Below are 56,042 nucleotides of genomic sequence, written 5' to 3'. Positions count from 1 at the left end.
GCCAAGAGCGAGGCCGAAGCCCAGCGCAAGATGGCGGAAGTTACCGCCGGGCTGCCGATCCCGCCGGGCATGAAACTGCCGTTTTAACAACTGGACCTCCCCTCCTCCCCTTGCGGGAGAAAGGGCCCCGAAGGGGCGGATGAGGGGTCCGCGCCCCGAACACCCGTTGCGGACGCGGAGAGAACCCCTCACCCTGATTTTCTGCTGAACGCAGAAAATCTGTCCCTCTCCCGCAAGGGGAGAGGGGGAACACCGAGCAAGGTGGCAAGATGCCCTCAGGCGGACCCGAAATCGAACAGCTCATTCAGCTCCTGGCGCGGCTGCCGGGATTGGGACCGCGTTCGGCCCGACGCGCCGTGCTGCACCTGATCAAGAAAAAGGAACAGCTGATGCTGCCGCTTTCGGCGGCGCTGGACCGCGCGGTCGCGGCAGTGCGGACCTGCGATGTCTGCGGCAATGTCGATACTATCAGTCCCTGCACGATCTGTTCGGATCCGCGGCGTGGAGATAGTGGCCTGATCATCGTCGTTGAAGATGTGGCGGACCTCTGGGCGCTGGAACGCGCCGGGGTAGGACAGGTGCGCTATCACGTTCTGGGTGGCGTACTATCCCCGCTCGACGGGATCGGGCCGGACGACCTCAACCTCGACGGCCTCGTCGCGCGCGCCCATGATTATCGCGAGATCGTGCTGGCCATGAATGCCACGGTCGAGGGCCAGACCACGGCGCATTACATTACCGACCGACTTGCTGGCACGGAAATCAAGGTGACCCGCCTCGCCCATGGCGTGCCTGTGGGCGGTGAGCTCGACTATCTCGACGAAGGCACGCTGAGCCAGGCCCTGAGGGCGCGGACCGAGATTTAGGGTAGTGTGTGGGGCATCCGGACGGTTAGCTCCACCGAACCGCCCTCGGGCTTGACCCGAGGGCCACTGTCCATATGGCAACGCCCGCGCACTTTGATAGGGGCCCTCGGGTCGAGCCCGAGGGCGGAATCGTGGTGGACAGGGCTCTGTTCAATGCAGGTGCGGATCGAATTCCTCGCTGCCGTGCCAGACGTGGTCGTCGTCTACGGGGCCGTCCTCATCGTCCTCGTAGAATTCTTCTTCCCCGATCAGAGCCTCACGGGCTTCCATGTCATCGGGTGAGAGTGCATCGAGGTGATCGGCCGGGTCGGTGGCCATCATCGCGTCGACATTGCCGGTTTCATCGGTGTTGTCGAGATCGCGCTGCAGCTCGTCGATGGCCCGATCGAGTTCCTGCAACAGGTAGGCAGGGTCACGGCCACCAAAATCGCCGCTGGCCCGTTCATAGGCCTCCGCGCGCATTTCCCTCAGCCGCTCCAGCCGCTCTGCAACCGAACGGTCGTCGCCGTAGAGCAGGTCTTCGATCTCTGTCTGGCTATAGGGCTGGGCAATGCCCGGCGTGTCGGCATTGTCGAAATTGGTTTCCTGGGGCACGAGGCTGCCTGGATGACTGTGGTTCTGCACCATGATCTTCTCCCGCATGCAGTAACATGAGGAAGAAACGCATCACCAAAGCCAGGGTTCGATCACAAGAATGGGGGCGACAGTGCCCTAGTTGAGATCGCCCGGTTCGTCGCGCACGAGGCGGAGCGTGGGCTGAACGTCCTCTGCACCCCCGTCCCATCCCGCCGGCAGCGGCTTGGAAGACTTCGCTCCCAGTTCGCGCAGTTTTTCAATCCTGCGCAGAACGTTGCCTTTGCCATCTGACAGCTGGCTCTTGGCCTGCTCGTAACTCGTCTGGGCCTTGTTCAGGTGACCGCCGAGCTTGTCCATCGTATCCAGAAAGCCAGCGACCTTGTCGTAGAGCTGGCCGGCGCTCTCGGCAATTTCTTCTGCATTCTTGTGGCGCTTTTCGATGTCCCAGACATTGCGCACGGTGCGCAGCACGGTCATCAGCGTGGTCGGCGTGGTCAGCATGACGCCCTTGCCCATGCCGAATTCGACCAGCTTGGCATCGTGCTGGATAGCGGTGGCCAAGGCGCTCTCGATGGGCACGAACATCATCACATAATCGAGGCTCGACTTGGCGGCGCGATTGTAACCCTTGTCGCCGAGCGTCGTGATGTGGCCGCGGACCGAGGTGATGTGGGCGCGCAGATGCTGGTCGCGGTCGTCTTCATGGCTATTCACGAAGGCTTCGAAGGCGGTGAGCGAGACCTTGGAGTCGATCACCAGCCTGTCGCCGTTGGGCATGAGGATTTCGACGTCGGTGCGCAGGCGCTGGCCGTCTTCGCCACTATGGCTCTGCTGGGTGAAATATTGCTCGCCCTCGCGCAGGCCCGATTGTTCTAGAATGGTGGCGAGGATCATTTCGCCCCAGGCGCCCTGGGTCTGCGAATTGCCCTTGAGGGCCCGGGTCAGGTTCTGCGCCTCGGTGGTGATCTGGAGGTTGCTTTCGGCCAGCGCACGGATGCGCTCACCCATGGCCGAGCGGTCTTCAAGCAGATTCCTGTGGAACTCGGTTATCTTGTCCTGCAGGGGCTTGAGCAGCGTGTCGACCTGCTCGCGGTTCTGCTTGGTAAAGGTTTCGCTGTGACTGCGCAGCACATCGCCGGCAATGGACTTGAACTCGTCGGTCATCTGCTGGCGCGCTTCGGTGAAGCGCTGCAAATTGGCCTCGTTCTGGCGCTGCTGTTCGTCGAGCCGGGTGCGCATGGCGGCAAGTTCGGCCTGGAGGCCGCTCGACCGGTCGCGTTCGGCATCGAGCAGATCGGCGGCGCGTTCACGTTCCCGCTCGACCTGCGCTTCGAGATCGCGAATGCGGGTATCGCGGCTCGCCACCTGTTCCAGCACGCTGGCTTTCAAACCTTCCGCGGCTTCGCGCGCCGCCGCATCGGCGCGGGCGGCGCTGGCACGGGCGGAAACCAGCAGCCAGAGGATGAGCAGGAGCACAACCGCGGCGGCGCCGGCGATAAGTGCCGTGGCTGATGTGACGGGCCAATCGCCCAGGGTGAAGAGGATGGTCTCGAGATCGCGCATGCACCCAGTCTAGCGCGATTCTTTTGTTCGCAAAATGTTCCGCGCCGCTGGCAGGATTGACCGCTGCGCTGTTGACCGCGGACCCGGAAATGGCCATATCGGGAATAATCCTTTCATCGCCGGACTTTCTGCCATGGCCATCCGCCCTATTCTCATCATTCCCGATGCCCGCCTCCGGGCCGTCGCCGACCCGATCATCGAGGTTGATGACGAGATCAAGGCGCTGGCCAAGGACATGCTCGACACCATGTATGACGCGCCGGGCATTGGCCTGGCCGCGCCGCAGATCGGGGTCATGAAGCGCATCGTGGTGATGGACCTGGCCGGCGAAGGCGAGCCCCCGGCTCCGCTGGTGATGATCAACCCCGAAATCACCCATTTCGGCGACCAGATCCAGGTGACCGAGGAAGGTTGCCTTTCCATTCCCGAGCTCTATTACGAGGTCGAGCGTCCGAACGACGTGACGGTGAAATACACCGATCTCGAGGGCAAGGAAGTGGTCAAGGAAGCCGAGGGTAAGCTCGCCGTCTGCATCCAGCACGAGCTCGATCACCTCGATGGCGTGCTCTATATCGACTATCTCAGCCGCCTGAAGCGCGACCGCGTGATCAAGAAGTTCGACAAGCAGGCCAAACTCGCCGCGCGGTAGTCGCACTCGCTCCCTTCCCTTCTCCCCTTGCGGGAGAAGGTGGCGCGCAGCGCCGGATGAGGGTCCGGAATGCGTGAGAGAACCCCTCACCCGCCCTTCGGGCACCCTCTCCCGCAAGGGGAGAGGGGGACAGCGGAGCTTGCCGAACCATGCGCGTCGTCTTCATGGGTACGCCCGATTTTTCCGTTCCGGTGCTGACCGAGATCGTCTCGGCAGGGCACGAGGTCGTGGCGGTCTATACGCGCGCGCCCAAGCCGGCCGGGCGCGGCCAGGCCGAGCGCAAGAGCCCGGTGCATGAGACGGCCGAAGCCTTCGGCATTCCGGTGTTCACGCCGCGCTCGCTCAAGGGGGCAGACGAGCAGGACCAGTTTGCATCGCTCGGCGCTGAGGTGGCGGTCGTCGTGGCCTATGGGCTGATCCTGCCCAAGCCGATCCTCGAAGCGCCCGAATATGGCTGCCTCAATCTGCATGGGTCGCTGCTGCCGCGCTGGCGGGGTGCAGCGCCGATCCAGCGTGCCATCATGGCGGGGGACACCAAGACCGGCCTCGTGGTGATGAAGATGGACGAAGGTCTCGATACCGGCGCCATGGGGCCGACCGAGATCATTCCCATTTCGGCCAATATGACGGCCGGCGAATTGCACGACCAGATGATGCGGCTCGGCGCCGACCTGATGGGACGGGCCCTGGCCGCACTGGAACGCGGCAGCCTCGATTTCACGCCACAGCCCGATAGCGGCGAGACCTATGCCGCCAAGATCGACAAGGCCGAGGCCAGGATCGATTTCACCAAATCCTCCGAAGAGGTGCACAATCTCATCCGTGGCCTGTCGCCCTTCCCCGGCGCCTGGTTCGAGCTGGAGCTCGCCGGCAAGCCGGTGCGGATCAAGGCATTGCGGTCGAGCCTTGCAGAGGGCAGCGGTGCGCCGGGCGCGCTGATCGGCGATGGCCTCACCATTGCCTGCGGAACGGGCGCCATTCGCCTGATCCAGGTGCAGCGCGAAGGCAAGGGCGCCATGGATGCGGCCACGTTCCTGCGCGGTGCAGGGACGCTGCCTGCCGCAGTCAGCTGATGCCCCGCTATAAGCTCATCATCGAGTATGACGGAACGCTCTTTTCCGGCTGGCAGCGGCAGGCGGACCGGATCAGCGTGCAGCAGGTACTGGAAGAGGCGATCTTCCGCTTTTCGGGCGAGACAGTCGTCACCCAGGCCGCGGGGCGCACCGATGCGGGTGTGCATGCGCTGGGCCAGGTGGCGCATTTCGACCTGTCGAAGGATTGGGACCCGTTCCGGATCCGCGAGGCGCTGAACTATCACCTCAGGCCCCATCCCGCGGTCATCATAGACTGTGAGGCCGTGGACGAGACTTTTGAAGCGCGGTTTTCGGCCACGGCTCGGCACTACGAATATCGCATCCTCAACCGGCGGGCGCCCGCAGCCATCGAGCGCAATCAGGTCTGGCACGTGCCGATGCCGCTGAATGCGGGGCGGATGCATGAAGCGGCGCAGTTGATCCTTGGCCTGCATGACTTCACCACGTTCCGCTCGTCCGAATGCCAGGCGAAATCGCCGATGCGGACGCTGGATGCGTTTGACGTTTCCGGAGATGGCGAAGTGATCGCGATCACGGCCTCGGCGCGCAGCTTCCTGCATCACCAGGTGCGCTCGATGGTTGGCTCGCTCAAGCTGGTTGGTGAGGGCAAGTGGAGCCCGGCCGACTTCCGCGCGGCGCTCGATGCGGCCGACCGCAGCCGCTGCGGCGCCATGGCGCCGTCAAGCGGGCTCTATCTGACCGGTGTGGATTATCCCGGAGGCAGCGGCCCCATCGCCTGAAGGATGATGCCGCCCAGGATCAGCAGACCGAACAATTGGGCGACCACTTGCGCGACGATGAAGAGCGCGATCTGCATCGGCGCCAGCGTCACGATACGACGGGCGATATTGATCTCGACGATGATGCTGACAAGACCCACGACCACGAGCATGATGTCGCTGCCGCCCAGGAGCACGATGCTCACCGCGCCAATCAGCGAGACATAGAAATTCACCCAGTTGTCGGCAACGAGATAGGGCAGGAACCCGTCGAGCCGACCCATCAGGCTGAGGACCGCATAGGCCGCGCCAATCTGGATGGCGAACAGCAGGATCGACAGCAGCGTCATGGTGGCGGCGGCGCCAACCGGTGAGGGCACGCCCAGGAGTTGAGGCCCGAAGACGCTGACGCCCACGGCCAGAACCAGAGCAATCAGGCTGCCGATGACGCCGCGCTGCGAAAAATCGAAGTAACGAGGCGCGTCCTGCCGACCCAGAACCAGCGCCCAGGCGCCACGAGCAGCGTCGCGGGCTTCGTCGAGAAATGTCGGGAGAGTCTGGGGCAAGGAACTGTCTCGTCTCAGGCGGCAGGAATGGTCGCTGGCATCATGTAGAGCGCGATGGGCGTGCCGACAAGAAGCAGAACGCTCAACACTGCGAAGGCCGCCGCGACGCCGATGCTCCACCCACCAGCCATGCGCCCCAGGCGGAACAGCATGTAGACAAGCCCCAACCACAGCAAGGGCAGCAGAAAACCGATAGCCAGCGAGAGCAGCGCCCCCAGGATGAGATAGAAGGTGAGGGCATAGATGCCGGGCACCAGCAGCGGCAATACGCCGCCCTGATCGCGCACCGCAAAGCGGGTGCCGTAGATGCCGATGACCAGCGCCACGAGGAACAGCGACTGCAGGGCCATGGTGGCGACCAGCTCGGGCAGCGTCGGCACGCCGAAGCTCAGTGACCCCAGGACAATGCCGAGGAAGGCAAAGAGATAGTAGAGCACCAGAGCAGTGGCGAGGCCCGGCACCGTCAGGCGAAACCGCTCCTGCCACAAGGCTTCGCCCCGCAGGATCATGATCCACCCATAGACGGCCTGTCGCAGCGCCTTGAAGATATTCATGCGCCCTGCTCCGCAAAGAAGCGGCGCATGAAGGCCGCGTAGATCTCGGTGAGACCTGCAAGGTCATCGAGAGCGATGTGTTCATCGGCCTTGTGCATGGAGGGGCCCACCAGGCCGCATTCAACCACCGGACCGTAATGGGCGAGAAAGCGCGCATCCGAAGTGCCGCCGCCGGTGGAATATTCTGGCGGCTTGCCATTGCGCTCGGCAATCACGGCGGAGAGCGTGTCGATGTCCCGGCCCAGGGGCGAAAGGAAGGAGCGCGACGGCACGCCCGAAATTTCGAGCTCGACGCGGCAATCCTGGCGGGCCGGCTCGCCATTGTGCATCTTGGCGATCAGCAACCGGTCCCTGACCCACTTTTCGAGAGTCTCGGGCGTCCAGAGGTCATTGTAGCGAATGTTGAAGCGCAGCGTGCCGCTCATCGGGATGACATTGGAAACCGGATTGCCGACATCGATCGTGGTCAGCTCCAGATTGGAGGCGGGGAAATGGGTCGTACCCTCGTCGAGCGGCTCGGAGGAGAGCGCCGTGGCGATGGCCGCCAGCAGCGGCAGGGGATTGTTGGCCTTGTGCGGATAGGCAACGTGACCCTGGGTGCCCGTGACCGTGACCTTGCCCGAAAACGAGCCGCGACGGCCGATCTTGATGCTGTCGCCCAGCACCTCGGTGGAGCTGGGTTCGCCGACAATGGCGAAATCGAACTGGTGACCATTGTCGTCCATCCAGCGCACCAGCTTCTCGGTGCCATTGATGGCGTCGGCTTCCTCGTCATTGGTGATGGCCAGCTGGATGGTGCCGGCGTCGGCCGGGATGGACGAGCAGGCGGCGACAAAGGCAGCAATGCCCGATTTCATGTCGGCGGCCCCGCGCCCGTAGAGCTTGCCATCGGCAATGCGCGGGATGAAGGGGTCGGCAGTCCAGTGCGCCCGATCCCCCGGCGGCACGACATCGGTGTGTCCGGCAAAGAGCAGGCGGCGACCGCCCTGCCCGCGCGTGGCAAAGAGATTGTCGACCGGATAGGAGCCGTCGCCCTCGAACGGCAGGCGCGTTACCGCAAAGCCCATGGCTTCCAGTTCGGCTTGCAGCAGATCGAGCGCCCCGGCCTCCTCGGGCGTGACCGAGGGACAGGCGACGAGGCGTTCGAGCAGGGTTTGCGGGTCGATGGTCACGACGGCTCCGTATAGTGGTCAGGCGGCGGCGTTCAGCGGATCGGCGCCATAGGTATTGCTGCCGGTAGTGCCCTTGAGGAAGCCGAGCTGGACCAGCATGTAGAGGGCAAAGATGCCGAAGGCGATGTTGATGACACTCAGCCAGATGGCGGGCATGGGCACCATGACGCCGCCGACATCGGTGAGGGTCGTGCCGATGCCGGTGGCCGTCAGCACGTTCAAAAGGACCGACCCGGCCAGGAGGATCTTGAGATCGGTGCCGTCATTGTTGCGGTCGCGCCGACGCTTGATGCCGATGCAGTAGCTGGGCCAGATGAAGGCGATGCCGAGCAGGACATTGAGCCAGGCGACCAGCGTGAGGTTGCCGAAAGTAACGATGCCGAAGACTATCGACGCGACGAGGCCGATGACAATCAGGCAGACGACACCAATCCACCACTGCTGGCGACCGATACGCCCCTCGGTGGTGGTGAGAAGAGACACCAACTTATCCATTTAATCCCCCTTGTTGACCGGAATCATCTCCGGCCAGACAGAGAGTAAATTGCCGGAGCTTTTCCCACCAGCACCGGCGATTATGGGCCCTAGTCGCGCAGCAATTCGTTGATGCCCGTCTTGGAGCGGGTCTGGGCGTCCACGGTCTTGACGATGACGGCGCAGTAGAGGTTCGGGCCGGGCGTGCCATCGGGGAAGGGCTTGCCAGGGAGCGAACCGGATACGACCACCGAATAGGGCGGCACGTAGCCCATGTGGATCTCGCCGGTGGCGCGGTTCACCACCTTGGTGGAGGCGCCGATGAAGACGCCCATGGAGACGACCGAGCCCTCGCCCACGACCACGCCTTCGACGATTTCGGAGCGGGCGCCGATGAAGCAATTGTCCTCGATGATGGTGGGGCCGGCCTGCAGTGGCTCGAGCACGCCGCCAATGCCAACGCCGCCGGAGAGGTGTACGTTCTTGCCGATCTGGGCGCAGGAGCCGACCGTCACCCAGGTATCGACCATGGTGCCTTCATCGACATAGGCGCCCAGGTTGACGAAGCTGGGCATGAGAATGGCGCCCTTGCCGATATGGGCCGAGCGGCGAACGATGGCGCCGGGCACGGCGCGGAAACCGGCATCGCGCCAGGTATTCTCGCTCCAGCCCTCGAACTTGGTCGGCACCTTGTCCCACCAGGTCGATTGCTGCGGGCCGCCGGTCATGGGCACATTGTCGTTGAGGCGGAAGGAGAGCAGCACGGCGCGCTTCAGCCACTGATTGACCTGCCACTTGCCATCGACCTTCTCGGCCACGCGGGCCTTGCCGGCATCGAGCAAAGCCAGCGCCTCGTTGACCGCATCGCGCACTTCGCCCTTGGTACCGAAATTGATCTCGGCGCGGTTGTCGAAGGCGGTGTCAATGATCTGGGCGAGCTGGGTAAGCGACATGGCAGGTCCTGCGGAGAATGGTTCGGCCGGACCATAGTGAGGGCGGCAGGCAAGTCAACGGATATGACAGCATCCGGACGACGACCCCGCCTCCGGTTTCGACTGGCGACTGACAGCACAAGACTTCGGAAATGAACCATCCCCTCCTGCGGTCGTTGGTCGACAGAAAGGGGATCGCAATGAGCTATGTTCGCTTCGGCGCAATGGTCGCGACTTCCACTGTGGTCATGTTCGGCCTCATGTATCTGAATACCTACCTGCTTGAGCACGTGGTGTTCAGTCAGACCCGAATGTGGATGGCATTGTTGATGGGCGCCACGATGGCGTTCATCATGCTGCTGTTCATGTGGACGATGTACAAGAATAGAGCAGCGAACGTCGCAATACTGATTGCCGCCGTTGCCGTGTTTGCGGCGTCGCTATGGCTGGTGCGGAGTCAGGAAACGGTTGGTGATGTCGACTACATGCGGGCGATGATCCCGCATCATTCTATCGCCGTCCTCACCAGCACCCGAGCCCACATACGAGACCCCCGGGTGCGGGAACTTGCCGATGGCATCATCGAAGCGCAAGTGCGCGAGATTGCGCAGATGAAGCAATTGCTCTCTGAGCTCGAACGGAACCCAACAGCCGCAGCGGCAACCGACTAACTGCCTCGCAGCCGGAAGCGGTTGTTGGCAAGGACTAACGCATTGAGGAGGTCCCCGTTATGGATTGGCAGAGCATGCTGTTTCAGAATTGGTCGGGCATATTCCGCACGTTGCTCGTCGGCATACTTGCCTACGTCACCTTGGTTTTGTTCCTCCGGATTTCCGGCAAGCGTACTCTGGCCAAGCTCAACGCTTTTGACCTCGTCGTGACCGTCGCGCTCGGTTCCACCTTATCGGCCATACTCCTACAGGAGTCGATCGCTTTGGCAGAAGGGGCCGCAGCCCTCGGGCTGCTCATCCTCATGCAATACCTGGTCACGTTCATCTCCGTCCGTTCGCCCGGCTTCGCCAAGGCTGTTCGGTCGGAGCCGACGCTCCTGGCGCATGACGGTGAATTTTGCGACGAAGCCATGAAGCGCGAGCGCATCACTCAAGGGGAAGCCTTAAGCGCCGTGCGGTCTGCAGGCGGTCAGGATATCGAGTGCGTCAAGTATCTGGTTCTCGAGAGCGATGGGACCCTCAGCGCTGCTCTACTCCCAAAAACCTGACACCGCCAGGACACAAAAGGTGAACCCTTGGTCTGCTTTAGCTTCCGATGGGACAAAAGCCGCCCGCCCGCTACCCACCCCAAACTGTACCGTGGCGGCCGCGATCAATCCGCGGCCGGATAGACGCCCAGAATGCGGAAATAGTCGGTGAAGAAGCCCAGTTCCTCGAAGGCGTGCTGGACGCCGATGTCGTCGGGGTGACCTTCGATGTCGGCATAAAACTGGGTGGCGGTGAAGGCGCCGCCGACCATGTAGCTTTCGAGCTTGGTCATGTTGACGCCATTGGTGGCAAAGCCGCCCATGGCCTTGTAGAGCGCGGCCGGCACGTTGCGCACGCGAAAGACGAAAGTGGTCTTCACCTTGCCCTTCTTGGGCGCCAGCTTTTCGCTGGGCGAGAGCACGAGGAAACGGGTGGTATTGTGGTCGGCATCCTCGATGTTTTCGGCCAGTACATTGAGGCCGTAGATCTGGCCGGCAAAGCGCGAGGCGATGGCGGCCACCGACTTGTCGGCCTTTTCGGCGACCTCGCGGGCAGAGCCGGCGGTGTCGACGGCGTTAATGGTGCGGAAGCCGTTGGAGGCGATGAACTTGCGGCACTGGCCGAGCGCTACCGAGAGGGACTGGACCGCCTTGATGTCCGCAAGCGTGGCGCCGGGGACGCCGAGCAGGGTCATCTCCACGCGCAGGTAGGTCTCGCCGATAATGTGCAGACCACTTTCGGGCAGCAGGTGATGGATATCGGTGATGCGCCCGTAGAGCGAGTTTTCGACCGGGACGACGGCGAAATCGGCCTTGCCTGATTGCACGGCATTGAGGGTTTCCTCAAAGGTGACGCAGCCAAGAAACTCTTCGCCAGGGAAAAACTTGGCGGACGCCGCATGGCTGAAGGCGCCGGGTTCACCCTGGAAAGCGATTTTCTTGGTCATGGAAGACATCCTGAAAGCAAAGGCTGGCGGGTTGTGGCGCGGGGATGGGAGAGAGTCAATCTGGCGGCTCGCGGCACGGGTCATTCTCGCCCCTCCAATCGGCCTGCCCGCCCTGGCGGATAAAATCCGCCCACCGCGACGATTTGACGAGTGCGCTTCCGGCTTTGCACTGTTGCGCCGCAAGCCCTCTTGATACTATGGTCCGCGCGCGTCGAACCGGCTGGTTGAGGCGGAATCTCCTTTTGGGGAGTCCTAAGTTGAGCCGGTTCGAATTAACGTCCACGGGGATGGACCGGCAGAGAGACCAAATGGATTCGTTCGAGCTAAACAAAATCATGGGCGCCGTTCTCGGCACGCTGTTGTTCGTCATGGGTGTCGGCTTCCTGGCTGAAGCCATCTATCACCCGATCGAAAATCGCGGTCCTGGCTATGCCCTGCCCGAACCCGAAGTTGCAGAAGGCGGCGAGCCGGCCGAAGAAGTTGCGGCGGTTCCGCTCGGGGTCCTGCTGGCCAGCGCCAGCGCCGAACGTGGTGCCTCGGCCGTCCGCAAGTGCCAGTCGTGCCACACGTTTGGCGAAGGCGAAGGCAACAAGCAGGGTCCGAACCTCTATGGCATCGTCGGCGCCCCAGAAGCCCACATTGATGGCTTTGCCTATTCCGATATCCTGATCCAGTATCATGGTGAAGGCCGCATCTGGACCTACGAAGACCTGGATGCATTCCTCGAAAATCCCAAGGCCTATGCCCCGGGCACGAAGATGGGTTTTGCCGGCGTGAAGTCGCCGGAAGAGCGCGCTGACATCCTGGCCTACCTGCAGACCCTGTCCGCTTCGCCCGTACCCTTCCCCGCCGCGGATGTGGCCGCGCCCAGCGAAGGCGAAACCGTCGAGACCGACGATGCAGGGGCTGAACCGCTCCCCGGCGAAGAAGTGACCGCGCCGGAATCGGAGGTCACCGAGACCCTGGCGCCGGGCGCCGCTGTCGAGACCCCGACCGAGACGCAGACCGACACCAATGTGGAAGGCACCCCGGTGCAGGAAACCACGCCGGCCGCGCCCATGTCGGGTGGCGACAATCCGGCCACGCCGGCGACCAACACCACCGGCGCCCAGCCCGCCCCGACCAACAGCCAGTAGGGCTAGCGGTCACCCGAAAAAGATTGCGAGCCGCGCCAAAAGCGCGGCTCTTTTCTTGAGGATCAATCAGCATGCTGCTCCTGCACCTGTCCGATGTCGATGAAGCCAGCTGGGCCCGCGCCTTTGCCGCGGCGCTGGCGCCCTACCCCGTGGTGCGGCGCGGCGACGACTTCGACCCGACCGACATCCGCTATATCTTCGTCTGGAAGCCCAGGCCGGATGCCTTTGATGGCCTCACCAACCTCAAGGCGGTGCTGTCACTGGGCGCCGGGGTCGATGCACTGCTCAAGCATCCGCGACTGCCCGATGCGCCGATCGTGCGGTTTGTCGACGAGGATCTCAGCCAGCGCATGAGCGACTATGTGGTGGCCAATGTGACCATGCATCACCGCCAGTTCAGCCGTTTCCGCGACGACCAGAAGGCCCATCGCTGGAGTCAGTACTACCCGCCCGCCGCAGGGGAAACGACGGTCGGGATCATGGGTATGGGCGTGCTCGGGCAGGATGCGGTCAAGCGTCTGCGCCCCCTGGGCTTCGACCTCAGAAGCTGGAGCCGCACAGCCAAGATCATCGAGGGGGTGAAGGGCTTTTCGGGGACAAGCGAATTCGATGCTTTCCTTGCCGGCACCGATATTCTCGTCAATCTGCTGCCGCTGACGCCTGATACGGCGGGGATCCTCAACCACTCGACGTTTGCCAAACTGCGCCGTGGTCGCCTGGCGGGCGGGCCGGTGATCATCAATGCGGCGCGCGGGGGGCATCAGAAAGAGGCCGACATCATCGCCGCGCTCGCCGACGGTACGCTGGGGGCCGCCAGTCTCGATGTATTCGAGGTGGAGCCCCTGCCGCCGGAAAGCCCGCTCTGGGACCTGCCGAATTGCTACATTACGCCCCATATCGCGGCGATTTCCAATGAGCAGAGCGGGGTGCGCTATTTTACTGCATTGCTCAAGGCGCACGAAGCGGGACAAGATTTGCCAAATGTGGTCGACCGAATCCGGGGTTATTGAGGCCGGCAGACACACAAAATTCATTGGGGTGACCTCAGCTTACATGATCTAGAGCTAAGGTGACGAACAGGACCGGACGAGGGCATGACGGACATAACGCAGGCACAGAAACCGGGCCTCTATGAAAGGCTGAAGACCGCGACGGCCCATCCGCTGGCCGAGCCTATCCTGGCGCTGATCTGTTTCCTTGAAGCCATGATCGTGCCGGTGTTTCCCGAGGTCATGCTGGCCCCGATGATCCTGGCCGATCGTCGTCGGGCCTGGCGCCTGGCGGCCATTTGTACGATCTCATCGGTGGTCGGCGGCCTGTTCGGCTATGCCATCGGCTATTTCCTGTTCGACAGCATCGGCAAGGGCATTGTCGAATTTTATGGCGCCGGGGCCGGCTTTGAGGAATTGCGCCACAGCTTTGTAGAAAATGGCTGGCTGATGATCATGATAGGCGCCGTGACGCCCATTCCCTACAAGGTCATCACCATTACCTCGGGCGTCGCCGGGGTGGATCTCTGGACCTTCCTCTTCTTCGGGCTGATCGGGCGCGGCCTCAGGTTCTTTGTCCCCTGCGGCCTGTTCTACTTCTTCGGGCCGGTCGCGAGCGAGTTCATCGAAAAGCACAAGAAGTGGGCCGGCTGGGTCATGCTCGTCGCCATCATCGGCGGCTTCGCCGCAGCGCCCCTGCTCTTTCCCAAGCATGCCACGCAGGTCACCGATGCGGTGATCGAGCAAACCACCGGCACCGACATCATTCCTGGAAACTGACCCTCAGCGTCAGCGCTGATAGCGCTGACGGAGCATGCCATAGACGGCGCGGATACCCTGATCGGTGGCGCCGACCGGGCGCCCCGGACGGGCCTCGGGCGCCCAGCCGAAAATGTCGAGATGCACCCAAGCGCCGGCATTCTTGACGAAGCGCCTGAGGAACAGTGCGGCGGTAACCGAGCCGGCATAGCCGCCCGAGCCGGCATTGTTCACGTCGGCGATCTTGGACGACATCTGGCTATCGTAATTGTGCCAGAGCGGCATGGGCCAGAGCGGATCCTCGGCGGCGGCCCCGGCGGCCACGAGACCCGCGGTGACGCTGTCATCGGTGGAATAGAGGGCCGGCAGATCGGGCCCCAGCGCCACGCGGGCGGCCCCGGTCAAGGTGGCCATGTCGACGAGGATTTCCGGGCTCTCCTCATCAGCCAGCGCCAGCGCATCGGCCAGGATCAGCCTGCCCTCAGCATCGGTATTGCCGATCTCGACTGTGAGGCCGGCGCGCGAGCGCAGCACATCGCCGGGGCGGAAGGCATTGCCCGAAATGGCATTCTCGACCACCGGCAGCAGCACGCGCAGGCGAACCGGCAGGTTGGCGGACATAATGGTGAGCGCCAGGCCCATGACATTGGCAGCGCCGCCCATATCCTTCTTCATGGTCAGCATGCCGGCCGCCGACTTGATGTCGAGCCCGCCGGTGTCGAAGGTGACACCCTTGCCGACCAGCGTGACCTTGGGATGGCTGGCATCACCCCAGGCAAGGTCGATGAGGCGCGGCGCCTGGGCGCTGGCGCGACCGACGGCGTGGATCATGGGAAAATTGGCGCCGATGAGATCGTCGCCCAGCGTGACCGCAATGGTCATGCCGTGGCGGCGGGCAAAGTCGCGCGCCGCCGCTTCGAGGGCATCCGGGCCCAGATCATTGGCGGGAGTATTGATTAGATCGCGCGCCAGGATCGCCGCTTCCACCTGGCGGTCGACTTCGCCCTCGTCCGCGCCTTCGGGCAGGCTCAGGGTCGCGGTGGGCTGGCTGTCGCGATAGCGGTCGAAACGATAGGCCCCGAGCTGGAAGCCGATGGCCGCGAGGGTCGGATCATCCAGTTCCCCCGCGAGGCGGTACTGCGCCGCCGGCAATGCCGCCGCGGCAATGCCAGCCACGAAAGGCGAGCGACCCGCAGCCTTGCCGGTGCCGAACAGCACGCCCTCCAGAGCGCCTTCGGCGCCGGGCAGGGAGAGCAGCCGGCCGCGCTGGCCGCCAAAACCGTTGGCACGCGCCCAGGCCTTGTGCGCGTCGGAAATGCCAGCACCATCCAGACCGCCTTCGGGAACGAGATAGAGCGGAATGGCGGGGACGTTTGACATGAATTCTCTCCATTGCGTGGCGTTCCCTTCTAGCCGCCGCGGCGGCCATGGGCAACGTCCCGGAAGACCGGCTTAACCGGGTGTTAGGGTTAATGATCTATTGCTCGACAGCATGGTTTTACGGTTCGGTCACTGAGCCGGGAGTGCGCTGTGTTCAAGTTCAAACCGATCATCCCGTTCTTGCGCCCGGTGCTTCTGGCCGGTGTGGCCGCCCTTGCGCTGTCGGCCTGTGCGTCCAATCGGGGACACCTCGATACGACCACCACCGGGAGCATCGGCCAGAGCAATGCGAGCCTGGGCGAACTGACCGAGCGCTATCGCCGCAATCCGGGCGACCGGGTCGTGGTCATCCAGTATTCGTCCGCCCTGCGCGCCGCCGGCCAGCCGCAGCAGGCGGCGGCCGCGCTGGAACAGGCACTGTCGCGCAACCCGAAAGACGCCGCCATTTCGGTGGAATATGCCCGCGCCCTCACTGCTTCGGGGCGGTTCGAACAATCGCTGCAGGTTCTGCAGAACGTCATCCGTCCGGACGCGCCGGACTGGAATGCGCTTCTCGTGATGGGCGCCACGCTCGACCAGATGGGGCGATATCCCGAGGCAAGGCGGATCTATACGCAGGCCGCGGTGATCGCGCCGGGCGAAGCGTCGATCGAGACCAATCTGGGCCTCTCCTTTGCCATGACCAACGAATTGCCGGCCGCCGAGACGCATTTGCGCCGGGCCGTGCAGATGCGCGGCGCGACCACCAAGACACGGCAAAACCTGGCCCTGGTCATCGGCCTGCAGGGCCGTTTCCAGGAAGCGCAGGCGCTCTATGCCGCCGAATTGCCGCCCGACCAGGTCGAGGCCAACATGGCCTATGTCCGCGGCATGCTCAGCCAGCAAAACCGCTGGGACGCGATCGCCAAGAGCTGATTTCGCCGCCGGCCTTGTGCTGAGGTCGCCGGCTACGGCTGTCGCCTCGTGTTCTGCACGCGCTTTCATAACCGCCTCCTCTTGGATTGCGCAGGCATGGCTCGACGCCGGCCGGCACGCCTGCCCCCGGTTATCGGCATCTGATAGAGGCTCCGAGACGGAATCCGCCTCTGAGTGAAGAATAGTGAGACGGTTTCCGCCTCGGAGCGCCGGGATTTCTGGCAGGGGGTTTCGCTAGGGCCGGCTTACGCCGGAATTTCCCATCCCCGGACCCACACCCCATAACGATTCAGGGTGCTCCCGACTGTCGCCGGACGGTTGATCGTTGCAACCCTATCTCCACCCGGCTGATGGGGTGAGTATGCAGAAGGGTTGAGGACCGGGGATAAACTTTTGCGCGGTGCCATTTCCACTCGGAAGGGGCTAGCAGGATACACGTTGCTGGCTACCAGCGCGGGGCACACCCCCACTCAGCCTCCCCCGTCAAGGAGGAGGAGCCGCACCGCGTTTGCCGACTTTACTGTGGGCGGAAAGTCATTTCGGGCCGGCCTGTTCTGCGCTGTTATACTTATCCACCAAATCGTCAAAGACAGCGGCACCGGCGGCCCCAACTGCACATTGGCTTTCAATCGCGCTGAGTGTGCTGGCAATTGAAGCTGCGGAACTGCCGTTGCATAAACCCTTTACGACCAAGGTCGCATGGCAGAGGCGAGAAACGGCTTGCTCGGCTCCTGCGAGCTCTTTCAGGACACCTCCGCCAAATAGATAAGAATATCGATTCTCATTGTTTGGTATTTCTTGCGGCTCCAAGCCAGCTATGCCGTTGAAAACCAGAAAGTATGTATAGTCTCTAGAGCCCGAACTCACCTGCTTCTCGTCAAATAGATATACAAGAAGCGATACATTGGTGTTGCTATCGAATACCTTAATCGAGGCAATGCCGGTTTCGCCTAGGCGCACGCCAAGGTCAGATGCAATGTCAGTGAGAGGCTCGTTCACATCGACATTATATTTCGCGAAGGCGTTGCGCAGCGCAAATTCCGTTGCAACAGCAGTCGGTTCGCTTATTGAGCCGAACCAGACTACCCGGTCCGCAGATCTGCGTTCAAACGTCGGAGAGAAACCGCAACCCGAGGCTGCTTGCCCCAGCAGGAAGACGATGAATCGTGCGTCACTCTCGTTTGGAAAGTCGGCACTCTCGATGTCGATTAGTGTTGATCCACTCAGGTTATCGCTGATCTGGCTTACGCTGGGTGGGTGCATCAACAGGTCGAGCATGTCCGCAGCTGTAGCCAAGGGAGCCGACACTCCGAAGAGGAGGAGTGCCAGCAACGGTCGCACAAGAAAACTCATCGGCAAGTCTCAACGTCCAGTGGTCCACCCTTATCGGCAACGGTCATACAGTGGCGCCTAATGCGTTTAGTTGGCAACGTATTTAGCCTGCTTCCGTTCGTGGCCAGGTTTCATGGTCAATCCAGCTCCCTCCCCTCGCGGGAGGGTTGGGGTGGGAGGCTCGCCGACAGGGCGTCAGCCTTGGCCTGCCAGCGCGGGGCGCACCCCCACCCAGCCTCCCCCGTCAAGGGGGAGGAGCCGCACCGCGTCTGCCGCAGTTTCAGCGAAGCTAATCTTCCTTCGCTTCTTCAGGGGGAGGCCGGGGTGCTTTTGCAACAAGTGCAGAGCCCTCGGCTCAAGGCCGAGGGTGACGCGCGATGGGGGTGGATAATGTGGAGGAACCAGACATTCCGGTTGCGACCGCAATTCGGACGTCAGGGCGAACAAAGCGATTGCCTAAATCGGCCGTCTGGATTGACGTCGAAGTTGGTGCGCTGCTGGCCTCGGCACCAAGGCAGTCACCGCGTCATTCCGGCGAAGGCCGGAATCCATGCTCGGTAATGCCTGCAGTGCCTGTGTTCATAGATAGGGTCGGACATGGACCCCGGCCTACGCCGGGGTGACGCAGTGGAGGTTGGGTACGACTGGGTCAACTGGAGACCGGATCACTGCCTCGGTCAGGCGTGGCAACCCGAGAGCTGAAGCGACACGCGACAGCGTGTTGACATTCTCAGGCACGGGCCTAACCTTGTTGGTGGCCTGTGCAGCCAGCCGCTCGCGCCCGATAGGGAATGGTGAATGCACATCGATCTGGTTTGACCCTGCAACTCCTGGGCAGGCTGTTAGCAATGCGAGCACTGATCTTTTCTGCTGCCCGAGAGAAGGATCGAACCCATGCATAGCTACATGGACGCCAAGCTCATGGCGAAACTGCTGCGCCAGGCACTCGCCGAAAGAAGCATCGACATCAGCCACAGCGACAGCCTCGAACTGGTCTCCCGCCAGTTCGGCCTGGCCAACTGGAACATGCTCAGCGCCAGAATTGATCGCGCCGCCGCGACGGATCAGGCCTTACCTGGCGGCTGGTTCAAGGCCGGCAAGAGTCCGCAGCTCTACGATACGCGCCTCGACCCCGAGAACGGTTCAACCGTGCTGATCGCCGCGCGGCCGGACCTGCTGCACGAGGTGCGCGGGGACGACTTCTGCACGGTCATGCAGAGCGTGGACGCCGAGCCGTTCAGAGCCAAGCGTATCCGGATCACCGGAGAGTTAAGGACGGAGGACGCCGGCACCGGCGCGACCATCTGGTTCCGGGTGGATGGCGCCAAAGGCACGCTGCTGTTCGACAATCTCGAACTGCGACGTCCCGATGGGCCGCTGGTGGGAACGCAGGGCTGGAGCGACCGGTCCGTTGTTTTTGACATTCCCGCCCAGGCGCTGAGCCTTCACTACGGCTTCTTCCTCAAGGGAACAGGCAAATGCTGGTCGCGCAAATTCCGCCTCGACGAAGTCGATGGCAGCGTTCCCACCAGCAGTGGCAAGGGACCTGTGCTGCCGCGTCCGACCAACCTCGATTTTGGACAAGGGGCCGCGCACTAACTTTGGAAGCGGCGGCGCTTGTTCGCCGCTTCACCCCACGCGCGTGCGGGGAACCTCAGCCGCCGCCCATGGTGCTGGCGACGGAGCCGGAAAACACCTGGATCATGGCCGGGGAGAGGATGACGATGAACAGCACCGGCAGGAAGAACAGGATGAGCGGCACGGTGAGCTTAGGCGGCAGGGCGGCGGCCTTCTTTTCGGCTTCCATCATGCGGGCCTCGCGGCCTTCCTCGGCCATGACGCGCAGCGCCTGGCCCACCGACGTGCCGTAGCGGTCGGCCTGGATGAGGGCAGTCATCACAGACTTGACGTTGTCGAGGCCGGTGCGGCGTCCGAGATTTTCGTAGGCGCGGGTGCGGTCTTCGAGAAAGCTGAGTTCGGCCGTGGTCAGGGTGAGCTCTTCAGCCAGTTCCACCGACTGGGCACCGATTTCCTTGGCGACGCGCTTGAAGGCATGTTCCATGGACATGCCGGCTTCCACACACAGCAGCAGCAGATCGAGGACATCGGGCCAGGCGCGGCGAATGGAGGCCTGGCGCTTCTGCGTCTTGTTCTTGAGCAGGAGGACCGGCAGGTAAGCGCCGAGCAGGCCCGCGCCGATGGCATAGACCACGTTGATATAGACCGGACGATCGCCTGGAGCCAGGATCAGCAGATAGAACGCGCCGAGGGCAAAGACGGCCAGGGGATAGGCCAGGCGCTGAAACAGGAACTTGGTCAGCTCCCCCTGCCCGCGCAGGCCGGCCATGGCGAGCTTGTCGACCGTATTCTCGTCCTGAAACGCCTTCTTGAGGTCGAACCGCTCCACCGCCTGCTTCATATAGGACTTGGCTTCGGTGCCGCGCCGGATATTGGCGCGGCCGTCGAGGGCGGCATTGCCGCCGCGCAGGCGCGCCATTTCCTCGACCCGCATCTTGTCGCGCTCGAGGGCGACCCGCCTGATGCGGCCCTTCATCTCCTGCTTGACGATGAGCGACGAACCGAAGGTGAAGACCACGGCTGCAGCCGAAATCGCGGCCAGGACGGCGATCAGAAAATCGCGCTGCGTGAGCAGTTCAACAATGCTCATAGGACTGCCCCCCGGTGGCGATCAGATTTCGAACTGCACCATGCGGTACATGACAAAGATACCCGTCGCCATCATCAGCACGCCGATGCCGAGGCAGAGATTGCCGATGGGGGTGACGAACAGCGGCTCGAGATAGCGCGGCGAAGCCAGCGACACGAGGATGGACACGACGATGGGCAGCGAACCGATGATACCGGCCGAGGCCTTGGCCTCCGAGGACATGGCCTTGACCTTCTGCTTCATCTTCTTGCGGTTGCGCAGCACGCGCGCAAGGTTCCCCAGGGCTTCCGAGAGATTGCCGCCGGCCTGTTGCTGGACCGAAATCACCACGACGAAGAAATTCACTTCCGGCAGCGGCACGCGATCAAGCAGCACCTGCACGGCCTCGGTCATGGATAGACCGAAGCTCTGCTGATCCAGCACGCGGGCAAATTCGGACTTCACCGGCTCCTTGGTATCGCGGGCGACGACGCGCATGGAGTCGTTGAGCGGCAGACCGGTCTTGACGCCACGGACGATGGCTTCAATGGCGTTCGGCAATTCCTCGAGGAACTTGTCCTGGTAGCGCTTGCGCTTGTGGGACACATACATGCGCGGCAGCACATAGGCCCCGGCCACCGCGAAGATGGCCGCGAAGTAGAACGGCACCTGGGCGATGAACAGGACGACAAAAAGACCGGCGCCGAAGATCACGCTGTTGCGGATGAAGGTGGCCGGCTTCATCGTCATGCCGGCCTGGAACAGCAGGTTCTCGATGGTCAGGCGTTTCCTGGCGTTGATTTCTTCGGTCTGCGACTTGAGCGCCTGCTGCACGCTCTTGCGGCGGTTCTCACGGACACGGCTGGCATCGGCGCTCTGCCGGTTGGAGCGGATGTCGCCCTGAAAGGCCTTCATGCGTGCTGCGGCCCGCTTATTGCCCAGCGCCGAGGGCACCAATGCGAAGCCGGCAGCCCCGATGGTGACGGCGAACAGGAGGACAAGTAGCAGCGTGGTCATGCTTAGCGCCCCAGGATCTCGTGCTGCTCGGTATTGGCCTTTTCGAGCGCCTCGACGAGGTTGGCTTCCTCGTTGAAATAGCGGGCGCGCTCGGTGAATTGCGGCTTGGTGATGCCGGTGGATCGATGCTTGCCGATCAGCATGCCATTGGCGTCCTCGCCCAGGATGTCATAGACGAACACGTCCTGGGTGACGATGACGTCGCCTTCCATGCCCAGCACTTCGGAAATGTGGGTGATGCGGCGCGAACCGTCGCGCAGGCGGGCGGCCTGGACGATGACGTCGATGGACGACACGATCATTTCGCGGATGGTGCGGCTCGGGAGCGCATAGCCGCCCATGGTGATCATGGATTCGAGACGGGAAAGGGCTTCGCGCGGAGAGTTGGCGTGCAGCGTGCCCATGGAGCCGTCGTGGCCCGTATTCATCGCCTGCAGGAGGTCGAAGCTTTCGGGGCCGCGGACTTCGCCGACGATGATGCGTTCGGGACGCATGCGCAGGCAGTTCTTGATGAGATCGCGCATGGTGATCTCGCCCTCGCCCTCGAGATTGGGCGGGCGCGTTTCGAGACGCACCACGTGGGGCTGCTGGAGCTGAAGTTCGGCCGAGTCCTCGCAGGTGATGACCCGCTCGTCCTTCTCGATGAAGGCGGTGAGACAGTTGAGCAAGGTGGTCTTGCCCGAACCGGTACCGCCCGAGATCAGCACATTGGCGCGGACGCGGCCGAGGATGCGCAGCACTTCAGCGCCTTCGGGCGAGATGGAATTGTATTTGACCAGCTGCTGGAGGGTCAGCTTGTCCTTCTTGAATTTTCGAATGGTCAGAGCAGCGCCATCAATCGCCAGGGGAGGCGCGATGACGTTCACACGAGACCCGTCGGGGAGGCGGGCGTCGCAGATGGGCGAGCCTTCGTCGACGCGACGGCCGACCTGGGACACGATGCGCTGGCAGACATTCATCAGGTGCGCATCGTCGCGGAAGCGCACATTGGTCAGGCGCACCTTGCCGCCGACTTCGATGTAGCACTTCTGCGACCCGTTCACCATGATGTCGGCGATGTCGTCGCGCGCCAGCAGCGGTTCGAGCGGGCCATAGCCCAGCACGTCGTTGCAAATGTCCTCGAGCAGGTCTTCCTGCTCGGAAATGGACATGACGATGGACTTGAGCGCGATGATCTCGGCGACGATGTCGCGGATTTCCTCGCGCGCCGCCTGCGTCTCCATGGTGGCCAGCTGGCTGAGATCGATGGAGTCGATGAGGGCGTTGAAGATGGCCGACTTGGTCTGGAAGTATTCCTTGGCGCGCTGCGCGTCGGCGGGAGCGCGGACATCGAGCACTTCATCGGTGGTGCGCAGGCGCGCGCCCATGCTGTCACCATCGCTAGCGCGGCGCTGCGGCGCGGCAACCGGCGCGGGCGGCGGGCTGGCAACCGGCCGTGGCGCCTCGCTCAGTCCCGGAGTGTTGCCGCCGAATGTGGTGCGCTTGCCAAACATCTACTTGCGTTCCTGACTAGGCCCGTTTCCTGAACAGCGCCGGCAGCTTCAGAAGCGCCGCCGACTTGCTGCCGCTGTGAGTGACCTGACGGCCGGTGACCTGCATGCCGATTGACGAGAAGGTCTCGATGACCTTGGTGCTGGACGACACTTCGGCGATCATCTGGCCATTGTTGGCGGCCGTGCCGAACAGGGCCGCATCAAAGCCGATCTGGCCGATGAGGCTGCATTCGACCGATGACGCGAACTCGCCCGAGCCGATTTCCGGCCGGCGCGGCACGCCCTGCTTGTTGATCACCAGCTTTGGCGCGGCGTCGGTAGGCCGCAGCGTCTTGATCGCGTCAGCCAGGTTCTTGGCGTTGCGCAGATTGGCCAGATCGGGCTCGGCAACGATGACCACGTCGTCGATAGAGGCCAGGGTCTGGCGGGTCCAGGCATTCCAGACATGGGGAATGTCGAGCACGATGACCGGCACGCTCTTCTGGCAGATCTCGATGACCTGCTCGAACTCGCGCTCCTCGAAATCCCAGGTGCGGTCGAGCGTGGCGGGCGCGGTCAGCAGGTTGATATGGTTGGCCGCCTTGCTCATCAACCGGTCCAGCATGGTCTGGTCGACCTTCTGGTTGGCGAGAACCGCATCGGCCAGGCCATGAGGCGGATCCTGGTTGAAGTTGAGTCCAGCCGTACCGAAGGCCAGATCCATATCCATGATGAGGCAATCCTGCCGCAGGCCGGTGGCGATCGCCCAGGCGACATTGTGGGCAATGGTGGAACTGCCCGCCCCGCCCTTGGCGGCGATGAAGCCCACGGTCCGTCCGATCGGCGCGGCGCCTTCGGCCGCATAGAGATCGGTGATCGCGGTGACGATTTCGGACGATGACGCCGGCAGGACGACATATTCGGAAATGCCGGAGCGGATCAGCTCGCGATAGAGCAGCACGTCATTGACATGGCCCAGCACGATGACGCGGGTCGACGCATCGCACACTTCGGCCAGACGCTCGAGGCTGGCCGGAATCTCCTGCGGCGAGAGCGTGGTCTCGACGACGATGAGATTGGGCGTGGGGTTGGACTTGTAGGTCTCGACCGCACCCTCGATGCCGCCATTGTGGGTGGTGAGGGCCACCTTGGACATGCGCCGGTCATGCATGGCGCTCTCTACCAGCTGGGCCGTCTGCGAATTCTCGCAGAAGGCCTGGATGGTGATGCGGGGCACGAGGCGGGCACCCGAGGCGATCTCGGCTGCCGGTTCTTCGACCTGCTGGGGCTTATCAGGGGTAAGGAAACTCATGAAACTTCTCCTGATCCGCAATCAATCCAAGACGAAGCCGACCGAGCCGGAGAAACCGCCCCGGAATTCGCCAGTGGCACCGACGCCATACATGCTTTCGATCCGCCCCAGGAAAATGCCTTCGGCATCGGTGGCGGGAGCCGATGTATCGGTGGGCAGGGCGATGGTGTTGGCCGGGCTCGGGCTGACCAGATAGGGCGTGACGAGAATGACCATTTCGGTCTCGAGGTTCTGGTATTCGCGCGACCGGAACAGGGCGCCCAGGATGGGAATGTCGCCCAGGACCGGGAGCTGGCTGATATTGGAGGTGGTACGGCGATCCAGCAGGCCGCCGATGGCCAGCGTGTGGCCGGCACCCAGTTCGACCGATGTCACCGCCTGGCGCTTGGAGATCGACCCATCAGCCTGCGGCTCGGAGACCGAGGTGTTGACCGAGAGCGCGATCATGCCGTTGGAGCGGATCACCGGGGTGAACTCGAGCTCGACACCATAGGGCTTCCAGGTCGTCTGGCGCACATTGTCGACCATTTCCGAATAAGGCAGTTCGCCACCCGCCAGGAAGTCGGCGGTCTGGCCAGATATTGCGGTCAGCACCGGCTGGGCCAGAACATGCACGGCACCGCGATCTTCCAGCGCCCTGATGGCCGCATTGATCTGCAGGTCCGGGCTCGCCCAGCCTGCATCGACGCCGTGGCCGGCATTCGCGGTGGGTCCGTTGAAGGCGACCGACAGGTTGCCGATCGAGGCGGTGCCCGACAGGTTGATGCCCAGTTGCTTGGCGACGTCGCGGCGCACTTCGGAAACCGTGACCTGCAGCATGACCTGCTGCGGTCCGGTCACCTGGATCAGGCTGCCGCCCTCCCCTTCGCTCTCGGAGATCGCCCAGGCCATGGCCTCGGCATTGGCCTTGTCTTCGGCGGTCCGCACGGTGCCGGTGAGGACGAAGTGGACCTTTCCGTTGGTCGAATTGTTGGTGAGCGTCTCGACCCGGATGTTGGAACCGGGAATGACACGCGCCAACGTGTCCTCAAGCGCCCGGCCGACCTGAAGCTGCGGCAGGATGATATCGACATCCAGAACGCTGATGGTGCGACCGGCATCATCGATGAAGATGATGTTGGTCGAGCCTTCCGCAAGACCCTGGACGATGGCGCGGGTCCGGCTGCGCATGATGGCTGCGGCAATGCCGGGCTGCGAGACGACGACTTCGGCGACGCCCGCGGGCAGATCGACGATCATCGACTTGTTCATCTCGACCTCGACCTCGCGCAGCGCACCATAGGCGCTGCTGGCAATGGTGAGCTGGGCATCGGCGGCCTGGGCCAGGCCGGGCGTCGCGGGGACAAGCATCAAGGCCACCATCCCGGCGGCCCGGAGGGCGCGGGATGAGCAGCGGAACTTGGAGGTCTGGGTCATGTGCATCATCTCTTGCCCCTACTGCGGCAGGACCTGCGGCGTTTCGGTCGCCGCCGGGAATGAGGTGTCAGGCGTGGAGGCGTCGGCGGCACTGTAGCCCTGCCCGCTGGAACCGCTGCCGGCCAGGACGCTCTGCTCCTTGCCGTAGCGGATCAGCCGGACGGCCTGGTTGGTGGTGACGGGCGTTGCATCGACGCGATTGAAATCGACCACCGAGCGCAGGGTCAGGCTGAGCTGGCCGCGGGTGGATGCATTGACCAGCGTTTCCGCCTCGGCCGGATCGAGCTCCAGGGTGGCGATGGTGGCATTGTCGAAGGTGACCGGGGTCGGGCTGGCCTCGGCGCCGGTCTCGTCGCCGCCGGTGACGCCCATCTCGCCCAGACGCTTGCCGATGGCGAGAACCCGAACATTGGAGAGGATGACTTCGGAGCGCTGGCCCATATCGGACGAGGTGGTGAGCAGCACGTCGACATGATCGTTGGGGACCACGAAGCCGCCGGCGCTGGAGGCCGGCGTCACGGAAACCGAGACGCCGCGCTTGCCGGCCGACAGAACGGCGGACAGATAACCCTGATCGGCGCGGACCAGCTTGGCCTCGCGGATCGGCTCGCCGGGGAAGAATTCGAAGCGGGCGACAGCGCCGGTCAATTGCGCCGGGGCGTCGGGCATGGCGGACACGGTGACATATTCGGAGCGCAGGGCGCCTTCCGGCCAATCCTGCCACTCAACGCGGTCGGCACTGAGGCGCTCGCCGACACCGATAGGCGCCTTGGCCACCAGAACCTGGGCCTTGGCCTCCTCAACCACCTGCGTGACTGTCGTGGTTGTCGGGGCCGGAGCCCGCCCACCGCGCGTCACCAGGAAGGCAGCAAGCGAACCAGCCACCAGGGCTACCAACAACAGGATAATACGCGCCGGCCTCATGACCTACTCCGGTTGGGGGCAATAAAGGCCCATTTCCACCGGCTGAACTATGAGACCAAAGGGTCAAAGTTTAGTTAATCAGAACTTTGCAAAACTCGTTAACGAGTTATGAATGCTTGCTTTTTGCAAACGACATTGCAAACAGCAACACGCGCCCACAGTTTCCTGCGGGAGCGTCGGGTCACCAGTACTGGATCTGCGATATGGTCAGGCGGCGAGGCTCGCGAAGATCGCCGTGTTGGAATATGTGAGCAGGCCCGCAATCGCCATGGCCACCCCGTAGGGAACGCCCTGCTTCTTGTCATGCAGGCGCTCAAGCCAGCGGAAACGCGAGATGGCAGGGATCAGGGGCAGCCGGCGCAAGGCAAGGACGGCAAGGGTCAGCGCCCCGCCTAGAAGGGCCGTATAGATAAGGTAGGGCAAAGTGAGGCCGAAACCGAGCCACAGCGTCGTGGCGGCGGCCAGCTTGGCGTCACCGCCGCCAATCCAGCGCATGGCGAACATGCCGAAGGCGACGACGAGCACAATGAAGGCGCACAGGAGATGCAGAGCGAATTGCTGCAAGGGCATTTCCACCAGCAGGGCCACGACCACGAAACCGGCGGCCAGGAGCAGGACCAACTTGTTGGAAATGCGCATGGTCAGCAAATCGGACGAGGCGGCAAAAGCCATCAGCAGGGGAAAGAAAAACAGCGCTGTAATCTGGAACATGTCATCCTCCCGGCAAACGATTGCCCCCGAACCCGGCCAGTATGGGCACGGTTCGTTTAAGAAATGGCGAATGGCGGGGAGTGTAGGCTCGCTTAGCGGGACAGGCCCGCGGTGACTTCATTGCGGATGTAGCCCCAGAGACCTTCAAGGCCGCCGCCCAGCAAGAAGGCGGACCCAAGGACGGCCATGGAGAGCAATGAGGCGATCAACGCATATTCAATTGCGGTGGCGCCGTTCTCGTCGCGAATGAAGCGCGCGTATACGGCTGCAAGTCCAGAACTGATCCCCATTGGTCCAGACATTCCAATTCCTCGCCAAGATGATCAGAAGTCGCGGGCTCACCCATGACGGATGAGCCCGCAGACGCATTGGCGCATCACTATCGGTGATGCCGTCGACAATGAATATCGACGTCGCTTACGCGCTCTTAGTCGAACGAGAGCTGATTGTTGATCTCGCCGAAGACGTTGGCCAGACCATTGCCCAGCGTCGAAACGGCGGCAATGATACCAACGGAGATGAGTGCGGCGATCAGGCCGTACTCGATTGCGGTCGCGCCCGACTCGTCCTGCGCGAAACGTGCGAAAATGTTCATTCCCAGGCTCCTTTTTACACGTTCTGAAGTGACTGCAGTGTCGGACCACGTCACAGATCGAACATGTCCAAACGCTATCTTTCACAGGTTGAAATAGCGTTAACTCGAAAGCCACCCAAACCACCAAGATCGCTAGCGAATTTCTTGATGATCCAAGAGTTGCTGCAAATGATAAAAGTTTATCTAAATGCACGCCTTTGTAGAACTGCGCAGCCTGCGTCCAGTTAACTTATCGTTAATTCGCACAGCGCCCAATCAGCTCCAATAAATAGTCAACACCCACATCGAGGCGCAGGAGAACCATCGCCGAATGGCGCGTTTGCCAAGTATTTACCATTCCGCGTGATCCTAGAGGAACAGAGTACCAGTTCCGGATTTTCGCCATGTTCCGTCCCGCCGCCATTGCCTTGCTGCTTGCCACCAGCCTTGCCGCACCAATGCCCGCCCAGGCCCAGGACGGCGCCCCGATCAATGTCAATGTGAACATGGCGCGGGTGTTGCGGATCAGCGCACCGGCCGCAACGGTCATCGTGGGCAATCCCGGCATTGCCGATGTCACCATCCAGGACCCGCAGACGCTGATCCTGACCGGCAAGAGCTATGGCCAGACCAATCTGATCGTGCTCGACAGCCGCGGCGAACCGGTGGCCGACACATTGGTGGAGGTCGTACAGATGACGGCCGGCGTGATGACCGTCTATCAGGGTCTCAACCGCACCTCCCTCTCCTGCGCGCCCACCTGTCAGCCGGTGGTGATGATGGGTGACGACCCGGGCTTTTCGGGCCAGACCCTGGCCTCGTCACAGCTGGTGCAATCAGCGGCTAATTAGGCCCGTCGGGCGCGAACGTGGTCGCCGTGTTAGCCGATGTTTAACCAAGTATCGCGGCCCGCACAGTCTTCAGCGATAAACTAACCTTTGAGTTAGGGTCTCCACATAGTCTGCCCGCAAGGTAACAAGCGGGGCCGGAGGATGGTGCTCGACGGAATGAGGAAGGTCCTGCACCGGCAGTTGCGTCGCTTCGCTCGCGACGACGGCGGCGTCACGGCCGTTGAATTCGGCGTCCTGGCCTTTCCCTTCTTCAGCATTATCGGCGCCATCATCCAGACTTCGGTCGTGCTATTGGCCTCGCAGGTGCTGGAAAGCGCCGTCTATGACGTGTCGCGCACCATTCGCACCGGGCAGGCGCAGAATGCCAACATGGATGCCGACCAGTTCCGAGCGGCGATCTGCGCGCGGCTCTATGGTCTGTTCCCCGATTGCGCCGCGGGCCTGCATGTGCGCGTCAATGTGGTGACCAACTTCCAGTCCGCGACCACCCAACCCCCGATCCCGCGCCCATGCGTGGCGCCCTGCGACTGGACGGAGACCCAGAGCTTCGCGGCTGGCCAGGGCAAATCCGTAGTGGTGGCGCAGGTCTATTATCGCTACCCGATCGTCCTGCAGCTTGGCCCCCTGGGCCTTTCGAACATGGCCGACGGACGCCGCCTGATGGGGTCGACCGCCGTTTTCCAGAACGAGCCATTCTGATGCCTGGCGGACGCACCATCAGGGCCGCGCTCAAGCGATTGCGGCACAGCGAAGGCGGCGCGGCAGTGGTCGAATTTGCGCTGATCCTGCCGGTCATGCTGATGGTCTATCTGGGCACGCTGGAAGCCAGCCTGCTCATCATCACCGACCGGAAAGTGCAGTCGACCGCGGGCGCCGTGGGGGACCTCGTGGCCCGATCGGACCAGACCATTTCAACGGGCACGATGCTGGACTATTTCCGCGCTGCGGGCAGCACGATGCAGACGCATTCGCTCGACGACCTGCTGCAGGTGGTGACGGCTGTGGCCGTGGATGCGGACGGGAACCCGACCGTGGTATGGACCCGCCAATTCGATGGCAATGACATGTCCAGCACGACACCTTATACGGTGGGTGACGAATATCCCCTGCCCCAGGAAATGATCGACATTTCCAGAGGGCGCATGGTGATTGCGGCGGAGGCCCGCTATTCCTATCCGCCGGTGACGAACATGATCTTCGACAACACCGTCTCTCTCTTCCGCTCGAGCTTTTTCCTGCCCCGCTTCGGCGGCACGATCACCCTGAGCCCCTAAGCCCAAACGCCGCGCCCGGCTGGCTTGCCCGGCGGTGGACGCCGTGGCACAAGCCAGGCATTCCTCCCCTGACTACCGGAAGCGCTATGCACGAGAACGATACCATCATCCCCGTCTTCGACCTGGGCGGCGTCTTCGTCGACTGGAACCCGATGTATCTGTTCCGCAAGCTGTTCGAGAGCGAGGAAGATGCCCTGTGGTTCCACCAGAATGTGTGCACCGGCGACTGGAACCTGGAATTCGACGCCGGCGAAATCTATGCCGAGGGTGTCGCCAAGCTGATTACGCGCTTTCCGAAATACTGGCGCGAAATCCAGGCCTTCGACCTGCGCTGGAAAGAGACCTTCAACGGCTTCTACCAGGGCACGATCGACATCCATAACGAGCTGATCGAGCAGGACATCCCCACCTTCGCGATCACCAATTTCTCCTGGGAGAAATGGGTGAGCTGCCTTGGAGAATGGCCGTTCCTCGAGAAGTTCGACGGTGTCGTCGTGTCTGGCCTCGAAGGCCTCGTGAAGCCCGATCCGCGGCTCTATCGCGTGTTCTGCGAGCGCTATGGCCTGGCGCCCGAAGCCTGCGTCTTCATCGACGATAGCGAGCCCAATATCGTGGCCGCGCGCAAATACGGCATGAAGGGCATCCATTTCAGAGATCCGGTGCATCTGCGCGCCGACCTGATCGCGCTGGGGCTGCCGCTCAAGGCGAAATAACATCTTCCATTCTTCTCCCCCTCGGGGAGAAGGTGGCGCGTAGCGCCGGATGAGGGGGATGTTTCAGCGAGAATGGAGATATCCCCCTCACCGACCCGGCTGCGCCGTGCCACCTCTCCCGAGGAGGAGAGGAAAGAAGCATATCTACTGGAACCGGCCGCCGCGCTGGATGACTTCGATCTTGTAACCATCGGGATCGGTGGCGAAGAAGAAGCGGGCGACCGGCACAGTGCCGTTCTTGAAATCCACCAGCTTGCCGACGGTGAACCCCTCGGCGGTGAAGCGATCGTATTCGGCCTGGAGATTGTCGACGATAACAGCCAGGTGCCCATAGCCATCGCCCAGATCATAGGGCTCGGTGCGGCCGTGATTGATGGTCAGCTCCAGCTCGAAGCCGCCGAGTTCATGGGCCATGTAGACCAGCGTGAAATCGGCAAAGGCAAGCCGGTTGACGATTTCGAGTCCGAAGGCGCGGCGATAGAAATCGACCGACCTCTCCTCGTCGATGACGCGGATCATCGAATGAGCGAGTTTTGCCATTTTATTCCCTTTCGCAGTTCCACCCTAGTCTTCTCCCCATCGGGGAGAAGGTGGCGCGAAGCGCCGGATGAGGGGGAGGTTCAGCTAGGGTGGCGACAGCCCCCTCACCGCCTCGGTTCTGCTCCCCGATGGGGAGAGGAAAGAGGTTACCTCGTGCCGTACATGCGGTCGCCGGCATCGCCGAGACCTGGCACGATATAGCCCTTCTCGTTGAGGTGGCTGTCGATGGAGGCCGTGAAGATCGGCACGTCGGGATGAGCCTCGGAGAAGTGCTTGATGCCTTCGGGCGCGGCCAGCAGGCACAGGAAGCGGATGTTGTTGGCGCCGCGCTCCTTGAGCTTTTCCATGGCGGCGGTGGCCGAATTGCCGGTGGCCAGCATCGGATCGACGACAATGATCAGGCGGTCCTCGAGATTGGACGGCGCCTTGAAATAGTATTCGACCGGCTCGAGCGTCTCGTGATCGCGATAGATGCCGATATGGGCGACGCGGGCGGCCGGCACCAGGTCGAGCATGCCGTCGAGCAGGCCGTTGCCGGCGCGCAGGATGGAGGCGAAGACCAGCTTCTTGCCCTTGATGGCCGGAGAATCCATCTGCGACATCGGCGTTTCGATCGGGATCATTTCCAGTTCGAGATCGCGCGTGACTTCATAGCACATCAGATGCGCAATCTCGCGCAGGAGCCGCCGGAAACCGGCAATGGAAGTCTCCTTGTTGCGCATGATGGTCAGCTTGTGCTGGATCAGGGGATGATCGATGACCGTCACATTGCCTTCGACTCTGCTCATCGACACACCTCTTTGGTTTTCACAAGAATGACTTGCCGTGACGGCCGGGCGCGAGCCCCAGCCAGGCGGCTATGCTTTCACCTATATCAGCGAAGCTCTGGCGAATGCCAATCTCTCCCATCGGCAGGGCTGGGGAAAAGACCAGGATCGGCACCTGTTCTCGCGTGTGATCGGTGCCAGGCCAGGTCGGATCGTTGCCGTGGTCGGCCGTCAGCACCAGCAGATCGTCATGGCGCATCCTGGCGATGATCTCGGGCAGGCGGCTGTCGAACAGTTCCAGCGCGGCGGCATAGCCGGGCACATCGCGGCGATGACCGTATTCGCTATCGAAATCGACGAAATTGGTCATGATGAATGCCCGGTCGCCGGCCATTTCCATGGCTTCGAGCGTGCGGTCGAAAAGCTGCGGAATGCCGGTGCCCTTGAGCTTATGGGTCACGCCATGGCCGGCATAGATGTCGGAAATCTTGCCGATGGCAAAAACCTGGTTGCCCGCGGCCTGATTGCGGTCGAGCAGGGTCGGCTCGGGCGGGGAAATGGCAAAGTCGCGGCGATTGCCGGTGCGCTTGAAGGTCGCTGCGCTTTCGCCTACGAAGGGGCGGGCGATGACGCGGCCGATCTTGAGCGGTTCGGTCAGCTCGAAAGCGATCTTGCAGATTTCATAGAGGCGATCGAGGCCGAAATGGCTCTCATGAGCGGCGATCTGGAACACGCTGTCGATGGAGGTGTAGCAGATGGGCATGCCAGAGCGGATATGCTCTTCGCCCAGTTCGGCGATGATGTCGGTGCCAGAAGCATGCTTGTCGCCGAGGATGCCGGGAAGACCCGTGCGCTGCAAGAATTCTGCAATCAGCCCGGGCGGGAATGTCGGCTCGGTCTGGGGAAAATAACCCCAGTCGAAGGGTACCGGCACGCCGGCGATTTCCCAATGGCCCGAGGGCGTGTCCTTGCCCCTGGAGATTTCGCGGCCCACACCGAAGCGGCCGCCCATGGGTGTATCGGAGAGATTGGGGGGCAGGGTGCCGGTCGACAGTTTGATGGCGGCGCCGAGGCCCAGCGCATCCATGTTCGGCACACGGAGCGGGCCAGCGCGCAGTCCGGCGCGGTCTGCCTGGCCGGATGCGGCCCATTCGGCAATGTGGCCAACGGTGTTCGAGCCCTCATCGCCATAGGCAGCGGCGTCAGGCGCGCCGCCGATACCGACGCTGTCGAGCAGGCAGACAATGGCGCGGGGCATGGCGTCCCTCCCTCAAATCCGGTTCAATATGTTCGTCGTCATTGCCCGGCTTGTCCGGGCAATCCACGGTTCTGCGCGCGCCGCGTCATCGCATGGATCACCCGGACGGGCCGGGCGATGACGGTGTGGAGAAAACGAGATCATGCTGGCGAAATCCTGCCCGCTACGAGGGGGTTTTGCGGTACATTCCCATCGAACCCATAGGCGCGACGCAGCCGCGCTTCGGCATCGGCAGCGCTGGCCTCGTCAGCGGCGTGAATGCGCGCAATGGGCGTCTGCCGGTCGGCCATGGCGCCCAGCGGGGCGAGACGATCGAAGCCCACGCGATGGTCAATGACATCCGTCGGGGTCGCGCGACCGCCACCCAGGGCCACCACGGCCATGCCGACGCCGCGGGTGTCGATGGACGAAATGGTGCCCTGCCCCGTGGCAAAGACATCGCGGATGATGGGCGCCGGCGCGAGATGGGTATCCATATTGTCGATGAAGTCGGCGGGACCGCCCAGGGCCGCAACCATCTTGCCGAAATGTTCGGTGGCGCGACCGGAATCGAGGGCGTCATCGACCAGTGCGCGGGCGGCGGAAGGCGTGTCGGCCTTGCCCGTCATCAGGAGGATTTCGGCGCAGAGGGCCAGCGTCACCTCTTTGAGGCGCGCGTCCTGGTGGGAGCCGGTCAGAAAGTCGACGGCATTGCGGACTTCGAGACCATTGCCAGCGGCCGAGGCCAGCGGCTCGTTCATATCGGTGATGAGCGCGCCGGTCCTGAGGCCCGCGCCATTGGCGACGGTGACAAGGCTTTCGGCGAGGGACCGGGACTGTTCCAGCGTGGGCATGAAGGCGCCGGTGCCGGTCTTCACATCGAGGATCAGCGCGCCGAGACCGGCAGCCAGCTTCTTGGAAAGGATCGAGGCGGTGATGAGGGCGATGGATTCGACCGTGCCGGTGACATCGCGGATGGAATAGAGGGTCTTGTCGGCGGGGGCGAGATCGGCGGTCTGGCCAATAATGGCGCAACCGGCTTCCTTCACCACCTTGCGGAAGAGCGCATTGTCCGGCTGGGTCTGGTAGCCGGGAATGGAATCGAACTTGTCGAGCGTGCCGCCGGTATGGCCGAGGCCGCGACCCGAAATCATCGGCACATATATGCCGACGGCCGCCAGGATCGGCGCCAGCATCAGGGAAACATTGTCCCCCACGCCGCCGGTCGAATGCTTGTCGGCCACCGGGCCATCGAGGTCGGACCAGTCGAGCACGGTGCCGCTATCGCGCATGGCCAGGGTCAGCGCCACGCGCTCGTCCATGGACATGTCCTGGAAATAGACCGCCATGGCGAAGGCAGCGGCCTGCGCATGCGAGACGCTGCCATTGGCGAAGCCATGGATGAACTGGGCGATGTCTTGGCTCGGAAGCTTCTCGCCGTTGCGCTTTTTCAGGATGACTTCTTGTGGGAGGAAGACCATGAATTTCTCGATTGTTTCCGCATCCCCCTCACCCGCCCTTCGGGCACCCTCTCCCCGAGGGGGAGAGGAATGGCCCAGCGTTTGTCGCGAGAGTGGAGCCAATTCTTCTCCCCCTCGGGGAGAAGGTGGCGCGTAGCGCCGGATGAGGGGGACTCACGCCCCGTAAGGAATCCACACGTTTTTCACCTGCGTCGCCTTGCTCAGGAAATAGGTCCCGGCAAAGCGTGGATCGGCGAGGTCGTAGTAAAGCCCCCGACTGGTCCAGGTCTGCTTGAGGTTGCCCACCGATGCCTTTTCGACCATGGCGGAGGCCTCGGCACTGCCGGCAAACCACATGCCGTCGACGCCGTCATGTTCGGCCAGCGTCCTGGCCAGGGTGACGCTGTCGCCGGTGACGATATTGACCACGCCCGAGGGCATGTCGGAGGTTTCCAGCACCTGGTAGAAATCGGTCATCGACAGTGGGCTGCGATCAGACGGGACCAGCACCACCGTATTGCCCATGGCAATGGCCGGGGCAAGCAGCGCCACTGAAGCCAAAAGCGGCCGTGACGGTGGGGCGACAATGCCCATGACGCCCAAGGGTTCGACCATGGCGGCGGCGACCATGCGCTGGGGCGGGTTATGAATGGCGCCATCATATTTGTCGGCCCAGCCGGCAAAGGCAAAGAGTCGCTCGATGGACTGAGTGACTTCGGCAGCTCCATCCTCGCCGGTCTGCGCCTTGATGCGGGCGGCGAATTCATCGCGACGATAGTCGAGGTTTTCCGCGAGGAAATAGAGGATTTGCGCGCGGGCATGGGCCGCGGTGGTGCCCCAGCCCAGGGCGGCGCGGGCGGCTTCCACGGCATTGCGGATATCCTTGCGGTTACCCTCGCCGACTTCGCCGATCAGTTCACCCTTCGCATTGAGCACCGGGCGATTGTAGCCAGAGTCAGGGCGGGCCTGCTTGCCGCCGATATACATTTTTGCGGTCTGGTCGAGACCATCGCTGTCGAGCGGATTGGCTGTGGCCTTCGCGGGAGCCGCGCTGGCGGGAGCGGCCTTCAACGCTTTTTCCCAACTTGGCTTGAGATAGACGCTCATGCCTTCGCGGCCGCCCTCGCGACCAAAGCCGCTTTCCTTGTAGCCACCGAAGCCTACGGCTGCGTCAAAGTTGTTGGTGCCGTTGATCCAGACCACGCCGGCCTTGAGTTTTGGCGCAATGTCGAGCGCGAGGTTGATGTTCTCGCTCCAGAGCGTGGCGGCGAGGCCATATTTGGTATTGTTGGCCAGCGCCACTGCTTCTTCCGGCGTGCGGAAGCTCATGGCGACCAGGACCGGCCCGAAGATTTCTTCGCTGACCAACGTATTGGCCGGGGAAACATTGGTGACGAGCGCGGGCTTGAGGAAACAGCCATTGGCAGGCAATTGCCCATCGGGCTCATAGACCACGGCGCCTTCGGCCACGCCCTTCTTCATCAGGTCGCGGATGCGCTCGACCTGCACCGGGGCAACCAGCGCGCCAATATCGACAGACTTGTCCAGCGGATCGCCGACGCGCAGCTTGGCCATGCGGGAACGCACCTTGGCGAGGAAGCGCTCCTCGATGCTCTCCTGCACCAGGAGGCGCGAACCGGCGCAGCAGACCTGGCCCTGATTGAACCAGATGGCTTCGACGAGGCCTTCGACGGCGCTGTCGAGATCAGCATCTTCGAAGACGATATAGGGCGACTTGCCGCCCAACTCGAGCGATAGACCCTTGCCCGAGCCAGCCGTGGCGGCGCGGATGATCTTGCCCACTTCGGTCGAGCCGGTGAAGGCGATCTTGTCGATATCGGGGTGGTTGACAATGGCAGCGCCGGTATCGCCCTCGCCGGTGACGATATTGACGACGCCCTTGGGGAGGCCGATGCGCTCGCAGATTTCGGCGAACAGCAGAGCCGTGAGCGAGGTGAATTCAGCGGGCTTGAGCACGACCGTATTACCGGCGGCCAGAGCCGGCGCGATCTTCCAGGCCAGCATCAAGAGCGGGAAATTCCAGGGGATGATCTGCCCGCAGACGCCGTAGGGGACGTGGTCGGGGAACTGGGTGGAGAGATGCGTGGCCCAGCCGGCGTGGTGATAGAAATGGCGCGCCACCAGCGGAATATCGGCGTCGCGGCTCTCGCGGATCGGTTTGCCATTGTCCATGCTTTCGAGCACGGCAAACAGGCGCGCATGCTTCTGCACGGATCGGGCGATGGCATAGAGATACTTGCCGCGCTCGTAGCCGGACAGGGCCGACCAGGTCTTGAAGGCAGCGCGGGCGGCCTTGACCGCCGCATCGACATCTTCGGCCGTGCCGTCGGTAATGTCGGCCAGCTTCTGCCCATTGGCAGGATTGTCGCTGGCAAAAGTCTTGCCCGGCTTGGTCCATTTGCCATTGATGAAATGGCCGAACTTGCGACCATGACTATCGAGCCAGGCATTGGCCTGATCGGGCGCCTCGGGGGCGGGACCATAGTCAAGGCTATCGAAGATTTGCGCGATCTTGTTCATGCTTTCCTCCGGGTGGCGTAGCCCCACCCTCATCCGCCCTTCGGGCACCTTCTCCCATCAAGGGAGAAGGGCAACGCGGAGAGCTCTCGGTTCTCTTCCCTTCTCCCCTCGTGGGAGAAGGTGGCGCGTGAGCGCCGGATGAGGGGGCCTTCGTCCCCTCCAAAATCATCACACCATCGGCTGCCTGTAATCAGCCGCATAGTGCCCGGTCAGGCCATGTTCGAGCTGGCGTTCAATGTCCGTGAGAAGGCTCGACGCGCCGAAGCGGAAGAGGTGCGGCTGGAGCCAGTGGGTGCCCAGTTCTTCCTTCATCAGCGCCATGTATTTGAGCGCGTCGCCGGCCGTGGCGATGCCGCCGGCGGGCTTGTAGCCGATCTCGATGCCGGTTTCCTCGGCGAACCAGCGGATCATGCGGATCATGGTCAGCGACGTCACGAGGTTGGCGTTGACCTTTTCCTTGCCGGTGGAGGTCTTGATGAAATCGGCGCCGGCCAGCATGCAGACCAGCGAGGCCTTGGCGATATTGGTCTGGGTGGCCAGTTCGCCGGTGCCCAGGATGGTCTTGATATGTGCGTCGCCGCAGGCCTTGCGGAAGGCTCTTACTTGGTCATAGAGCGCTTGCCAGTCACCTCTGAGCACCATGCCGCGCTCGATTACGATGTCGATTTCCTCGGCGCCATCCCTCACCGAAGCCTCGATCTCGGCGATCTTGGTTTCGACCGGGGCGAGGCCATGCGGGAAAGCGGTGGACACGGCGGCAACCGGTATGCCGCTACCTTCGAGCGCCCTGACCGCAGTGCCGACAAAGGTGTGATAGACGCAGACGGCGCCGGGCAGGATGCGGCGATTGCCCATGCCGAGCTGGTCGAGAATATCACGGCGGATCGGGTTGCGGGCCTTGGCGCAGAGGCGTTCGACCCGGCCATCGGTATCGTCGGCATTGAGCGTGGTCAGGTCGATCAGGGTGATCGCCTTCAGGAGCCAGGCCAGCTGATAGTCTTTCTTGACGGTACGGCGCGCACCAATGGAGCCGGCGCGGCGTTCCAGCGCCGAGCGGTTCATGCGCACGCGCTCGACCCAGTCGAGGTCCAGCGGATAGCCCGGATTGCGCTTGTGACCGGCCTCTGAATGCGCGGTGTCGACGACCTTGAGACTCATAGCTCCTCCACCAGCGCGGGGATGAGCTTTTTCAGCTTCTCCGCGCCCTCTACGGCCATGTGCTTGGTATGCTCATGGCTGATATTTTCACTCGACAGGCCCGCGCCCATATTGGTGATGGACGAACAGGCCCAGACCTTCATGCCAAGGAAACGCCCGAGGATGACTTCGGGTGCCGTCGACATGCCTACTGCATTGGCGCCGAGGCGCATGGCCATCTGGATTTCGGCGACCGTTTCGAAGCTGGGGCCCGAATACCAGAGATAGACCCCCTCCCCGAGCGCATAGTCGAAGCGCTGCGCAATCCCTGTTGCCTTGGCGCGCAGGTCGAGGTCGTAGCAATTGACCATGTTCACAAAGCGGCGGTCGGTGGGTTCACCGATGAGCGGATTCATGCCAGCATAGTTGATGTGATCGGCAATCAGCATCAGGTCGCCGGGCTGGAAGCGCCCATCCACCGAACCCGCCGAATTGGTCAGCAGCAGCGTCTGCGCGCCGAGTTCGGCGATTGTCTCCAGCGCCGGACGCATGGCGGCGGCATTGCCGTGTTCGTAATAATGCTCGCGGCCGGTGAGGACCGCAATGCGCTTGCCGCCCATCCGTCCGATGATGAGATCGCGGCCATGGCCCGAGACACCCCCGCCGGGAAAGCCCTTCAATTCCGAATAAGGGATGAGGACCTTGTCCTCCATCAGCTCGCCGATGGAAGAGAGGCCCGAGCCCAGCACCAAAGCGGCGCTGATCGGTTCGTTCCCCGCAATCTTTCGGATGGTCTTGGCAGGCTTGCTCATTGCTGTCCTCCAGCGCGCCGATACCCCTCACCCGTCTCGGCCTTCGGCCGATCCACCCTCTCCCACAAGGGGCGAGGGGTAGCGCGGTGCGTCGGGAGGTACGGTGCCCCCCTTCTCCCCTTGTGGGAGAAGGTGCCCGAAGGGCGGATGAGGGGTGACCTGCTCATTTGCCGAGGAACTCCGGGCCGAAGGAATGCGGCAGCAACTGGCCCAGCGTCTGCACTAGCGGGGTGCCGTCGACGCCATGGGAAATCACTTCCACGTCGGGATCGGCGAATTCGCGGATGCGCTGGCGGCAACCGCCGCAGGGGGTGACCGGCATGGTGCCGGGGCCGGTCACGTAGATGCGCCTGATCCGCTTGCCGCCGCCCGCAATCATGGCGGCGATGGCGCTGGGCTCGGCGCAATTGCCGACCGGATAGGCGGCGTTTTCGACATTGCAGCCGGCATAGATCCTGCCGTCGTCGGCCAGGATAGCGGCGCCCACCTGGAACTTCGAATAGGGCGCATAGGCCCGCGCACGAACGGCTTCGGCGGCCTCGAAGAGGGCCTTGTCTATCTCTTGCATGGTCATCGCTTTCGGCGCCGGGCCCGAAGGCCCTAGCGCTCCTTGGTATAGGGTATGCCAGCGGCCTTGGGGGCCACGGCACGGCCGATGAAACCGGCGAGCAGGACTACCGTCAGCACATAGGGCAGCGCCTGGATGGCCTGCACCGGCACTTCGCCGATGATCGGGAAGCTCTGGCCCTGGATGCGGAACTGGACCGCGTCGAGGAAGCCGAACATGAGACAGACCAGCAGCGCCGGGCCGGGCCGCCACTTGGCAAAGATCAGCGCCGCCAGCGCGATATAGCCGCGGCCGGCCGACATGTTGTTGTTGAACCCTGCCGACTGGGCGATCGAGAGATAGGCGCCGCCAATACCCACCAGCACGGCTGTGATGATCAGGGCCTGATAGCGCAGGCGCGTCACCGAAATGCCGGCCGTATCGATGGCCTTGGGGTTTTCGCCCACGGCGCGCATACGCAGACCAAAGCGGGTGCGGAACAGCACCCAGGACGTCACCGGCACAGCGATGAAGGCGAAATAGGTGATGATATTGTGGCCCGAGATCAGCTCGAAATAGATCTGGCCGATGATCGGCACGTCCCGGATCTCGTTGGCGAAGGGCAGCGTGATCGGGTTGAAGCGCTGGTCGCCGGAGAGCTGGGGCGTATAGCCGCCGCGATGGAACCATGACTGGCCAAGGAAGGTGGTGAGACCGGCGGCGAGGAAATTGAGCGCCACGCCGGAAATGGTCTGGTTGCCCTTGAAGGTGATCGAGGCCAGGCCATGGATGCCAGAGAACATCAGCGCCGCGGCAATGCCGGCGAGCAGCCCGAGCCAGGCCGAGCCGCTCACGGCCGCCATGGAGGCGGCCGCAAAGGCGCCGGCCAAGAGCTTGCCCTCAAGGCCGATATCGACAATGCCGGCGCGTTCCGAATAGAGGCCGGCCAGACACGCCAGGATCAGCGGGACGGCGAGGCGCACCGTGGAGTCGAGGATGAGGGTCAGATCGACGAGATAGCTGTCCATCATTTGGCTCCCGTCGAGGGTTCAGGTCGGGTCAACAGACGTGACAGCGGCGCGCGCAGCATGTCGCCCATGGCGCCAGTGAAGAGAATGACCAGCGCCTGGATGGTGACGATCATCTCGCGGGTAATGCCCGGCATCTGGAAGGCCAGTTCCTGCCCGCCCTGATAGAGAATGCCGAAGAGCAGCGCCGAAAGACCCACACCCACCGGGTGGCCCCGGCCCATGAAGGCCACAGCAATGCCGACAAAGCCGGCGCCGTTGACGAAGTTGAGAATGAGACGCCCCTGCACGCCGCCGACATTGTTGACGGCAACCATGGCAGCCAGCATGCCCGACATGGTCATGACGATCATGATCAGTTTCTGGTTGGAGATGCCCGCATAGCTGGCAGCCACCGGATTGTGCCCAAGCGCCCGGACGGCATAGCCGAACTTGGTGCGCCAGATCAGCCAGTAGACGAAGATCAGCGCGGCGATGGCCAGGAAGAAGGTGAGGTTGACCGGCGAATTCCTGAACAGCTCGATGAAGGTCCTGAGCTGCGGCACGCGGGTAATGGCCTCGAGCGGCGCGCTTTCGTCGGAATTGACGCCCTCGGGCTTCAGCACGCGGCTGATGAGAAAGCCCATCATGGCCGTGGCTATGAAGTTGAACATGATGGTGGTGATGACGATATGGCTGCCGCGCTTGGCCTGCAAATAGCCCGGTATGAAGGCCCAGGCCCCGCCAAAAGCGGCGCCGCAAAGCACCATCAGCGGGAAGACGATCGCCCAGTGCATGCCATTGAGTGCGAGACCGACAAGGATGACACCGAGGCCAGCCACATAGGCCTGCCCCTCGGGTCCGATATTGAACAGGCCCGCATGATAGGCCAGCGACACGGCAAGGCCGGCGAAGATGAAATCGGTTGTATAGTAGAGCGTGTAGCCGAAGCCCGAGCCGTAGCCGAAGGCGCCGTAGAGCATGATGCCCACGGCCTCGATCGGGTTCTGCCCGACGGCCAGAACGATGAGGCCGCCTACGAGGAAAGCCAGGGCGACATTGAGCAGGGGCAGAAGGACGACGTCGGCCCAGCGTGGCAATGGGGTCATCAGTTGGTATCCCTGCCGGAATTGTCTTTGGGGCTCATTTCGACCAGCGTCTGCTGCACCGGCGTTTCATGCGCAGGCAAGGTGCCCGGCTCGGTGACAACGCCATCGGCATGCGAGCCTGTCATCAGCAGCCCCAGTTCGGTTTCATCGGCGGTGGCCGGATCGGCCTCGCCCACCAGATGCCCGTCGAAGAGCACCAGGATGCGATCGGACAGCGAGCGGATTTCGTCCAGCTCCACCGAAACGAGCAGGATGGCCTTGCCCGCGTCGCGCATCTTGATGATCTGGTTGTGGATGAATTCGATGGCGCCGATATCGACCCCGCGCGTCGGCTGGCCGACGATCAGCACGTCGGGATCGCGTTCCATCTCGCGCGCCAGGACAATCTTCTGCTGATTGCCGCCCGAGAAATTGGACGACTTCAGATCGAGATTGGCGGGGCGGACGTCGAATTTCTTGAGATAGGTTTCGGCAATCGAGCGCGCCTTGTCGATGTCGAGCCCAAGGCCTTGGCCATATTTGTCCTGATAGCCAAGAATGGCGTTTTCCCAGGCCATGAAATTTGTCACCAGACCCATGCGCAACCGGTCCTCGGGCACATGGGCGAGTCCGGCCGCGCGCGCCCTGGCGGCGCCGTCATCACCTTCGAGCGAGAGCACCTGGCCATTGACGGCAATGGAGCCGCCCAGCTGGTCGCGCATGCCGGCGATGGATTCGAGCAGTTCGGATTGGCCGTTGCCGGCCACGCCGGCAATGCCGACGATTTCGCCGGCGCGCACCTGGAAACTGATATTCTTGACGCGCGGCACCTTGAAATCGTCGGTGACGATCAGGTTCTTGACGTCGAGCAGGACCTTGCCGGGATTGGCGGGACCCTTTTCGACGCGCAGCAGCACGCGGCGGCCCACCATCAGCTCGGCCAGTTCGCCGGGCGAGGTGTCCCTGGTGTCAAGCGTCTTGACCATGGCGCCCTGGCGCATGACCGAGACTTCATCGGTGATGGCCATGATCTCGCGCAGCTTGTGCGTGATCAGGATGATGGTCTTGCCTTCCTCGCGCAGCTTGCCGAGGATGCGGAACAGGTGGTCGGCCTCGGCAGGGGTCAGAACGCCGGTGGGCTCGTCGAGAATGAGGGTCTCGGCGCCGCGATAGAGGGCCTTCAGAATTTCCACGCGCTGCTGCTGGCCCACCGAGAGGTTCTCGATGATGGCATCGGGATCGACTTCGAGGCCGTAGTCGCGCGCCAGTTGCTTGAGGTGATCGCGCGCCCTGTTGAGCGTCGGGCGCAGCAGCGCCGAATCCTCGGCCCCCAGCACGACGTTTTCGAGCACGCTGAAATTGTCGACCAGCATGAAGTGCTGGTGCACCATGCCGATGCCTAGTGCCAGGGCGTGGCGGCTGTCGGTAATGTTCTGCACCGTGCCGTTGACGCGGATTTCGCCGCTATCGGCGGTGTAGAAGCCATAGAGGATCGACATCAGGGTCGATTTGCCGGCGCCGTTTTCGCCCACAATGCCATGCACCGTGCCACGCCTAATGGCCAGGTGAATGTCCTTGTTGGCGTGAACCGGACCGAAATGCTTGTTGATGCCGACAAGCTCGATAGCGAGCGCAGAGGCAGCGGTCCCGGAGGACCGCTGCTCGTTTGTCGGGTTAAGACCTGTCATCGCAGTCTAACCCCTTGTTGGGAGCCTTAGAGGGCTTCGCAGGTCTTGTCGGTGCGGAAATCGTGCACGGTGATGGCGCCCGAGATGATGTCGGCAGTGGCCTTTTCGACGGCCGCCTTCATTTCGTCAGTGATGAGGGCGGCATTGTTGTCGTCAAATGCAGCGCCAACGCCTTCTTCGGCTAGGCCCAGGGTGATCACACCGGGAGCCCAGGTACCGTCTTCCACGCCCTTCATGGCATTGTAGGTGGCGACGTCGACGCGCTTGAGCATCGAGGTCAGGACCGAACCGGGATGGAGGTGGTTCTGATTGCTATCCACGCCGATGGAATACTTGCCGGCGTCGGCAGCAGCCTGGAGCACACCGGCGCCAGCACCACCGGCCACCTGGAAGATCACGTCCACGCCCTGGTCGAGCTGCGAACGGGCAACTTCGGTGGCCTTGACCGGGTCGTTGAAGGCTTCAAAGCCGGTGCCGACATAGGTCTCGATGACCTCGATGTCCGGATTGACCGACTTGGCGCCCTGGGCATAGCCGCAGGCAAAGGCTTCGAGCAGGTCGAAGTTGAAGGCCGGCACAACGCCGATCTTGCCCGATTCGGACTGCATGGCAGCAAGGATACCCACGAGGTAGGAGCCTTCGTGTTCCTTGAAGACCACCGACTGCACGTTGGGCAGGTCGACGACAGTGTCGATGATGGTGAACTTGGTATCGGGGAATTCCGGCGCAACGGCGCGCAGAGCGGTTTCCCACGAAAAGCCCGGCAGCACGATCGGGTTGTTGCCGCGCGAGGCGAACTGGCGCACCGCCTGTTCGCGCATGGCGTCGCCCGAGATTTCCAGGTCCTGATAGGCGCCGCCTTCGGCCTTGAAGCGTTCGGCACCGGTATAGGCGGCTTCGTTGAACGACTTGTCGAACTTGCCACCACCGTCATAGACGAGGGCGCCGTCGGCAAATGCTGCACCAGCCAGAACGGCGCTGAGTGCGACACCACCGGCGAAGGCCTTGGAAAGCTTAGAAATTTTCATTGATTTACGTCTCCCTGTCTCGCACCAGCACCGGAACCAAGCCCGTTGGTCAATCTGCGTGCGCTAACAAGGAATAAAATCGTGCAATGGCCTTTGCCGCAAGGGGGAAGGCGCGTAATTTTTCCGAATGGTCAAAATTCGTTAGGGACAACCCGGGCCCCTGCCCGCGACCGGACCGCGCCGCGGGCAATTCTGCTGCTAGAAGCGCGCCAGGAGCCCCTGGAACATCGCGGTCAGGTCCAGATCGGCATACATGGTGACCATCACGGCAAGGGCGGCGATGAGGTAAAGAGCGAGGCTGTCGCGTGACTGGGATGACATGATGGATTTGATACAAATTGCGTTGAACTGCATCCTGTGTAGCGGATCGGGCGCGGCGAAATCATGGCGCAGTTCAGGTCAATTGCGCCATGGTTAAGCAAGCGTTGCGCCTGCAGCTCAGGCCGGCCCGAGCGGCGTGATCTCGACGCCCATGGCGTCGGCAAACCGCTCGAAAAAGCCATCGATGATCTTCTGGGCCGAATTGCCGACAATGGCCTTGCCCAGCTTCATGATCTGGCCCGATGCGCCGCCCGTCGCCCCGAAGGAGAGTAGTGTCGCCGCACCGTCATCGGTCAGGGTGATGTCGGCGCTGCCTTCGGCAAGACCCAGCAAACCGCCCTTGCCCTTGCCCGACAGCGTGTAGCTTCGGGCCGTATCGACATTGGACAGCGCCAGTTCCCCTTTGAAGACTGGCTTCATGACGCCCAGATTGACCGTAATGGCCAGGTCCAGCGTAGCCGGGCCCGACCAGTCAATATAACTGCAGCCGGGGATCGCCGCCTTGAGCATCTGGGGATCGTTGAGGGCGTTCCAGACGGCCTCGCGACCGGCGCCGATACGATAGCGTCCGCCGAAATCCATCAGACGAGACGCCCCTTCAGGGTCCGGTTTGCTGTAGCGCCGCCGGGGCATTGGGGCATTGCGGGTTCCCACTCTTTACGTGCGGCTTTTTCGCACCAATATGATCTAAATAGTTGTCCCGACGCCGACTTGCAATTGTCAGGCCGGGCCGCAAAAGCAATCTAGAGCCGACCGGCAGCTTGCCGGATCGGCCCAGTTCAAAGGGAGCCCAGCATGACCGACCAAGTGACCACCACTGCGACCCCTGCCAGCACCGTTTCCGTGCTGAACGAGAAGCCGTTGCAGTATCTGGACAAGGCCGTCAACGCCATCCGCGATCTGGGCATCTGGCCGGAAAGCCAGGGCGAGGCGCCGATCACGGGCCTGCTGCAGCAGATTACCGAACTCGACGAAACCCGGGTCATCCTGATCGGCCGCACGCTCAGCCAGGCCAGCGCCTTCAATGAGGTGGTGCGCGAGCAGGTCGCTGCAATGAAGATCGGCGAGCGCTACGAGGACATTACCAAGGGGTTTGACTCCATCCGCGACGATGCCAAGGGCATGGTCGACCAGCTCCAGGACAACAAGATCGACGCCTTCGAGCGCGTCTCCAATGTCTGGATGAAGATCAGCCGCGGTGACATTGCCACCCGCTTCAACAAGATCCGCGACACCTACCTCGCCGTCACTGCCGATACCAAGGACCAGATCGACCGCGAGCACACCATTCTCGAGGCCTATCGCGACTTCCGCGGCGCGCTCAAGCAGTCCGAAGTGATGGCGCTAGAAGTGCTGGCAACGGCCGAAACGCGCCTCAATGAAAAGAAGAACATCCTGCAAAAAGCCGCTGACGAGCTGGCGGCCTATGCCGGCAACGTTCCCGCCGATCGCGCCCGCCTTGAAATGGCGCGCGACGAGCGCCTGCGCGAAATGCAGAACGAGGAAAAGCGCTACCAGATCGCCAAGGACCTCTCCGATAACCTCACCATTTCCTACAATACGTCGGAAGTGGTGATGGCGCGGCTGATGCAGACCACCAACGCCAAGGAGCGCGTCTACCAGCAGTCGATCTCGTTCTTCTCGACCAACGAGACCGTGCTGACGGCGCTTTCGGCCTCGTTCACCGGCATGTTCGGCCTGCATGAGAGCACCGAGACGCTGAACGCGATGAAGGAAGGCATGAGCAAGTCGCTCGAGACGCTTTCGGAGATCGGCGACAAGGTGCAGGAAGAAGCCGTCCGGGCCGGCTATGGTCCGACCGTGCGCGCCGATGCCGTCAAGAAGCTGGTCGATAGCGTGGTCAACTTCCAGGAGAAGAGCCGCACCATCATCAACGAGATGCGCGTGGCCTCTACCAAGAACTCGGCCGAAATCCGCGATGCCGTGGAAGACGGCAAGCGGCGCCTGGCGACGCTGGCCGCAGAGGGCAATGCCCTCCTGCTCGAAACCCGTTCCTGAGACGCCGGGACAAGGGGTGAAGGCCATTTATGAGTGACGCGACGGCAAAAGCCGCTGCCCCTCTGGACGAAGTCATGCTGGCGATGGACGTGGTCGACACGCTCCGTCACCGGCAGGATCTGGTGACGCGCGAGCTCGACGGGGCAGCACGCGAAAAGCAGCTTATCGAGAAGCTGCGCGCGGTTTACCACCAGCAGGGCATAGACGTGCCCGACCATATCCTGCGGGAGGGCGTGTCTGCACTCGCCGAAAGCCGTTTCACCTATGAACCGCCCGCGCCGGGCTTTGGCACGACGATGGCTCGCCTCTATGTCGGCCGCAAGGTCTGGGGCCGTCCGGTGATGGTGGCGCTCGTGGCTCTGGTGGTGTTGGGCGTTGGCTATTTTGGCATCTGGCAGCCCTATCAGCGCGGGCAGGCCGAGCAGGCCCGCATCGAGCTGACCGAGGGCCTGCCGGCGCAGATGGATGCGCTCTACCAGACCATCTACGATGAGACCAAGGTGCAGGTGGCCGTGACCGAGGCCGAAGCGCTGGTCGCCCGGGGCAAGGCCTATGCCGCCGAAGGCAATCGCGAGGGCGCCGAAGACAGCGTCGCGCGGCTGACCGAGCTGCGCGACAAGCTCCGGCAGGAATATTCGCTGCGCGTGGTCAACCGCCAAGACGTGCAATCGGGCTTCTGGACCTTCCCGGAGGTCAATACCGACGCCACCAACTACTATATTGTCGTCGAGGCACTGACGCCCGATGGCGATGTCCTGTCCCTGCCCATCCTCAACGAGGAAACCGGCCAGACGGAAACTGTCTCGATGTGGGGCCTGCGGGTCTCCGAGGAGGTCTATGACTCCGTAGCTGCCGACAAGCGGGACGACGGCATCATCCAGTCCAACTTGATGGGCCGCAAATCGAGCGGTTTCCTTGATGTTCAATACGCCGTGCCCGTCATGGGCGGCGCCGTGACCCAGTGGTAAGCCCATGAGTATACGTGGCCCACAGGCTCTGGCCAGCCTTGAAGAGGCGATGCGCGACATCCGCCGCGAGGAGGATGAAGTTTCCAAGCGCGTGGCGCGCGCCGCCGAGCGGCTGAGCAAGACGCGCGAGAACGAAGCCGAACTGTTCCGCCAGCTGGCGCGCCTCAGGCTCGATCCAGCCTTGCAGGCAGAACTGGACGGCCGGATTTCGGGGGCGGAAGCCAAGGCACGCGAAACGCTCAAGGCCCACGCCAAGGATGTGAGCAAGGCCGAAAAAGCCATCAATACGCTCGATGCGCAGCGTGCCGAACTGGCCGAAAGGCGCGCGGAAGCGCTCAGGCTTCTCTCCGAGCAGCAGGCTGAGTTCGATGCGCTGAGCAAGGCGCAGTCGGCTCGTCTCGCCACCGACCCGCTCTTCCTCGCCCAGCGCAGCGAAACCGAGGAGCTTGACCGGATCGCCGAGCAGTCGCGCCGCAAGACCGAGCAGGCCGAAGCGGATCGCGACGAGAAGGGCAGGCCGTATCGCGACGATCCGCTCTTCATGTATCTCTGGGATGCCGGCTATGGCACGTCCAGCTACAAGGCCGGCAATCTCACGCGCTATCTCGATGGGCTGGTGGCCAACCTGGTCGGCTTCGCCAAGGCCCGGCCCAACTACGCCATGCTCAACGAAATTCCGCTGCGGCTGCGCGAGCATGCCGAGCTGCAGGAAGCCAATGTGATGGCGGCCGAGGCGCGGCTACTGGCCTTGCAGACCGAAGCCGTGGATGCCGCGGGTGGCAAGCCGATACGCGAGGCGATGGCCAGGGCGCAGGCCGAGATCGAAAAGCTCGATGTGGACATTACCGCCATCGAGGACCAGCGCGACGCTGCCGCCGCCGAACTGCGCGCCCTGGCCGAAGGCCGCGACCCCGCCTTTGAAAGCGCGGCAGCCGAGCTGGCGGCCGCCCTGGGCCGGGAGGACATCAAGACGCTGCTCGCCGATGCGCGCCTGACCCGCACGGGACAGGACGACACCATTGTCGCCCAGATCGATGATGCGCGCGCGCGGATGCGCGAGGAGCAGGAAGAGAGCCGCGAGCAGCAGGAGCGCCTCAAGACCCTGGCCGAGCGGCGCCGCGAGCTGGAGGACATCCAGTGGGAGTTCAAGAAGCAGCGGTTCGACGATCCCGGTTCGAGCTTCAGGGAGGATCGCCTCGTGGGCGACCTGCTCAACGACTTCCTGCGGGGCGGGATTTCGGCGGCCAGCTACTGGGACCAATGGCGCAAGAGCCAGAACTGGGCGCCGGGCAGCGAATGGGGTGCGGGCTACAGGCCGACACGCCAGAACAGCTCGAACTCTCCCTGGCCACCCAGCGGCAGCGGTTTTGACTGGCCGGATAGCTCCATTTCGGGATCGTCCGGGCGCAAGAGCAAGCCATCCAGCGGCGGCTTCGGTGGTGGTTGGGGCAGCGGGTCGTCGGGCGGATCATCCGGCGGCGGCTTCTCGCGCCCCCGCACCGGTTCCTCCGGCACGCGCAAGCATGGCGGCTTCAAGACGGGTGGAGGGTTTTAGGGGGCTACTCGATACCTTACCCCTCTCCCCTTGCGGGAGAGGGTGGGTTTTCGCGTCCAGCGAAAAGCCGGGTGAGGGTTCTCTCCGCACAGTCCGCGTCCGGCAATAGACCGCTGACCCCCTCATCCGCCCCTTCGGGGCACCTTCTCCCGCAAGGGGAGAAGGGAGGACCGGTGCAAAGCTCAGTTCTGCTTGGGCTGGGCCATCAGTTCCCAGACATTGCCTTCGCTGTCCTCGAAATAGGCCGAATAGCCCCACTCGCTTTCGGTGCCGGGGGTGATGATCGAGCCGCCTGCGACCAGCACGCGTTCGAGGATCTCGTCCACTGCTTCGGGACTTTCGGCCCGGTGTGAGAGGACAAAGCCCGGCGTGCCTTCGAGGCTTTCGGGCTTGCCGGCGGTCTGGGCGATCTGCTCGCGCGGGAACAGGACGAAGGAAAACTTGTCGTCGAAGAAGAAGGCGACATGATCCTCGCCGGCCCCGATCTGCTCGTCGGCAATGTCGAACAGGGTCCGGTAGAAGGCGAAGGCGCGCTCGAGATCGTCGACGCCGACGGTGATGATGGAAATTTCTGGCTTCATGGTTCAGACCTTGTCTGCACCAGTGGAAAAGAGCGCCTCGAACTGGCCTTCTTCGATGCGGGAGGCGGCGATCACCGCCTGGGTGCGGCTATCGACATCGAGCTTTTGCAGGATGGCCGAGACATGCGCCTTGACCGTGGCTTCCGAAATCGTGAGCTCGTAGGCGATCTGCTTGTTCATCAGCCCGTCGCTGAGCATCATCAGCACGCGCACCTGCTGCGGCGTCAGGGTCGAGAGCCGCTTCATGAGCGCGGTGTGATCATCTTCGCCGCCCAAAGTCGTGCCCTGGGGCACGAAAACCTCGCCCGACAGCACGGTTTCGATGGCGCGGCGGATCTCGGTGGGGCCCACCGACTTGTGCAGGTAGCCGGCGGCGCCAAGCTCGAAGGCGCGCCGCACCACCGTCGCATCCTCAACCGCGGAAATGATCATCACCGGAATATCGGGATATTGCGCGCGCAGCAGCAGAAGCCCGGAAAATCCGCGCACGCCCGGCATGTTGAGATCGAGCAGAACCAGGTCGCAATCGCGATCGGCATCGAGCGCGGCGCTGAGGCTGGTGAGGTCCCCGGCCTCCTCAACGTTCACCGTCGCGTCACCGCCAGCCAGGGTCTGCCGGAGGGCCGCCCGGAACAGGGGGTGATCGTCAACGATGATGATGCGGCGGCGCGTCATGAATCAAACCTGTCATAGAGGGTCCGTTGCGGACCTGAATCGCACGGTTTTCCGGCGGTTGCCCTTGCATATTGCGACAATGCTTAACGGGTTCTTTACCATGTTTTCCCAAGAGTGGCCGTTAGACCTTCGTGTTGAATCGCGAGGGGTCCGTCTATTTTGACGAAGGACCTGTCATGCCCCGCGCCTACAGCCACCCGAGTTACGCAGAACCGGCCCAAGATCCTGGCGCAGGTGAGTGGCAGGCTTTGCGCGGAGAATTGGTCGCCCTGCTCGACAAGGTGGAAAGCCACTACGGACAGGCCGGGGCGGAACCCGAAGCCCCGGCAATGACCGGCCTCGCACAGCGCGTGCGCCACCTGCGCGATCAGGTCGGCACCCCCGAGCCGATCAACCGCCGACGCGAAGCGCTGCGCACCGTCAAGCGGGCCGTGGATCGTTTCAGCGAGCGCGACGCACTGCCGGCCGACGATGACGGGGTCGACGACCTCACATCGGCCATTGCCGAAATCCGCAGCCGCCAGGGCGCGGCCCCGATGCCGCAGCCGATGCGCCGCGCCAGTGACATGCCAGAAATCCGCGAACTCGGCTCCCTCGTCGGCGGCATGAGCCAGCGCCTAGAGCGGCTCGAAGGCGAACTCAAGTCGCAGCGCTCCAATGCCGGCCATGTGCGCGAAGTGGCCAGCCAGGTCGAACAGCTGACGCAGGTGGTGGAACTGCTGGCGGGCGCCGTTGGCGAGACCGGTCAGGTCAAGCGCCTCGAAGCCCAGATCGCGGCGCTTGGCGCCATGATCGAAGATGGCCCGCGCAGCGACCTGTCGGTGCTCAATGCGCGGCTCGACGACGTCTCCACCACGGTGGGCAAACTGGCCGAACTGCAGGCCCAGCAGATGGAGCGCGAGATTGCGCGTGACCAGCGCCGCAATGCGGAGAGCAAGTCCGACGCCTTTGCCGTGCTCGCCCCGGCCGTGCAGTCGATCGAAGATGGCGTGCGCAATGTCTATGACCGGATCGACGCCATCGAGCGTTCGGTGGCGCTGTCTTCGGGCGATTTCGAACGCCTGACCAGCGAGATGGCGGCCTTTACCAAGGCAGTACAGAGCAAGGCGGGTGATCCCGGCGCCCTGGCCGGCCAGGTCGAGGCGCTTGTCGCCCGGCTCGACGCCGCCGATGGCGGCAATGCCGAAGTGGCGGCGCTGAAGGCCGACATGGCCGCGCTGCGCAATGCGGTTCTGGCCGGCATGGAGCCGCGCTTCAGCCGGCTGGAAAACCAGATCGAGGCGCTGAGCGAACGCATCGTACCGGTCGACACGGGCGCAGTGGAAAGCCAGCTCAAGCTGCTGATGGCGCGGATGGACGATGCCGGTGCCCAGCTCGACGGCCTCGCGCGGCTCTATCACGCGGCCGAAGAACGACCCGCCATGGAATCGCTGGCCGACCTGGTCGCCGAGCGCGCCTCAGAGGCGTTCAGCCGCAAGGCCCCTGCCCCCGTCGCCATGTTTGGCCCCGAAAGCCTCAAGAGCATCGAGGATCGCCTGACCGGGCTGATCAAATCGGCCGGCAAGACGCCCGACTATGAGCAGCTGGCCGAAATGGTCGCCACGCGCACCTCGGAAGCCATCCGGGTGCCAGCCGCCAACGGGCTCAGCGACGAAAACATGGCGGTACTCGAAAAGCGCATGACCGCGCTCTTCAATACCGCCGGCAAGGATACGGCCGAACGCCTGACCCGTCTCGAAGCCGTGCTGGCCGGCAAGGCCGAAGCGGCCCCCGCGCCCGCAGCGCCTATGGCACCGCCCGTGCCGGCGAAGGCCGCAGCCCCCGCCCAACCCGTTCGCGATCCGGTCGACGACCAGTTCGAGCAGGCCCTGCGCGGCGAAGAGATGTCGGAAAATCGCCTCGACGCAATCCTGGCCGGGCTCACCAACAGCCAGCCCGACGCCATGCCGTCCAATCCGGCTGACGACGTGCCGCTGATCGACCAGGGTATTCCCGAGCGCAAGGTGGGGCGCGCCAACGCTGTTGCGGCAACCCGCCAGGCCGTGGTGGAACGCCCGGCAGCACCCAAGCCCGCACCGGCTGGTTTCGACCCGAGCCAGGCCGAGCGGCCGCCGCGCCCCCTGTCGAGCTTTGCCGAACAGGGCGCCGATCCTTTTGCCCCCCGCCCTGCCGACAAGCCGGCAGGCACCGCACCGGCCCAGACCAGCACCAGCACGTTCGTTGCTGCTGCACGCCGGGCGCAGCGCGCCAAGCAGGAAGACAGTCAGGCCGCCGACAGCAATTCGCTGATCGCCCGGGCCCTGTCGCGCGTTCGACCCAAAAAGGACGCAGAAGCCATCTCGGCTGAGGCGCAAGCCAAGCCGGCACCGAAGGCCGAAGCAAAAGTCGAGCGCAAGCCGCGCAAGACCGAGAAGCCGGCGCCCGTCATGGTGCCGGAAGCGCCGAAACTTTCCGATGACGGCGAGACCCGACCCGGCTTCCTGACCCGCAATCGCCGCCCGCTGCTGCTGGCGGCAACGCTCGTGGCGGTGTCGATGCTGGCGCTCAACCTGGTCATGCAGCGCATGGCGCCCGCGACGCCGGCGACAGTGTCCGAGGCAGCACCTGCCGCCGCCAACCCGGCGCCATCGGATGACCAGTCCGCCATCGTGCCGCCCCGCGTCATTGACATGGTGGATGTCACGGCGACCGGCTCGATCAATCCAGGCGAGCCGATGAGCTTTGCTCGCTCGACCGCGCTTGCGACCTCGACCCCGATGCCGCCGACGCTGGCCGCCAATGGGGACCGCGTCGCCTTTGCCCTTCCCGGGGACGAGGTTGCGCCGGAAACGACCGGCTCGATCGAAACGCCGGTGCCCGGCGCCGACACGATGAGCGAAACCTTCGACCTCCCGCCCGAAGCTGTGGGCCCGCTTGAATTGCGCGAAGCCGCGGCCGCGGGCAATGCCCGGGCCCAGTTCGAAGTCGCGTCGATCTTTACCGAGGGTCAGGCGCAGGAAAAGGACCTGGCCGAGGCAGCACGCTGGTATGAGCGCTCGGCCGCACAGGGCTTCGTGCCCGCCCAGTACCGTCTCGGCAATCTCTACGAGATGGGCTCGGGCGTAGAAAAGGATCTCGAGCAGGCCCGCCTCTGGTACCAGCGCAGCGCCGAGAGCGGCAACCGCATGGCCATGCATAACCTCGCCGCGCTCTATGCCGGCGGGGAAATGGGCCAGCAGGAGTTCGAGCTGGCTGCCGAGTGGTTTGCCCGCGCGGCAGCACATGGCATGACCGACAGTCAATTCAACCTGGGCATGCTTCACGCCCGCGGTCTCGGCGTCGAACAGGACTTCGAGCAGTCCTACAAGTGGTTCTCCCTCGCCGCTGCCAGTGGCGACCAGGATGCCGCAAAGGCACGCGACGATATTGCCAAGTCCCTGTCGGCCGAGGCGGTCGGGCGTCTCGATGACGAAGTAGCCGCCTGGACGCTACAGCCGATTGACCTGGCCGCCAATTTTGCGCCGATCGGCACCTGGTCGCCCAGCTTTGATCCGGGTGCTGCCATCGACAATGGAGAGGTGGTGGCGCGGGTCCAGCAGGCGCTGAACCGGCTCGGCTTCGACGTGGGTACGTCAGACGGCGTGGCCGGCCCCAAGACGCGCGATGCCATCAAGGCCTTCGAGAAGGCCACGGGCATGAGCGAGATGGGCATTATCAATCCGCGGCTGCTCGCCGTGCTCGGCAGCCAGCCGGTCTAGTTTCCGCTCCCTGTGACCGCCATGGCCCGGACGCCGGTTCGGGCCATATTATTTTGCCGCACTTGTGAGCCTTACTTATTGTTGACGGACCATCCCTTAGGATGGGTCAGCGACATTCTTACGGGACCCCAGGATCTTGCAGATCTATCTGCCGATCGCCGAGCTTTCCGTGAACCTCTTCTTTCTCGTGGGGATCGGAGGGGCCGTCGGCTTTTTGTCCGGCCTGTTCGGCGTTGGCGGCGGGTTTCTGCTCACCCCCCTGCTGATCTTTTCCGGCGTGCCCACGGCCGTGGCCGTCGCCTCGGTGACCGGGCAGGTCGTGGCCGCCTCGACGTCAGGGGCCCTCAGCCATTACCGGCGCGGCGGCGTCGACCTGCACCTGGCCTTGTATCTGGTGCTGTCCGGCGTCCTGGGCGCCTTTGGCGGGGTGGCAGCCTTCGACCTGCTGCGCGGCGCCGGCCAGCTCGATCTCGTCATTTCGCTGGGTTTCCTCATCCTTCTCGGTTTTGTCGGCGTGCTGATGCTGCAGGAAGCTGTGCGGGCGCTGCTCAAGCGGCGCCAGGGCATCGTCGTGCGCGAGCGCCTGCCCAATCAGCATAACTGGATCCACGGCCTGCCGCTGCGCGTACGCTTCAAGAAGAGCCGGCTCTATATCAGCGTGCTGCCGGTGCTGGTCATTGGCCTGTTCATCGGTTTCGTCGGCTCGCTGCTGGGCATTGGCGGCGGCTTCATCATGGTGCCGGCGCTGGTCTATCTGCTGCGCGTGCCCGGCTCGGTGGTCATCGGCACGTCCCTGGCGCAGGTCGTGGCGATGATGGCGGCAACGACGATCCTGCATGCCGTGCAGAGCCAGAGCGTCGATATCCTGCTGGCCTTCTGCCTGATGGTGGGCGGTGTGGCCGGCGCCCAGTTCGGTGCGGCGGCGGGCAAGCATCTGCGCGGCGAGCAGCTGCGGGGGCTCCTGGCGCTGCTGGTCCTGGCCGTGGCCATCCGTTTCGGTCTGTCGCTGGTGCTGACGCCGAATGACGTCTTCTCCATGGCCGTGGCAGGGTGAGCGCGATGATCCGCATGCTTGTCGCCCTCATCGTCATCCTGGCTTGCACACTGCCCTCTGCCGCCGAGCGGCTGATCTCGGGCATCTCCACCGATACGGTGCAGATCACCTCGAGCTTCGACGGCGAGCGCATGACCTTTTTCGGCACCATTGCGCCCGATGCCGGCGCCGAACAGCGCTATGTCGAGGGGACCTATCACGCCGTCATCGTCGTGATGGGACCAACCCAGGATCGGGTGGCGCGCAAGAAGACCCGCAATTTCGGCATCTGGCTCAATACCGAGCAGGTCGAATTCGAGGGCTTTCCGAGCTATTTCCACGTACTCTCGAGCGCAAGGCTCGATGACATTACCGACGTCAATACCCTGACCACCAATTTCATCCTGCCCGAGTCCCATGCGATTTCGCCCAACCCGGCGGGCTGGTGGCAGACCCTGACCTTTGGCCGCGAACTCATCCGGCTGATGTCGGAGGACGGCCTGTTCGGCGTGCAGGAAACCGGGGTGCGGTTTCATTCGGACGTGTTCTATTCGGCCCAGCTGGTGCTG

56 protein-coding genes and 1 pseudogene (2 of these 57 cut by a window edge) are annotated in these 56,042 nt (G+C 63.2%); 22 read left to right on the top strand and 35 right to left on the bottom strand.

Annotated elements, in window-relative coordinates:
• Together MQW79_RS16245 and recR are read left to right on the top strand one after the other, a co-directional pair.
• Window positions 1-87: the 3' end of a YbaB/EbfC family nucleoid-associated protein gene (locus MQW79_RS16245; protein ID WP_476585507.1), read on the top strand. The gene continues 237 nt to the left of window position 1, outside the view; 87 of the gene's 324 nt are visible here — the last part of the coding sequence; its start codon lies off the left edge, out of view; the stop codon is at window positions 85-87.
• Window positions 88-269: 182 nt separating this feature from the next.
• Entirely contained in the window at window positions 270-866 is a 597-nt protein-coding gene (gene recR, locus MQW79_RS16240) for a recombination mediator RecR (protein ID WP_476585506.1), read from the top strand.
• 150 nt (window positions 867-1,016) lie between these two features.
• On the opposite strand, the gene MQW79_RS16235 is transcribed toward recR, so the two are convergent.
• Together MQW79_RS16235 and MQW79_RS16230 are read right to left on the bottom strand one after the other, a co-directional pair.
• The gene (locus MQW79_RS16235; protein WP_476585505.1) at window positions 1,017-1,493 is read right to left on the bottom strand and encodes a hypothetical protein; all 477 of its coding nucleotides are present in this window, start codon (window positions 1,491-1,493) and stop codon (window positions 1,017-1,019) included.
• A gap of 84 nt (window positions 1,494-1,577) precedes the next feature.
• Complete coding sequence (locus MQW79_RS16230) at window positions 1,578-3,005, bottom strand: DNA recombination protein RmuC (protein ID WP_476585504.1); 1,428 nt, start codon at window positions 3,003-3,005, stop codon at window positions 1,578-1,580.
• Window positions 3,006-3,138: 133 nt separating this feature from the next.
• Here MQW79_RS16230 and def point away from each other — a divergent pair, with 133 nt between their 5' ends.
• From def to truA, 3 genes are all read left to right on the top strand, one after another.
• Window positions 3,139-3,654, top strand: coding sequence for a peptide deformylase (gene def, locus MQW79_RS16225; protein ID WP_476585503.1), 516 nt, complete (start codon window positions 3,139-3,141; stop codon window positions 3,652-3,654).
• Between the two features lie 149 nt (window positions 3,655-3,803).
• Window positions 3,804-4,727: a methionyl-tRNA formyltransferase gene (gene fmt, locus MQW79_RS16220; RefSeq protein ID WP_476585502.1), complete on the top strand. Its 924-nt coding sequence runs from the start codon at window positions 3,804-3,806 to the stop codon at window positions 4,725-4,727.
• Window positions 4,727-5,488, top strand: a complete 762-nt coding sequence (gene truA, locus MQW79_RS16215; RefSeq protein WP_476585501.1) for a tRNA pseudouridine(38-40) synthase TruA — start codon at window positions 4,727-4,729, stop codon at window positions 5,486-5,488. The genes fmt and truA overlap by 1 nt, the downstream gene beginning before the upstream one ends.
• Here truA and MQW79_RS16210 read toward each other — a convergent pair.
• From MQW79_RS16210 to dapD, 5 genes are all read right to left on the bottom strand, one after another.
• Window positions 5,458-6,033 (bottom strand): hypothetical protein, encoded by a 576-nt coding sequence (locus tag MQW79_RS16210; RefSeq protein WP_476585500.1) that lies wholly within the window; start codon window positions 6,031-6,033, stop codon window positions 5,458-5,460. The two genes, truA and MQW79_RS16210, sit on opposite strands and share 31 nt — an antisense overlap.
• Before the next feature lie 14 nt (window positions 6,034-6,047).
• The gene (locus tag MQW79_RS16205) at window positions 6,048-6,587 is read right to left on the bottom strand and encodes a hypothetical protein (protein ID WP_476585499.1); all 540 of its coding nucleotides are present in this window, start codon (window positions 6,585-6,587) and stop codon (window positions 6,048-6,050) included.
• Complete coding sequence (gene dapE, locus MQW79_RS16200; protein ID WP_476585498.1) at window positions 6,584-7,759, bottom strand: succinyl-diaminopimelate desuccinylase; 1,176 nt, start codon at window positions 7,757-7,759, stop codon at window positions 6,584-6,586. Before dapE ends, MQW79_RS16205 begins: the two co-directional genes overlap by 4 nt.
• An 18-nt stretch (window positions 7,760-7,777) precedes the next feature.
• Entirely contained in the window at window positions 7,778-8,254 is a 477-nt protein-coding gene (locus tag MQW79_RS16195) for a DUF805 domain-containing protein (protein WP_476585497.1), read from the bottom strand.
• An 89-nt stretch (window positions 8,255-8,343) separates the two neighbouring features.
• Complete coding sequence (dapD, locus tag MQW79_RS16190; protein WP_476585496.1) at window positions 8,344-9,186, bottom strand: 2,3,4,5-tetrahydropyridine-2,6-dicarboxylate N-succinyltransferase; 843 nt, start codon at window positions 9,184-9,186, stop codon at window positions 8,344-8,346.
• A 179-nt stretch (window positions 9,187-9,365) separates the two neighbouring features.
• Here dapD and MQW79_RS16185 point away from each other — a divergent pair, with 179 nt between their 5' ends.
• Window positions 9,366-9,836: a DUF305 domain-containing protein gene (locus MQW79_RS16185; RefSeq protein ID WP_476585495.1), complete on the top strand. Its 471-nt coding sequence runs from the start codon at window positions 9,366-9,368 to the stop codon at window positions 9,834-9,836.
• 59 nt (window positions 9,837-9,895) lie between these two features.
• On the top strand, window positions 9,896-10,384 hold the full coding sequence (locus MQW79_RS16180) for a DUF421 domain-containing protein (RefSeq protein ID WP_476585494.1): 489 nt from the start codon (window positions 9,896-9,898) through the stop codon (window positions 10,382-10,384).
• A 104-nt stretch (window positions 10,385-10,488) separates the two neighbouring features.
• On the opposite strand, the gene MQW79_RS16175 is transcribed toward MQW79_RS16180, so the two are convergent.
• A complete protein-coding gene (locus MQW79_RS16175; protein WP_476585493.1) occupies window positions 10,489-11,310 on the bottom strand; it encodes a prephenate dehydratase in 822 nt (273 codons plus the stop codon).
• Window positions 11,311-11,645: 335 nt separating this feature from the next.
• On the opposite strand from MQW79_RS16175, the gene MQW79_RS16170 reads away from it, so the two are divergent.
• The 3 genes from MQW79_RS16170 to MQW79_RS16160 all read left to right on the top strand — a co-directional run bounded on the left by MQW79_RS16170 (window position 11,646) and on the right by MQW79_RS16160 (window position 14,215).
• On the top strand, window positions 11,646-12,446 hold the full coding sequence (locus MQW79_RS16170) for a c-type cytochrome (RefSeq protein ID WP_476585492.1): 801 nt from the start codon (window positions 11,646-11,648) through the stop codon (window positions 12,444-12,446).
• 71 nt (window positions 12,447-12,517) lie between these two features.
• Window positions 12,518-13,456: a 2-hydroxyacid dehydrogenase gene (locus MQW79_RS16165; protein ID WP_476585491.1), complete on the top strand. Its 939-nt coding sequence runs from the start codon at window positions 12,518-12,520 to the stop codon at window positions 13,454-13,456.
• Window positions 13,457-13,540: 84 nt separating this feature from the next.
• Complete coding sequence (locus MQW79_RS16160) at window positions 13,541-14,215, top strand: YqaA family protein (protein ID WP_476585490.1); 675 nt, start codon at window positions 13,541-13,543, stop codon at window positions 14,213-14,215.
• A gap of 9 nt (window positions 14,216-14,224) precedes the next feature.
• Here the strand turns inward: MQW79_RS16160 and MQW79_RS16155 are convergent, their stop codons facing one another.
• A complete protein-coding gene (locus MQW79_RS16155) occupies window positions 14,225-15,574 on the bottom strand; it encodes a leucyl aminopeptidase family protein (protein WP_476585489.1) in 1,350 nt (449 codons plus the stop codon).
• A gap of 150 nt (window positions 15,575-15,724) precedes the next feature.
• Between MQW79_RS16155 and MQW79_RS16150 the strand changes: the two genes are divergently transcribed.
• The gene (locus MQW79_RS16150) at window positions 15,725-16,489 is read left to right on the top strand and encodes a tetratricopeptide repeat protein (RefSeq protein ID WP_476585488.1); all 765 of its coding nucleotides are present in this window, start codon (window positions 15,725-15,727) and stop codon (window positions 16,487-16,489) included.
• Between the two features lie 534 nt (window positions 16,490-17,023).
• Here the strand turns inward: MQW79_RS16150 and MQW79_RS16145 are convergent.
• On the bottom strand, window positions 17,024-17,785 hold the full coding sequence (locus MQW79_RS16145) for a hypothetical protein (RefSeq protein WP_476585487.1): 762 nt from the start codon (window positions 17,783-17,785) through the stop codon (window positions 17,024-17,026).
• A gap of 930 nt (window positions 17,786-18,715) precedes the next feature.
• On the opposite strand from MQW79_RS16145, the gene MQW79_RS16140 reads away from it, so the two are divergent.
• Window positions 18,716-19,420 (top strand): glyoxalase superfamily protein, encoded by a 705-nt coding sequence (locus MQW79_RS16140; RefSeq protein ID WP_476585486.1) that lies wholly within the window; start codon window positions 18,716-18,718, stop codon window positions 19,418-19,420.
• Window positions 19,421-19,475: 55 nt separating this feature from the next.
• Here the strand turns inward: MQW79_RS16140 and MQW79_RS16135 are convergent, their stop codons facing one another.
• From MQW79_RS16135 to MQW79_RS16095, 9 genes are all read right to left on the bottom strand, one after another.
• Complete coding sequence (locus MQW79_RS16135; RefSeq protein WP_476585485.1) at window positions 19,476-20,489, bottom strand: type II secretion system F family protein; 1,014 nt, start codon at window positions 20,487-20,489, stop codon at window positions 19,476-19,478.
• Between the two features lie 21 nt (window positions 20,490-20,510).
• Window positions 20,511-21,485 (bottom strand): type II secretion system F family protein, encoded by a 975-nt coding sequence (locus MQW79_RS16130; protein ID WP_476585484.1) that lies wholly within the window; start codon window positions 21,483-21,485, stop codon window positions 20,511-20,513.
• Window positions 21,486-21,487: 2 nt separating this feature from the next.
• On the bottom strand, window positions 21,488-22,978 hold the full coding sequence (locus MQW79_RS16125) for a CpaF family protein (RefSeq protein ID WP_476585483.1): 1,491 nt from the start codon (window positions 22,976-22,978) through the stop codon (window positions 21,488-21,490).
• Window positions 22,979-22,994: 16 nt separating this feature from the next.
• Window positions 22,995-24,269 carry a CpaE/TadZ family protein gene (locus MQW79_RS16120; protein WP_476585482.1) on the bottom strand — a complete coding sequence of 425 codons (1,275 nt, stop codon included), beginning with the start codon at window positions 24,267-24,269 and terminating at the stop codon, window positions 22,995-22,997.
• 21 nt (window positions 24,270-24,290) lie between these two features.
• Complete coding sequence (locus MQW79_RS16115) at window positions 24,291-25,685, bottom strand: type II and III secretion system protein family protein (protein WP_476585481.1); 1,395 nt, start codon at window positions 25,683-25,685, stop codon at window positions 24,291-24,293.
• A gap of 18 nt (window positions 25,686-25,703) precedes the next feature.
• Window positions 25,704-26,609, bottom strand: coding sequence for a Flp pilus assembly protein CpaB (cpaB, locus tag MQW79_RS16110; RefSeq protein ID WP_476585480.1), 906 nt, complete (start codon window positions 26,607-26,609; stop codon window positions 25,704-25,706).
• A 207-nt stretch (window positions 26,610-26,816) separates the two neighbouring features.
• Complete coding sequence (locus MQW79_RS16105) at window positions 26,817-27,320, bottom strand: A24 family peptidase (RefSeq protein WP_476585479.1); 504 nt, start codon at window positions 27,318-27,320, stop codon at window positions 26,817-26,819.
• A gap of 92 nt (window positions 27,321-27,412) precedes the next feature.
• A complete protein-coding gene (locus MQW79_RS16100; RefSeq protein WP_476585478.1) occupies window positions 27,413-27,610 on the bottom strand; it encodes a Flp family type IVb pilin in 198 nt (65 codons plus the stop codon).
• 137 nt (window positions 27,611-27,747) lie between these two features.
• Complete coding sequence (locus MQW79_RS16095; protein ID WP_476585477.1) at window positions 27,748-27,915, bottom strand: Flp family type IVb pilin; 168 nt, start codon at window positions 27,913-27,915, stop codon at window positions 27,748-27,750.
• 383 nt (window positions 27,916-28,298) lie between these two features.
• On the opposite strand from MQW79_RS16095, the gene MQW79_RS16090 reads away from it, so the two are divergent.
• The 4 genes from MQW79_RS16090 to MQW79_RS16075 all read left to right on the top strand — a co-directional run bounded on the left by MQW79_RS16090 (window position 28,299) and on the right by MQW79_RS16075 (window position 30,732).
• Window positions 28,299-28,745 carry a pilus assembly protein N-terminal domain-containing protein gene (locus MQW79_RS16090; protein ID WP_476585476.1) on the top strand — a complete coding sequence of 149 codons (447 nt, stop codon included), beginning with the start codon at window positions 28,299-28,301 and terminating at the stop codon, window positions 28,743-28,745.
• 156 nt (window positions 28,746-28,901) lie between these two features.
• Window positions 28,902-29,444, top strand: a complete 543-nt coding sequence (locus tag MQW79_RS16085; protein ID WP_476585475.1) for a TadE/TadG family type IV pilus assembly protein — start codon at window positions 28,902-28,904, stop codon at window positions 29,442-29,444.
• The gene (locus MQW79_RS16080; RefSeq protein ID WP_476585474.1) at window positions 29,444-30,019 is read left to right on the top strand and encodes a TadE/TadG family type IV pilus assembly protein; all 576 of its coding nucleotides are present in this window, start codon (window positions 29,444-29,446) and stop codon (window positions 30,017-30,019) included. The genes MQW79_RS16085 and MQW79_RS16080 overlap by 1 nt, the downstream gene beginning before the upstream one ends.
• Window positions 30,020-30,105: 86 nt before the next feature.
• Window positions 30,106-30,732 (top strand): HAD family hydrolase, encoded by a 627-nt coding sequence (locus MQW79_RS16075; protein ID WP_476585473.1) that lies wholly within the window; start codon window positions 30,106-30,108, stop codon window positions 30,730-30,732.
• A 144-nt stretch (window positions 30,733-30,876) separates the two neighbouring features.
• Here MQW79_RS16075 and MQW79_RS16070 read toward each other — a convergent pair whose 3' ends face one another.
• The 14 genes and pseudogenes from MQW79_RS16070 to MQW79_RS16005 form a co-directional block, all read right to left on the bottom strand.
• Complete coding sequence (locus tag MQW79_RS16070) at window positions 30,877-31,272, bottom strand: VOC family protein (RefSeq protein ID WP_476585472.1); 396 nt, start codon at window positions 31,270-31,272, stop codon at window positions 30,877-30,879.
• A 146-nt stretch (window positions 31,273-31,418) separates the two neighbouring features.
• Window positions 31,419-32,060 (bottom strand): uracil phosphoribosyltransferase, encoded by a 642-nt coding sequence (gene upp / locus MQW79_RS16065; protein WP_476585471.1) that lies wholly within the window; start codon window positions 32,058-32,060, stop codon window positions 31,419-31,421.
• 19 nt (window positions 32,061-32,079) lie between these two features.
• Window positions 32,080-33,297 carry a phosphopentomutase gene (locus tag MQW79_RS16060; RefSeq protein WP_476585470.1) on the bottom strand — a complete coding sequence of 406 codons (1,218 nt, stop codon included), beginning with the start codon at window positions 33,295-33,297 and terminating at the stop codon, window positions 32,080-32,082.
• Between the two features lie 140 nt (window positions 33,298-33,437).
• Entirely contained in the window at window positions 33,438-34,757 is a 1,320-nt protein-coding gene (gene deoA, locus MQW79_RS16055; protein ID WP_476585469.1) for a thymidine phosphorylase, read from the bottom strand.
• Window positions 34,758-34,910: 153 nt separating this feature from the next.
• Complete coding sequence (locus MQW79_RS16050) at window positions 34,911-37,277, bottom strand: aldehyde dehydrogenase family protein (protein WP_476585468.1); 2,367 nt, start codon at window positions 37,275-37,277, stop codon at window positions 34,911-34,913.
• Between the two features lie 168 nt (window positions 37,278-37,445).
• Window positions 37,446-38,435, bottom strand: a complete 990-nt coding sequence (gene deoC, locus MQW79_RS16045; protein WP_476585467.1) for a deoxyribose-phosphate aldolase — start codon at window positions 38,433-38,435, stop codon at window positions 37,446-37,448.
• On the bottom strand, window positions 38,432-39,226 hold the full coding sequence (locus MQW79_RS16040; protein WP_476585466.1) for a purine-nucleoside phosphorylase: 795 nt from the start codon (window positions 39,224-39,226) through the stop codon (window positions 38,432-38,434). The genes deoC and MQW79_RS16040 overlap by 4 nt, the downstream gene beginning before the upstream one ends.
• Before the next feature lie 163 nt (window positions 39,227-39,389).
• Entirely contained in the window at window positions 39,390-39,800 is a 411-nt protein-coding gene (locus tag MQW79_RS16035) for a cytidine deaminase (RefSeq protein WP_476585465.1), read from the bottom strand.
• A gap of 26 nt (window positions 39,801-39,826) precedes the next feature.
• A complete protein-coding gene (locus MQW79_RS16030; protein WP_476585464.1) occupies window positions 39,827-40,801 on the bottom strand; it encodes an ABC transporter permease in 975 nt (324 codons plus the stop codon).
• Window positions 40,801-41,889 carry an ABC transporter permease gene (locus MQW79_RS16025; protein ID WP_476585463.1) on the bottom strand — a complete coding sequence of 363 codons (1,089 nt, stop codon included), beginning with the start codon at window positions 41,887-41,889 and terminating at the stop codon, window positions 40,801-40,803. Before MQW79_RS16025 ends, MQW79_RS16030 begins: the two co-directional genes overlap by 1 nt.
• Window positions 41,890-42,005: 116 nt before the next feature.
• Window positions 42,006-43,556 (bottom strand): annotated as a pseudogene (locus MQW79_RS16020) (ABC transporter ATP-binding protein); the annotation flags it as partial.
• Window positions 43,557-43,582: 26 nt separating this feature from the next.
• The gene (locus tag MQW79_RS16015) at window positions 43,583-44,584 is read right to left on the bottom strand and encodes a BMP family lipoprotein (protein WP_476585462.1); all 1,002 of its coding nucleotides are present in this window, start codon (window positions 44,582-44,584) and stop codon (window positions 43,583-43,585) included.
• Between the two features lie 198 nt (window positions 44,585-44,782).
• Complete coding sequence (locus MQW79_RS16010; protein ID WP_476585461.1) at window positions 44,783-44,905, bottom strand: hypothetical protein; 123 nt, start codon at window positions 44,903-44,905, stop codon at window positions 44,783-44,785.
• Window positions 44,906-45,022: 117 nt separating this feature from the next.
• Window positions 45,023-45,487: a CoxG family protein gene (locus MQW79_RS16005; RefSeq protein ID WP_476585460.1), complete on the bottom strand. Its 465-nt coding sequence runs from the start codon at window positions 45,485-45,487 to the stop codon at window positions 45,023-45,025.
• Window positions 45,488-45,700: 213 nt separating this feature from the next.
• Here MQW79_RS16005 and MQW79_RS16000 point away from each other — a divergent pair, with 213 nt between their 5' ends.
• From MQW79_RS16000 to MQW79_RS15990, 3 genes are read left to right on the top strand one after another with little or no spacing between them, the layout of a single operon-like run.
• Complete coding sequence (locus MQW79_RS16000; protein WP_476585459.1) at window positions 45,701-46,924, top strand: cell surface protein; 1,224 nt, start codon at window positions 45,701-45,703, stop codon at window positions 46,922-46,924.
• 29 nt (window positions 46,925-46,953) lie between these two features.
• Window positions 46,954-47,892, top strand: a complete 939-nt coding sequence (locus MQW79_RS15995) for a DUF6384 family protein (RefSeq protein WP_476585458.1) — start codon at window positions 46,954-46,956, stop codon at window positions 47,890-47,892.
• Between the two features lie 4 nt (window positions 47,893-47,896).
• Window positions 47,897-49,447, top strand: coding sequence for a coiled-coil domain-containing protein (locus MQW79_RS15990; RefSeq protein WP_476585457.1), 1,551 nt, complete (start codon window positions 47,897-47,899; stop codon window positions 49,445-49,447).
• Between the two features lie 182 nt (window positions 49,448-49,629).
• Here the strand turns inward: MQW79_RS15990 and MQW79_RS15985 are convergent, their stop codons facing one another.
• Both MQW79_RS15985 and MQW79_RS15980 read right to left on the bottom strand, forming a co-directional pair.
• Window positions 49,630-50,028, bottom strand: a complete 399-nt coding sequence (locus MQW79_RS15985; protein ID WP_476585456.1) for a VOC family protein — start codon at window positions 50,026-50,028, stop codon at window positions 49,630-49,632.
• 3 nt (window positions 50,029-50,031) lie between these two features.
• Complete coding sequence (locus tag MQW79_RS15980; protein WP_476585455.1) at window positions 50,032-50,703, bottom strand: response regulator; 672 nt, start codon at window positions 50,701-50,703, stop codon at window positions 50,032-50,034.
• 176 nt (window positions 50,704-50,879) lie between these two features.
• On the opposite strand from MQW79_RS15980, the gene MQW79_RS15975 reads away from it, so the two are divergent.
• The 3 genes from MQW79_RS15975 to MQW79_RS15965 form a co-directional block, all read left to right on the top strand.
• Window positions 50,880-54,440 (top strand): peptidoglycan-binding protein, encoded by a 3,561-nt coding sequence (locus MQW79_RS15975; RefSeq protein WP_476585454.1) that lies wholly within the window; start codon window positions 50,880-50,882, stop codon window positions 54,438-54,440.
• A 136-nt stretch (window positions 54,441-54,576) separates the two neighbouring features.
• The gene (locus MQW79_RS15970) at window positions 54,577-55,494 is read left to right on the top strand and encodes a sulfite exporter TauE/SafE family protein (protein ID WP_476585453.1); all 918 of its coding nucleotides are present in this window, start codon (window positions 54,577-54,579) and stop codon (window positions 55,492-55,494) included.
• A 5-nt stretch (window positions 55,495-55,499) separates the two neighbouring features.
• On the top strand, window positions 55,500-56,042 hold the 5' portion of the coding sequence (locus MQW79_RS15965) for a TIGR02186 family protein (RefSeq protein WP_476585452.1). The gene runs 219 nt beyond the window's last position; the window shows 543 of its 762 coding nt (coding positions 1-543); the start codon lies at window positions 55,500-55,502; its stop codon lies beyond the right edge, outside the window.

Source organism: Devosia sp. Micro-HW1, assembly GCF_056341075.1.
Note: the sequence above shows the minus strand (reverse complement) of the source record. Positions and strands in the feature narration are given on the sequence as shown.

Bases quoted from the DNA above. Each gene is read 5' to 3' on its own strand.
- recR (WP_476585506.1), top strand. From the start codon at position 270: ATGCCCTCAGGCGGACCCGAAATCGAACAGCTCATTCAGCTCCTGGCG.
- MQW79_RS16125 (WP_476585483.1), bottom strand. From the start codon at position 22,978: ATGTTTGGCAAGCGCACCACATTCGGCGGCAACACTCCGGGACTGAGC.
- MQW79_RS16185 (WP_476585495.1), top strand. From the start codon at position 9,366: ATGAGCTATGTTCGCTTCGGCGCAATGGTCGCGACTTCCACTGTGGTC.
- MQW79_RS16050 (WP_476585468.1), bottom strand. From the start codon at position 37,277: ATGAACAAGATCGCGCAAATCTTCGATAGCCTTGACTATGGTCCCGCC.
- MQW79_RS16140 (WP_476585486.1), top strand. From the start codon at position 18,716: ATGCATAGCTACATGGACGCCAAGCTCATGGCGAAACTGCTGCGCCAG.
- MQW79_RS16095 (WP_476585477.1), bottom strand. From the start codon at position 27,915: ATGAACATTTTCGCACGTTTCGCGCAGGACGAGTCGGGCGCGACCGCA.
- MQW79_RS15975 (WP_476585454.1), top strand. From the start codon at position 50,880: ATGCCCCGCGCCTACAGCCACCCGAGTTACGCAGAACCGGCCCAAGAT.
- MQW79_RS16175 (WP_476585493.1), bottom strand. From the start codon at position 11,310: ATGACCAAGAAAATCGCTTTCCAGGGTGAACCCGGCGCCTTCAGCCAT.
- MQW79_RS16025 (WP_476585463.1), bottom strand. From the start codon at position 41,889: ATGACCCCATTGCCACGCTGGGCCGACGTCGTCCTTCTGCCCCTGCTC.
- MQW79_RS16015 (WP_476585462.1), bottom strand. From the start codon at position 44,584: ATGAAAATTTCTAAGCTTTCCAAGGCCTTCGCCGGTGGTGTCGCACTC.
- MQW79_RS16060 (WP_476585470.1), bottom strand. From the start codon at position 33,297: ATGCCCCGCGCCATTGTCTGCCTGCTCGACAGCGTCGGTATCGGCGGC.
- MQW79_RS16115 (WP_476585481.1), bottom strand. From the start codon at position 25,685: ATGACCCAGACCTCCAAGTTCCGCTGCTCATCCCGCGCCCTCCGGGCC.
- MQW79_RS16100 (WP_476585478.1), bottom strand. From the start codon at position 27,610: ATGGGGATCAGTTCTGGACTTGCAGCCGTATACGCGCGCTTCATTCGC.
- MQW79_RS16070 (WP_476585472.1), bottom strand. From the start codon at position 31,272: ATGGCAAAACTCGCTCATTCGATGATCCGCGTCATCGACGAGGAGAGG.
- dapD (WP_476585496.1), bottom strand. From the start codon at position 9,186: ATGTCGCTTACCCAGCTCGCCCAGATCATTGACACCGCCTTCGACAAC.
- MQW79_RS16090 (WP_476585476.1), top strand. From the start codon at position 28,299: ATGTTCCGTCCCGCCGCCATTGCCTTGCTGCTTGCCACCAGCCTTGCC.
- MQW79_RS16030 (WP_476585464.1), bottom strand. From the start codon at position 40,801: ATGGACAGCTATCTCGTCGATCTGACCCTCATCCTCGACTCCACGGTG.
- MQW79_RS16180 (WP_476585494.1), top strand. From the start codon at position 9,896: ATGGATTGGCAGAGCATGCTGTTTCAGAATTGGTCGGGCATATTCCGC.
- MQW79_RS16165 (WP_476585491.1), top strand. From the start codon at position 12,518: ATGCTGCTCCTGCACCTGTCCGATGTCGATGAAGCCAGCTGGGCCCGC.
- MQW79_RS16075 (WP_476585473.1), top strand. From the start codon at position 30,106: ATGCACGAGAACGATACCATCATCCCCGTCTTCGACCTGGGCGGCGTC.
- MQW79_RS16080 (WP_476585474.1), top strand. From the start codon at position 29,444: ATGCCTGGCGGACGCACCATCAGGGCCGCGCTCAAGCGATTGCGGCAC.
- MQW79_RS16170 (WP_476585492.1), top strand. From the start codon at position 11,646: ATGGGCGCCGTTCTCGGCACGCTGTTGTTCGTCATGGGTGTCGGCTTC.
- MQW79_RS16105 (WP_476585479.1), bottom strand. From the start codon at position 27,320: ATGTTCCAGATTACAGCGCTGTTTTTCTTTCCCCTGCTGATGGCTTTT.
- deoC (WP_476585467.1), bottom strand. From the start codon at position 38,435: ATGAGTCTCAAGGTCGTCGACACCGCGCATTCAGAGGCCGGTCACAAG.
- MQW79_RS15990 (WP_476585457.1), top strand. From the start codon at position 47,897: ATGAGTATACGTGGCCCACAGGCTCTGGCCAGCCTTGAAGAGGCGATG.
- def (WP_476585503.1), top strand. From the start codon at position 3,139: ATGGCCATCCGCCCTATTCTCATCATTCCCGATGCCCGCCTCCGGGCC.
- MQW79_RS15985 (WP_476585456.1), bottom strand. From the start codon at position 50,028: ATGAAGCCAGAAATTTCCATCATCACCGTCGGCGTCGACGATCTCGAG.
- truA (WP_476585501.1), top strand. From the start codon at position 4,727: ATGCCCCGCTATAAGCTCATCATCGAGTATGACGGAACGCTCTTTTCC.
- MQW79_RS16130 (WP_476585484.1), bottom strand. From the start codon at position 21,485: ATGACCACGCTGCTACTTGTCCTCCTGTTCGCCGTCACCATCGGGGCT.
- MQW79_RS16155 (WP_476585489.1), bottom strand. From the start codon at position 15,574: ATGTCAAACGTCCCCGCCATTCCGCTCTATCTCGTTCCCGAAGGCGGT.
- MQW79_RS16035 (WP_476585465.1), bottom strand. From the start codon at position 39,800: ATGACCATGCAAGAGATAGACAAGGCCCTCTTCGAGGCCGCCGAAGCC.
- MQW79_RS16085 (WP_476585475.1), top strand. From the start codon at position 28,902: ATGAGGAAGGTCCTGCACCGGCAGTTGCGTCGCTTCGCTCGCGACGAC.
- MQW79_RS16000 (WP_476585459.1), top strand. From the start codon at position 45,701: ATGACCGACCAAGTGACCACCACTGCGACCCCTGCCAGCACCGTTTCC.
- MQW79_RS16205 (WP_476585499.1), bottom strand. From the start codon at position 6,587: ATGAATATCTTCAAGGCGCTGCGACAGGCCGTCTATGGGTGGATCATG.
- MQW79_RS16235 (WP_476585505.1), bottom strand. From the start codon at position 1,493: ATGGTGCAGAACCACAGTCATCCAGGCAGCCTCGTGCCCCAGGAAACC.
- fmt (WP_476585502.1), top strand. From the start codon at position 3,804: ATGCGCGTCGTCTTCATGGGTACGCCCGATTTTTCCGTTCCGGTGCTG.
- MQW79_RS16120 (WP_476585482.1), bottom strand. From the start codon at position 24,269: ATGAGTTTCCTTACCCCTGATAAGCCCCAGCAGGTCGAAGAACCGGCA.
- MQW79_RS15980 (WP_476585455.1), bottom strand. From the start codon at position 50,703: ATGACGCGCCGCCGCATCATCATCGTTGACGATCACCCCCTGTTCCGG.
- MQW79_RS16160 (WP_476585490.1), top strand. From the start codon at position 13,541: ATGACGGACATAACGCAGGCACAGAAACCGGGCCTCTATGAAAGGCTG.
- cpaB (WP_476585480.1), bottom strand. From the start codon at position 26,609: ATGAGGCCGGCGCGTATTATCCTGTTGTTGGTAGCCCTGGTGGCTGGT.
- MQW79_RS16040 (WP_476585466.1), bottom strand. From the start codon at position 39,226: ATGAGCAAGCCTGCCAAGACCATCCGAAAGATTGCGGGGAACGAACCG.
- MQW79_RS16005 (WP_476585460.1), bottom strand. From the start codon at position 45,487: ATGGATTTCGGCGGACGCTATCGTATCGGCGCCGGTCGCGAGGCCGTC.
- MQW79_RS16230 (WP_476585504.1), bottom strand. From the start codon at position 3,005: ATGCGCGATCTCGAGACCATCCTCTTCACCCTGGGCGATTGGCCCGTC.
- upp (WP_476585471.1), bottom strand. From the start codon at position 32,060: ATGAGCAGAGTCGAAGGCAATGTGACGGTCATCGATCATCCCCTGATC.
- MQW79_RS16135 (WP_476585485.1), bottom strand. From the start codon at position 20,489: ATGAGCATTGTTGAACTGCTCACGCAGCGCGATTTTCTGATCGCCGTC.
- MQW79_RS16010 (WP_476585461.1), bottom strand. From the start codon at position 44,905: ATGTCATCCCAGTCACGCGACAGCCTCGCTCTTTACCTCATCGCCGCC.
- MQW79_RS15995 (WP_476585458.1), top strand. From the start codon at position 46,954: ATGAGTGACGCGACGGCAAAAGCCGCTGCCCCTCTGGACGAAGTCATG.
- deoA (WP_476585469.1), bottom strand. From the start codon at position 34,757: ATGGTCTTCCTCCCACAAGAAGTCATCCTGAAAAAGCGCAACGGCGAG.
- MQW79_RS16195 (WP_476585497.1), bottom strand. From the start codon at position 8,254: ATGGATAAGTTGGTGTCTCTTCTCACCACCACCGAGGGGCGTATCGGT.